Origin of the sequence: Streptomyces sp. MST-110588, from assembly GCF_022695595.1 — a bacterium.
In the GTDB taxonomy this organism is placed as follows: domain Bacteria; phylum Actinomycetota; class Actinomycetes; order Streptomycetales; family Streptomycetaceae; genus Streptomyces.
The window spans coordinates 3,588,767-3,645,357 of sequence record NZ_CP074380.1; the positions used below are offsets into that span (position 1 = coordinate 3,588,767).

Annotated in this window: 51 protein-coding genes, 1 tRNA gene, 1 other RNA gene and 1 pseudogene (2 of these 54 running past the window's edge); 10 read left to right on the forward strand and 44 right to left on the reverse strand. The window is 73.0% G+C overall.

Going from position 1 to position 56,591, the window contains the following annotated elements; translation table 11 throughout:
* The 5 genes from KGS77_RS15705 to ffs form a co-directional block, all read right to left on the reverse strand.
* A protein-coding gene (locus KGS77_RS15705; protein ID WP_242581932.1) for a DUF5063 domain-containing protein crosses the window boundary here: on the reverse strand, positions 1–233 show its beginning. It extends 427 nt beyond the left edge of the window; the window shows 233 of its 660 coding nt (coding positions 1–233); the start codon lies at positions 231–233; its stop codon lies off the left edge, out of view.
* Positions 226–825, reverse strand: a complete 600-nt coding sequence (recR, locus tag KGS77_RS15710; RefSeq protein WP_242581933.1) for a recombination mediator RecR — start codon at positions 823–825, stop codon at positions 226–228. Before recR ends, KGS77_RS15705 begins: the two co-directional genes overlap by 8 nt.
* Before the next feature lie 51 nt (positions 826–876).
* Positions 877–1,236: a YbaB/EbfC family nucleoid-associated protein gene (locus KGS77_RS15715; protein WP_242581934.1), complete on the reverse strand. Its 360-nt coding sequence runs from the start codon at positions 1,234–1,236 to the stop codon at positions 877–879.
* Between the two features lie 390 nt (positions 1,237–1,626).
* Positions 1,627–4,149, reverse strand: a complete 2,523-nt coding sequence (locus KGS77_RS15720; protein ID WP_242581935.1) for a DNA polymerase III subunit gamma and tau — start codon at positions 4,147–4,149, stop codon at positions 1,627–1,629.
* A gap of 43 nt (positions 4,150–4,192) precedes the next feature.
* Positions 4,193–4,291, reverse strand: an RNA gene (ffs, locus tag KGS77_RS15725) — signal recognition particle sRNA small type.
* A 131-nt stretch (positions 4,292–4,422) separates the two neighbouring features.
* On the opposite strand from ffs, the gene KGS77_RS15730 reads away from it, so the two are divergent.
* A tRNA-Ser gene (locus tag KGS77_RS15730) sits at positions 4,423–4,510 on the forward strand.
* A 63-nt stretch (positions 4,511–4,573) separates the two neighbouring features.
* Here the strand turns inward: KGS77_RS15730 and KGS77_RS15735 are convergent.
* Positions 4,574–5,101: pseudogene (locus KGS77_RS15735) on the reverse strand (tyrosine-type recombinase/integrase); the annotation flags it as partial.
* Positions 5,102–5,594: 493 nt separating this feature from the next.
* Between KGS77_RS15735 and KGS77_RS15740 the strand changes: the two are divergent.
* The 3 genes from KGS77_RS15740 to KGS77_RS15750 all read left to right on the forward strand — a co-directional run bounded on the left by KGS77_RS15740 (position 5,595) and on the right by KGS77_RS15750 (position 7,169).
* Positions 5,595–5,819 (forward strand): hypothetical protein, encoded by a 225-nt coding sequence (locus KGS77_RS15740; RefSeq protein ID WP_242581936.1) that lies wholly within the window; start codon positions 5,595–5,597, stop codon positions 5,817–5,819.
* Positions 5,820–5,930: 111 nt separating this feature from the next.
* The gene (locus KGS77_RS15745) at positions 5,931–6,824 is read left to right on the forward strand and encodes a phosphorothioated DNA-binding restriction endonuclease (protein WP_242581937.1); all 894 of its coding nucleotides are present in this window, start codon (positions 5,931–5,933) and stop codon (positions 6,822–6,824) included.
* A 66-nt stretch (positions 6,825–6,890) separates the two neighbouring features.
* Positions 6,891–7,169, forward strand: coding sequence for a ribbon-helix-helix domain-containing protein (locus KGS77_RS15750; protein ID WP_242581938.1), 279 nt, complete (start codon positions 6,891–6,893; stop codon positions 7,167–7,169).
* A 449-nt stretch (positions 7,170–7,618) separates the two neighbouring features.
* Here KGS77_RS15750 and KGS77_RS15755 read toward each other — a convergent pair whose 3' ends face one another.
* From KGS77_RS15755 to KGS77_RS15790, 8 genes are all read right to left on the reverse strand, one after another.
* Positions 7,619–8,116: a GNAT family N-acetyltransferase gene (locus KGS77_RS15755; protein WP_242581939.1), complete on the reverse strand. Its 498-nt coding sequence runs from the start codon at positions 8,114–8,116 to the stop codon at positions 7,619–7,621.
* Positions 8,117–8,267: 151 nt separating this feature from the next.
* Complete coding sequence (locus KGS77_RS15760; protein WP_242581940.1) at positions 8,268–8,480, reverse strand: hypothetical protein; 213 nt, start codon at positions 8,478–8,480, stop codon at positions 8,268–8,270.
* A 189-nt stretch (positions 8,481–8,669) separates the two neighbouring features.
* Positions 8,670–9,224, reverse strand: coding sequence for a hypothetical protein (locus tag KGS77_RS15765; RefSeq protein ID WP_242581942.1), 555 nt, complete (start codon positions 9,222–9,224; stop codon positions 8,670–8,672).
* Between the two features lie 698 nt (positions 9,225–9,922).
* Positions 9,923–10,573, reverse strand: coding sequence for an SDR family NAD(P)-dependent oxidoreductase (locus tag KGS77_RS15770; protein ID WP_242581945.1), 651 nt, complete (start codon positions 10,571–10,573; stop codon positions 9,923–9,925).
* Positions 10,570–13,698 carry an AMP-binding protein gene (locus tag KGS77_RS15775; protein ID WP_242581948.1) on the reverse strand — a complete coding sequence of 1,043 codons (3,129 nt, stop codon included), beginning with the start codon at positions 13,696–13,698 and terminating at the stop codon, positions 10,570–10,572. Before KGS77_RS15775 ends, KGS77_RS15770 begins: the two co-directional genes overlap by 4 nt.
* On the reverse strand, positions 13,695–14,852 hold the full coding sequence (locus tag KGS77_RS15780; RefSeq protein WP_242581950.1) for an arylamine N-acetyltransferase: 1,158 nt from the start codon (positions 14,850–14,852) through the stop codon (positions 13,695–13,697). Before KGS77_RS15780 ends, KGS77_RS15775 begins: the two co-directional genes overlap by 4 nt.
* Positions 14,849–16,027, reverse strand: coding sequence for a nucleotide disphospho-sugar-binding domain-containing protein (locus KGS77_RS15785; RefSeq protein WP_242581952.1), 1,179 nt, complete (start codon positions 16,025–16,027; stop codon positions 14,849–14,851). The genes KGS77_RS15780 and KGS77_RS15785 overlap by 4 nt, the downstream gene beginning before the upstream one ends.
* A 12-nt stretch (positions 16,028–16,039) precedes the next feature.
* Positions 16,040–16,189, reverse strand: a complete 150-nt coding sequence (locus tag KGS77_RS15790; protein WP_242581955.1) for a hypothetical protein — start codon at positions 16,187–16,189, stop codon at positions 16,040–16,042.
* Between the two features lie 23 nt (positions 16,190–16,212).
* Here KGS77_RS15790 and KGS77_RS15795 point away from each other — a divergent pair, with 23 nt between their 5' ends.
* Entirely contained in the window at positions 16,213–17,238 is a 1,026-nt protein-coding gene (locus KGS77_RS15795) for an LLM class flavin-dependent oxidoreductase (protein WP_242581958.1), read from the forward strand.
* A 201-nt stretch (positions 17,239–17,439) separates the two neighbouring features.
* On the opposite strand, the gene KGS77_RS15800 is transcribed toward KGS77_RS15795, so the two are convergent.
* Genes KGS77_RS15800 through KGS77_RS15820 form a run of 5 tightly spaced genes read right to left on the reverse strand, consistent with a single transcriptional unit; the run spans position 17,440 to position 22,714 of the window.
* Entirely contained in the window at positions 17,440–17,964 is a 525-nt protein-coding gene (locus tag KGS77_RS15800; RefSeq protein ID WP_242581961.1) for a pyridoxamine 5'-phosphate oxidase family protein, read from the reverse strand.
* A complete protein-coding gene (locus KGS77_RS15805) occupies positions 17,961–19,202 on the reverse strand; it encodes a nucleotide disphospho-sugar-binding domain-containing protein (protein ID WP_242581964.1) in 1,242 nt (413 codons plus the stop codon). Before KGS77_RS15805 ends, KGS77_RS15800 begins: the two co-directional genes overlap by 4 nt.
* Positions 19,203–19,224: 22 nt before the next feature.
* A complete protein-coding gene (locus KGS77_RS15810; RefSeq protein WP_242581966.1) occupies positions 19,225–20,463 on the reverse strand; it encodes a cytochrome P450 in 1,239 nt (412 codons plus the stop codon).
* Between the two features lie 18 nt (positions 20,464–20,481).
* Positions 20,482–21,633 (reverse strand): cytochrome P450, encoded by a 1,152-nt coding sequence (locus tag KGS77_RS15815; RefSeq protein WP_242581968.1) that lies wholly within the window; start codon positions 21,631–21,633, stop codon positions 20,482–20,484.
* A gap of 13 nt (positions 21,634–21,646) precedes the next feature.
* Positions 21,647–22,714, reverse strand: a complete 1,068-nt coding sequence (locus KGS77_RS15820; RefSeq protein ID WP_242581970.1) for a methyltransferase — start codon at positions 22,712–22,714, stop codon at positions 21,647–21,649.
* Positions 22,715–22,950: 236 nt separating this feature from the next.
* Here KGS77_RS15820 and KGS77_RS15825 point away from each other — a divergent pair, with 236 nt between their 5' ends.
* Genes KGS77_RS15825 through KGS77_RS15835 form a run of 3 tightly spaced genes read left to right on the forward strand, consistent with a single transcriptional unit; the run spans position 22,951 to position 25,357 of the window.
* Positions 22,951–23,394, forward strand: a complete 444-nt coding sequence (locus KGS77_RS15825; protein ID WP_242581971.1) for a DUF1772 domain-containing protein — start codon at positions 22,951–22,953, stop codon at positions 23,392–23,394.
* A gap of 53 nt (positions 23,395–23,447) precedes the next feature.
* Complete coding sequence (locus tag KGS77_RS15830; RefSeq protein ID WP_242581972.1) at positions 23,448–24,482, forward strand: acetylserotonin O-methyltransferase; 1,035 nt, start codon at positions 23,448–23,450, stop codon at positions 24,480–24,482.
* Between the two features lie 47 nt (positions 24,483–24,529).
* Positions 24,530–25,357 (forward strand): tyrosine-protein phosphatase, encoded by an 828-nt coding sequence (locus tag KGS77_RS15835; RefSeq protein ID WP_242581973.1) that lies wholly within the window; start codon positions 24,530–24,532, stop codon positions 25,355–25,357.
* Positions 25,358–25,483: 126 nt separating this feature from the next.
* On the opposite strand, the gene KGS77_RS15840 is transcribed toward KGS77_RS15835, so the two are convergent.
* The 3 genes from KGS77_RS15840 to KGS77_RS15850 all read right to left on the reverse strand — a co-directional run bounded on the left by KGS77_RS15840 (position 25,484) and on the right by KGS77_RS15850 (position 29,005).
* Positions 25,484–26,428 (reverse strand): NAD(P)-dependent oxidoreductase, encoded by a 945-nt coding sequence (locus tag KGS77_RS15840; RefSeq protein ID WP_242581974.1) that lies wholly within the window; start codon positions 26,426–26,428, stop codon positions 25,484–25,486.
* A gap of 94 nt (positions 26,429–26,522) precedes the next feature.
* On the reverse strand, positions 26,523–27,545 hold the full coding sequence (locus tag KGS77_RS15845) for a Gfo/Idh/MocA family oxidoreductase (protein WP_242581976.1): 1,023 nt from the start codon (positions 27,543–27,545) through the stop codon (positions 26,523–26,525).
* Complete coding sequence (locus KGS77_RS15850; protein WP_242581979.1) at positions 27,542–29,005, reverse strand: NDP-hexose 2,3-dehydratase family protein; 1,464 nt, start codon at positions 29,003–29,005, stop codon at positions 27,542–27,544. Before KGS77_RS15850 ends, KGS77_RS15845 begins: the two co-directional genes overlap by 4 nt.
* Before the next feature lie 151 nt (positions 29,006–29,156).
* On the opposite strand from KGS77_RS15850, the gene rfbC reads away from it, so the two are divergent.
* Positions 29,157–29,768, forward strand: coding sequence for a dTDP-4-dehydrorhamnose 3,5-epimerase (rfbC, locus tag KGS77_RS15855; RefSeq protein WP_242581981.1), 612 nt, complete (start codon positions 29,157–29,159; stop codon positions 29,766–29,768).
* A 95-nt stretch (positions 29,769–29,863) separates the two neighbouring features.
* Positions 29,864–30,253, forward strand: coding sequence for a hypothetical protein (locus KGS77_RS15860; protein WP_242581983.1), 390 nt, complete (start codon positions 29,864–29,866; stop codon positions 30,251–30,253).
* Between the two features lie 110 nt (positions 30,254–30,363).
* On the opposite strand, the gene KGS77_RS15865 is transcribed toward KGS77_RS15860, so the two are convergent.
* From KGS77_RS15865 to KGS77_RS15970, 22 genes are all read right to left on the reverse strand, one after another.
* Entirely contained in the window at positions 30,364–33,996 is a 3,633-nt protein-coding gene (locus KGS77_RS15865) for an ABC transporter ATP-binding protein (protein WP_242581984.1), read from the reverse strand.
* Positions 33,989–34,750 carry a VC0807 family protein gene (locus tag KGS77_RS15870; RefSeq protein ID WP_242581985.1) on the reverse strand — a complete coding sequence of 254 codons (762 nt, stop codon included), beginning with the start codon at positions 34,748–34,750 and terminating at the stop codon, positions 33,989–33,991. Before KGS77_RS15870 ends, KGS77_RS15865 begins: the two co-directional genes overlap by 8 nt.
* Positions 34,751–34,800: 50 nt before the next feature.
* Positions 34,801–36,021, reverse strand: a complete 1,221-nt coding sequence (locus KGS77_RS15875; RefSeq protein ID WP_242581986.1) for an NAD(P)/FAD-dependent oxidoreductase — start codon at positions 36,019–36,021, stop codon at positions 34,801–34,803.
* Between the two features lie 39 nt (positions 36,022–36,060).
* The gene (locus tag KGS77_RS15880) at positions 36,061–37,038 is read right to left on the reverse strand and encodes an amidohydrolase family protein (RefSeq protein WP_242581987.1); all 978 of its coding nucleotides are present in this window, start codon (positions 37,036–37,038) and stop codon (positions 36,061–36,063) included.
* Complete coding sequence (locus KGS77_RS15885) at positions 37,035–39,617, reverse strand: PEP/pyruvate-binding domain-containing protein (protein ID WP_242581988.1); 2,583 nt, start codon at positions 39,615–39,617, stop codon at positions 37,035–37,037. The genes KGS77_RS15880 and KGS77_RS15885 overlap by 4 nt, the downstream gene beginning before the upstream one ends.
* Before the next feature lie 144 nt (positions 39,618–39,761).
* Positions 39,762–39,947 (reverse strand): ferredoxin, encoded by a 186-nt coding sequence (locus KGS77_RS15890; protein WP_347404495.1) that lies wholly within the window; start codon positions 39,945–39,947, stop codon positions 39,762–39,764.
* Positions 39,937–41,316, reverse strand: coding sequence for a cytochrome P450 (locus tag KGS77_RS15895; protein WP_242581990.1), 1,380 nt, complete (start codon positions 41,314–41,316; stop codon positions 39,937–39,939). Before KGS77_RS15895 ends, KGS77_RS15890 begins: the two co-directional genes overlap by 11 nt.
* A gap of 16 nt (positions 41,317–41,332) precedes the next feature.
* The gene (locus KGS77_RS15900) at positions 41,333–42,484 is read right to left on the reverse strand and encodes an aminotransferase class I/II-fold pyridoxal phosphate-dependent enzyme (RefSeq protein WP_242581991.1); all 1,152 of its coding nucleotides are present in this window, start codon (positions 42,482–42,484) and stop codon (positions 41,333–41,335) included.
* Positions 42,481–43,791, reverse strand: a complete 1,311-nt coding sequence (gene rfbH, locus KGS77_RS15905; RefSeq protein ID WP_242581992.1) for a lipopolysaccharide biosynthesis protein RfbH — start codon at positions 43,789–43,791, stop codon at positions 42,481–42,483. The genes KGS77_RS15900 and rfbH overlap by 4 nt, the downstream gene beginning before the upstream one ends.
* 69 nt (positions 43,792–43,860) lie before the next feature.
* Entirely contained in the window at positions 43,861–44,814 is a 954-nt protein-coding gene (locus tag KGS77_RS15910; protein ID WP_242581994.1) for an NAD(P)-dependent oxidoreductase, read from the reverse strand.
* Entirely contained in the window at positions 44,811–45,206 is a 396-nt protein-coding gene (locus KGS77_RS15915; protein WP_347404496.1) for an antibiotic biosynthesis monooxygenase, read from the reverse strand. The genes KGS77_RS15910 and KGS77_RS15915 overlap by 4 nt, the downstream gene beginning before the upstream one ends.
* On the reverse strand, positions 45,206–45,550 hold the full coding sequence (locus KGS77_RS15920; RefSeq protein WP_242581996.1) for an antibiotic biosynthesis monooxygenase family protein: 345 nt from the start codon (positions 45,548–45,550) through the stop codon (positions 45,206–45,208). The genes KGS77_RS15915 and KGS77_RS15920 overlap by 1 nt, the downstream gene beginning before the upstream one ends.
* On the reverse strand, positions 45,550–46,287 hold the full coding sequence (locus tag KGS77_RS15925) for a 3-oxoacyl-ACP reductase family protein (RefSeq protein ID WP_242581998.1): 738 nt from the start codon (positions 46,285–46,287) through the stop codon (positions 45,550–45,552). The genes KGS77_RS15920 and KGS77_RS15925 overlap by 1 nt, the downstream gene beginning before the upstream one ends.
* A 166-nt stretch (positions 46,288–46,453) precedes the next feature.
* Positions 46,454–46,921, reverse strand: coding sequence for a DUF1772 domain-containing protein (locus KGS77_RS15930; protein ID WP_242582002.1), 468 nt, complete (start codon positions 46,919–46,921; stop codon positions 46,454–46,456).
* Complete coding sequence (locus KGS77_RS15935) at positions 46,918–47,388, reverse strand: SRPBCC family protein (RefSeq protein WP_242582004.1); 471 nt, start codon at positions 47,386–47,388, stop codon at positions 46,918–46,920. Before KGS77_RS15935 ends, KGS77_RS15930 begins: the two co-directional genes overlap by 4 nt.
* The gene (locus KGS77_RS15940; protein ID WP_242582006.1) at positions 47,385–47,678 is read right to left on the reverse strand and encodes an acyl carrier protein; all 294 of its coding nucleotides are present in this window, start codon (positions 47,676–47,678) and stop codon (positions 47,385–47,387) included. Before KGS77_RS15940 ends, KGS77_RS15935 begins: the two co-directional genes overlap by 4 nt.
* A 113-nt stretch (positions 47,679–47,791) precedes the next feature.
* On the reverse strand, positions 47,792–49,018 hold the full coding sequence (locus tag KGS77_RS15945) for a ketosynthase chain-length factor (protein ID WP_242582008.1): 1,227 nt from the start codon (positions 49,016–49,018) through the stop codon (positions 47,792–47,794).
* Entirely contained in the window at positions 49,015–50,289 is a 1,275-nt protein-coding gene (locus tag KGS77_RS15950; RefSeq protein WP_242582010.1) for a beta-ketoacyl-[acyl-carrier-protein] synthase family protein, read from the reverse strand. Before KGS77_RS15950 ends, KGS77_RS15945 begins: the two co-directional genes overlap by 4 nt.
* On the reverse strand, positions 50,289–50,744 hold the full coding sequence (locus KGS77_RS15955; protein ID WP_242582012.1) for a cupin domain-containing protein: 456 nt from the start codon (positions 50,742–50,744) through the stop codon (positions 50,289–50,291). Before KGS77_RS15955 ends, KGS77_RS15950 begins: the two co-directional genes overlap by 1 nt.
* A gap of 28 nt (positions 50,745–50,772) precedes the next feature.
* Positions 50,773–51,096, reverse strand: a complete 324-nt coding sequence (locus tag KGS77_RS15960; protein ID WP_242582014.1) for a TcmI family type II polyketide cyclase — start codon at positions 51,094–51,096, stop codon at positions 50,773–50,775.
* On the reverse strand, positions 51,093–54,365 hold the full coding sequence (locus tag KGS77_RS15965) for an AMP-binding protein (protein WP_242582016.1): 3,273 nt from the start codon (positions 54,363–54,365) through the stop codon (positions 51,093–51,095). The genes KGS77_RS15960 and KGS77_RS15965 overlap by 4 nt, the downstream gene beginning before the upstream one ends.
* An 87-nt stretch (positions 54,366–54,452) precedes the next feature.
* On the reverse strand, positions 54,453–56,591 hold the 3' portion of the coding sequence (locus tag KGS77_RS15970) for an AMP-binding protein (RefSeq protein ID WP_242582018.1). It continues 1,107 nt past the right edge of the window; 2,139 of the gene's 3,246 nt are visible here — the last part of the coding sequence; its start codon lies off the right edge, out of view — the gene reads right to left on this strand; the stop codon is at positions 54,453–54,455.

Below are 56,591 nucleotides of genomic sequence, written 5' to 3' on the forward strand. Positions count from 1 at the left end.
CCGACGTCCGGCTCGTAGCGCTCGTCCGGGACGATGTCCTCGTGGGCGCCCAGCCGACCGCCGGTGAGCAGCAGTTGCGAGACCTCCAGCAGCAGGAACGGCACCGCGCTGTCCGGCTCGTCGCCCTTGGCGACCTCCGTGACCGCGACGATGAAGCTCTCGATCGAGTCGGAGATCTGAACGGCGAAATCGTCCGGGTCCTGCGAAGCGTTGTGCAGCATGGCATCAGACATCGAGAAGTCTCCTCCCTTCGAAGGCCCGCCCGAGCGTGACCTCGTCCGCGTACTCCAGATCGCCTCCGACCGGCAGGCCGCTGGCCAGCCGCGTCACTCTCAGGCCCATGGGCTTGATCATGCGCGCGAGGTACGTGGCCGTGGCCTCGCCCTCCAGGTTCGGGTCGGTGGCCAGAATCAGCTCGGTGACCGTGCCGTCCGCGAGCCGCCCCAGCAGCTCCCGTATCCGCAGGTCATCGGGGCCGACGCCCTCGATCGGGCTGATCGCCCCGCCCAGGACGTGGTACCGGCCGCGGAACTCCCTGGTCCGCTCGATCGCCACGACGTCCTTGGGCTCCTCCACGACGCAGATGACCGCCGGGTCGCGGCGCGGGTCCTGGCAGACCCGGCACTGCTCGTCCTGCGCGACATTGCCGCACACACTGCAGAACCGGACCTTCGCCTTGACCTCCATCAGCGCGTTCGCGAGCCGGCGGACATCGGTGGGCTCGGCCTGAAGAATGTGGAAGGCGATCCGCTGCGCGCTCTTGGGACCGACGCCGGGCAGCCTGCCCAGCTCGTCGATCAGATCCTGGACCACGCCTTCATACACGGAACGTCTTCTCTCTCTTCTGCCGTATTGCGTACGCTAGTTGGCTCCTCCTCAGAAGGGGAGACCGGGAATCCCGCTGCCGCCGCCCAGGCCCTGGGCCAGCGGACCGAGCTTTTGCTGCTGCAACTTCTGGGCACTGGCGTTGGCGTCCCGCACCGCGGCCAGGACCAGGTCCGCGAGGGTCTCGGCGGTCTCCTCGGGGGTCGCCGCCTCCGGGTCCACCGCCCTGGGGTCGATGACCAGCCCCTGGAGCTCACCGGAACCGGTCACGGTCGCCTTGACCAGACCGCCTCCCGACGAGCCCTCGACGGGCGTCTCGGCGAGCTCCTGCTGGGCCGCAGCCAGATCCTGCTGCATCTTCTGGGCCTGCTGGAGGAGCTGCTGCATATTGGGCTGACCACCGGGGATCACGACGTGACTCCTGCCATACGACAACGATTGTGCGGTAGCCCGAGCCTACGTGTTCCGAGGGCGGTGCGCCCTACGCCGTACGGAGGAGCACGGGTGTACGCCCGGACCCCTGCCGCATGCCCGGTTCCCACCCGTTCACGCGCCGGTCACGGCACCTCACCGCCCGTCGCCGCCGCGCCGGCCGAGCGACCCCGGACTGTGCCGGGCCGTACGGAACCGGGCTCAGCCGTACGGAACCAAGCCCAGCCGCGCGGAACCGGGCCGCACCCGACGGACCGACGGACCAGCCAACCGGCCAACCGGCCAACCGGCCAACCGGCCAACCGCGAAAACAACCCCGACCACCGGTTTGTTTTGTCGCCCTCCCGATCGCCTTGTCGCCCCTCCCCCTCACTCGTTGTTGTACTCCTCCACCACCGTCGCCCCCAGCTCGCGCACGATCAGCTCGTGCCCGCTCAGCGCGGAGTCGACCAGATCCGGGTCGTCCTCGGCCGGCATGTCGTCCTCGATCGACACCGGCGGGGCCTCCGGCTCGCGATACGCGGAGTCCGCCGGCGCACCCCCCGTCGTACGAGCCCCACCGGCACCACTGATCCCGCCGGCACCACCAGCCCCGGGCCCCGAGGACGCCACGGCCTGCCGCGCCGCCTGCGCGCCCTGTCCACCGCCCGCGGATCCGCTTCCGCCGTGCTCGTACGGGGACCCTGACCCGGCCGGACCGCCCGGCGAAGGCGCCGCGGGCGCGGACTGCTGCGGCGCCCCGGCCACCGGCCCGCCGTAACCGCCACCACCGCCGGCCCCGGCACCGAAGCCGCCGCCGTTGCCTCCGCCGCCGAAGCCACCACCGGCGCGGGGTGCCCCGCCCGGGGCACCGCCCGGAGGATTCGTACCGCCCGACGGGTCGACGATCGCCTCGACCCGCCACTGCACATGGAATTTCTCGGCCAGTGCCTCCCTCAGCACGTCCTCGCTGCCGCCGTTGGCAAAGCTGTCGCGGGCCCCGGCGTTGGGGAAGCCGATCTGCAGCGTGGTTCCGTCGAACCCGCTGACCTGAGCGTTCTGGCTCAGAAGGATCCACGTGAAACGTCGCCGGCCCTTGACGGCCTCCAGGATCTCCGGCCACATCTGCCGCACCTGCGCCGCACCCTGCGCCATCCCGGCAGCACCGCCCCCGGCCTGCGGCTGCTGCGGCTGTACGGGCGCGGACGGCACCGACTCGGACGACTCGTACGCCCCGGCAGCACCACCCGAAGCACCACTCCAGGCACCCTGAGCGCTTTGGCCACCCTGGCTGCTCTGCCCGCCTTGCCCGCCTTGCCCCGGCGCGACCGCCGACGGCCACCCGCCGGGCTGCCGCCCCGTACTCCCTGGCCCGGCCCCGGCACTACCGGGCCAAGCCCCCGGCCGCCCCCCAGTGCCACCACCGGCCTGCACGCCCCCCTGCTCCTGCCCCTGAGCCGGAGCCGGAGCGGAAGCCTGAGCAGGACCGGACGCGACCCCGCCACCACCGGCCGGCGCCGCCGGCCCCTGACCGCCTTCACCACCCATCGGTACGGGCGGCGCCGCCCCGGCCCCGCGCACCGCCGCACGAGCCGCCGCGGGCCCGGACGGCCCGGCAGACGGCGGCATCACCGCGTGCCCCTCGGGACCCGGCACGTACCCGGCCGCCGGTCCGCCCCCGGCCGCCACCGGTGGCCCGCCCGGCAGGCCGGCCCCGGCCCCGGCGCCGCCCGCCGCCCCCAGCGCGGCCACACTCATGCCGCGCTCCAGCCGGTCCAGCCGCGCCTGCACCGAACGCTCGTCGTCGTATGCGGCGGGCAGCAGCACCCGCGCACAGATCAGTTCGAGCTGAAGCCGCGGCGAGGTCGCGCCGCGCATCTCCGTCAGCCCCGCATTGACCAGGTCCGCCGCCCGGGCCAGCTCCGCGCCGCCGAACACGGACGCCTGCGCCTGCATCCGCTCCACGACGTCGGCCGGTGCGTCGATCAGGCCCTTCTCCCCCGCGTCCGGCACCGCCGCCAGGATCACCAGGTCCCGCAGCCGCTCCAGCAGGTCGGCCACGAACCGCCGCGGGTCGTTCCCGCCCTCGATCACCCGGTCCACGACCTCGAAGGCCGCCGCCCCGTCCCCCGCCGCGAACGCCTCCACGATCGAGTCCAGCAGCGACCCGTCCGTGTACCCGAGCAGGGACGTGGCCATGGCGTACGTCACACCGGCCGCACCCGCCCCGGCCAGCAGTTGGTCCATGACGGACATCGAATCCCGTACGGACCCCGCCCCGGCCCGTACGACCAGCGGCAGCACCCCGTCCTCGACCGGAATGCCCTCCCGCTCGCACACCTCGCCCAGGTACTCCCGCAGCGTCCCCGGAGGGACCAGCCGGAACGGATAGTGATGCGTACGCGACCGGATCGTCCCGATGACCTTCTCGGGCTCCGTCGTCGCGAAGATGAACTTCAGGTGCTCCGGGGGTTCCTCGACGACCTTCAGCAGGGCGTTGAAGCCCGCCGAGGTGACCATATGGGCCTCGTCGATGATGTAGATCTTGTACCGGCTGCTGGCCGGCCCGAAGAACGCCTTCTCCCGCAGCTCACGGGCGTCGTCCACGCCTCCGTGCGACGCCGCGTCGATCTCGATCACGTCGATCGACCCGCGCCCGTTACGCGCGAGGTCCACGCAACTATGACAAACGCCACACGGCGTGGGCGTCGGCCCCTGCTCACAGTTCAGGCAGCGCGCCAGGATGCGCGCACTGGTCGTCTTGCCGCACCCGCGCGGCCCACTGAACAGGTACGCGTGGTTGACCCGGTTGTTCCGCAGCGCCTGCTGCAGCGGGTCGGTCACGTGCTCTTGCCCGATGACCTCGGCGAAGGACTCGGGGCGATAGCGGCGGTACAGCGCAAGGGACGACACGCATACGACGATATCGGCCCCCACTGACAACCGGCCGCCCGCAAACGCAAGCGCCCCTCACGCACCCGCCAGAGCCCACTTACCCTTGCTGCCTTCCGGCCCTGGGGGAGTTAGGTGAGATAGCGCCACGTGAGGGGCTGCGCACCACCCTAGCGGATCCCCCTCCAATCCCACGACCCCACCCCCTCGCCCGCCCCCCGCCACCCTCCCTCTCGACTCCCTCCCCCGGATCATGTTCGCGAGCACCCCCCAACGTCTTGTATTGTTTGCGGCGGAGGATTCGCCTAGTGGCCTAGGGCGCACGCTTGGAAAGCGTGTTGGGGGCAACCCCTCACGAGTTCGAATCTCGTATCCTCCGCCAGTGCCTCACCGGGCACTACGTCGAAGGCCCCCATCGTTCGCGATGGGGGCCTTCGTCGCGTTCTCACCCCTCGTTGTCCTGGTTTTTGTCCACAAGGGGTGTCTCCTGGGGGCCCCAGATGGCTTCGGCGATCTTCCGGGCCACGTCCTTGAGCATGGCGTCCGGCACATGGAGGTAGCGCGCCCTCATGCTCGCGGAGGTGCCCGGCTCCCAACCCATGATCTGGTCGATGACGCGGTCCGGGACACCGAGCAGCATGAGCACGGTGGCGGCCGTGTGACGGGCGTCATGAAAGCGGGCGTCACGGACGCCGGCGTCTTCCAGCAGACGCTTCCAGTCGCGATAGTCCGTGTTCGGGCTCAGCGGGCCACCCAACGGCTTGGTGAACACATAGTCCGACTCAGCCCGCAGGTCGCCGGCCGCCTTGCGTTGGTTCTCCTGCTCCCCAGCGTGCAGGCGCAGAATCTCGACCAGAGGCCCCGGCAGGGGCGCCGCACGGCGCCCCGCCCTTGACTTGATGTTCTTGGTCTCGCGCCGCACCTGTTGCCTCTGCGGGCAACATCCGGTCTTCCGGCCGCAGGGCGCAGCCTCCTGAACGGAGGGCGATTGCGAGCTGGACACGGCCTTGGAGGCGCCGACTGATCGCGCACTCGTCTGGCCGGACGACGAACGGCTTTGCACATGGCGGCGCCGTCACGGCAGGCGTGGGACTCGCCGCTGGGGCTGGATGCACCGCTTGCCCGACTCCTTGCAGACGCGGCCTCCGAGGAACTGCGCCGCATGCCGGCGGCTCTGGGCATCCCATCAGCCGGCACCACCAAGGAGGAGCGACTGACCACCCTGCACCACAGTGATCCGGAGCGAGTGGCCGCGGTCGTCGCTTCGGCGCCTGCGACCGACCGGCAATTGCTTGAGCGGCGAGCCCGTCACCAGGGTGAACAGCCGCAGGCGCAGGCGGAGTTCATCATGATCGCGGCCCCGTCGGCCGACCCCGGGCCGAGTGCGCGCTGGGCACTGGAGCGGGATTTGCTGGTCCAGTGCAGGTACTCCGGGTACGGGCCTGCGCGTCGCCCCCGCGGCCTGCGTGATCCACAGCGAAGAACCCGCCCTCCTCGCCGAACTCGTCGCCCACAGAAAGCTCGATGACCTCGGCCTGCGCCTGCCGGCATCGACCGTGCTGGTCAGCCGGACCCCGCTCGACAAGACCCTCGCCGCACTCAGGGCCGCGGGCTACGCCCCCATCGCCGAGAGTGCCGACGGGACCGTACGCCTCGAAAAGGCCCAGCGCCCTCCTCACCTGTATGCCTGATGCCATCTGCGCGCGACGGCGAACGGGTCTTCACCCTCTCCCGCATCCTCGGCGTCATGCCCGGGTGGCCCGGCCCAAGGCTGCGAGGAGCCTCGACTACGATCGCCGATCGTGGACTGGGTCGAGCGCACCGCACAGCTGAGGCAGTGGACGAGGGGTGGGGCACGGGCTCCGCACAAGCCGTTGCTGTTCCTGTACGCGCTCAGCCGGTTTCAGCAGAACGCCGAGGGCGAGCTGCGGTACAGCGCGGTGGAAGAGGATCTGCGGAGGCTGCTCACCGAGTACGGGCCGGGTAACCGGACGACGCCCGCCTACCCCTTCCACCACCTGGTGAGTGACGGGGTGTGGGAGGTGCGCACCGAGCGCGGGCCGGGCAGCCCCGGGACCGGGGTCAGGGAGCTGCGGGAGACCGGGGCCGCCGGGCGGCTGACGCCGGAACTGCGGGCGGCGTTGCGGCGGGAGCCGTCCCTGCTCGGCCGGATGACGCGGGTGCTGCTCGACCTGAACTTCCCGCCCTCCCTCCACAGCGAGCTGTGCGAAGCCGTCGGCCTTGAGCTGGAGGAGGCCGAAACCGGACAGCTCTCGGCCGCGCGCAGGCAACGGGACCGGCGGATGCGGGAGATGGTTCTGACGGCCTACGAGTACCAGTGCGCTTTCTGCGGGTACGACGGCAGGATCGGCGCGGTGCCGGTCGGGCTGGAAGCCGCCCACGTGCGCTGGTGGGCGTTCGACGGACCGGACGACGTCGACAACGGGCTGTGCCTGTGCTCGCTGCACCACAAGCTCTTCGACAAGGGCGTACTCGGTCTCGATGACAACCATCGCATCCTGGTCTCGCAAAGCTTCGTCGGCCGCAGCACCGCCGCCCGCGAGCACGTCATCACGTTGGCCGGCCGTCCGGTCATAGGCCCCCAGCCGGGCGCTCGCCCCATCGCCGCCACCTACCGCTCCTGGCACACCAGCCAGGTCTTCCACGGCAGCCCACGTCCCGCCACGACCACCTGATCGCTGTTCCGGCGGTCACGGAAATGCGCGGGTAAGCAGCGCGGTACCAAGAGGATGGTCTCTTGTATGGCGACAAAGAAGGTAACGGTGACGATTCCCGAGGATCTCCTGGACGAGATCCGCGCGAAGGCGGCGGAGCGGGGCCTGTCGGCGTACGTCGCCGAGGCGCTGCGCTCCCAGCGCGACCGGGACCGGCTGCGGGAACTGGCCGACTGGCTGCAGGAGGAGCATGGTCCGCTCGCCGAGGACGAACGCGCCGCAGCGTTGGGAGAACTGGAGGAGCTCGACGCCGAGCACGAGCGCCGCCGCGCCGCCGGAACGCGCAGCAGCGGAGAGGCCGCGTGAGGAAGCAAGCCGGTGAACGAGGGCAACGGCCACTGCGCGTCTTCGTACGCGACCGCGAAGCCCTGTCCCTGGCCGTGCGCGGCGGCCGGAAGGTGATCGCGTGGCTCGACCTCGCGGCCGGAGGGGAAGCCGGGGTTGGTGACGTCTCCGATGACGCTGGTCGAGGCGTACGACGGTAGAACCACCGAGCAGCGCTGGGACTGGGTGCTCTCCCGAATCAAGGGCGCGGACATCGGCAAGGACGAGGCACGCCAGGCACGCCGCCTGCCGGCCGAAGTCAAGCTGCACGGCCACACGTACGCGATTGACGCGGTGCTCGCCGTCATCGCGTGGGCGCCGAAGCGGTGCTCCGACTGCGGGCCGTGTTCGGCACCGGCGGCTTCGACGCCTATGGGCACCGACGCCACCACGGCCACCTCGGCCAGGACGGATACGCACTCGCCGCCTGATCAGCCGCCCCCGTCAGACCTCCCGAGACCCTTCACCATGATCAGACACGGGTTCCCCGGCCACAGGTCGTTCCTCTCCTCCAACGGCAGGAAACCCACAGACCGATAGAACGCCCGGGTGCCGGCATAGCCACGATCCGGATGCGACGCACCCAACGTCTTCACCTGCAAAAGCCGGCAACCGTCGCGCTCAAGAGCCGACTCGACCGCACCCACCAGCGCCCGGCCCACGCCACGCCGATGCCAGGACCGCGCAACAGCCATCAGATGGATCTCAGCCGATTCCGGAAAGTGCTGCTGCAACACCAGCACCCCCACAGGCTCCGCACCGACGCGGGCGACCAGCCCCGGCAGACGCCCGGATGCCTCGACATAAGCCGCGTTCGCCTCCGGGATACCGAACCACGTCGGCAGCTCAGCCAGCAGCCTCGCGGTGACCTCCGCCAGTTCGGCGGAACCGTCCATCCGACAGATCTCGAACATCGACACCTCGGCCACACACCGAGCCTGCCACCAGCTTCAGGAACATCGCATCCCGATTTCCCCGAACTCGGAACCACCGGATCCCTCACGAAAAGCCGCACCCAACCGCATTCACGGTGTCACGCCCGCATGGCCGAGGTGCCACTACGAAAGCCGGTCGGGCTCATCAAGTGACGGCCTGGGTGATGCTTTGTGTGATCTGGCCTACGACTTTCAGGATTCCTTGGCCTAAGCCTGTCTGGGCGATGAGTAGGCCGAACACCAGGACGATGGTCACGGTCAGCCACTGGTCGGCGCGGCTTCGGGCCTCCACGTGTCGCCGTATGCGCCAGATGATGATGATGGCCAGCAGGACCGCCACGTTGAGCGTCACAATCACTGGGCCGGTCCTCCCGTCAGGTACGACGCCAGGTCTGTGTGCCGGCTTCCTGTGTAACCCGGGGCGGGGAGTGGGGTAAGGCGGTTGGCCGGGGATGGCGTCAAAGGTCCTGTGTGAGGCCGGATTTGCCGAGGCGTGGGCAGGGCGCCTACGGCGAGCGTCTCGTGCGCTGTCCGACGGGGCGGCGGGTCACGGTCTGGTCGTGGAGTGCTGTCCGGCCCAGGTGGTGGCGGCCAGTACCTGGTGCGCGATGTCCAGGACAGTCCGTCCGTCCGTCGCCACGCGCACGGTCTCCGCGGGGGCCTGTCGGTCCAGTAGGCGGGCCTTGCGAGCGCTGTTCTTCAGTTCCTGGTCCAGCTCTGAGCCGAGTTCCCGGCGCACCAGTCGCTCATGGGTGGTGGCGTCGGAGGCGGTGAGCAGGACCCGTATGATCCGCGCCCCCGGGCCCATGGCGCGCTCGAACATCCCGGTCGCCTCGGGCAGTACGCTCAAAGTGTTCGTATAGATCAATCGCCGGTAGCCGCGCCGGGCGTAGTTGGCCCATACGGCAGTCAAGTTGCTTTCTGTGATGTCCCATCGGTGCGGGTCTCCGTCCGGGGCCGGATGCACCTGGCCCATGAAGTCCCCGTCGATGACCGCGTGCGGGACCGACGCGGCCCGAAGCAGCGCCGACACCTCCCAGCCCACCGTTGTCTTGCCGACTCCGGCCCGGCCTCCGATGAGCAGTATTTCTGCGTGATCCATGGAGGCAGCCTGCCAGTTCGCATCCGTCTCAGGCGAGAGAATATGTGGCTGTGCGCGGTTGGTAGCCAGCCGTTCAGGTGGAGATCTTGAACGGTGGTGATCACTGCTGGTGAATGTCAGGTCGGAGTGCGCGCCTGTGATTGCGGCCTTGATGCGGCATTGTTCGTGAGCCGTCAGTTTTACGTCTTCCGTTACCGGAGTTGCCAGCGACGCATCGAGACGCGTTCGACGGCCAGGAATCTTTCGGGTGCGGGACGACGGGCCGAAGGCCCCCATCGTTTGTGATGGGGGCCTTCGGGGGTTTTGGGGTCAGTTGGGGGTGGGGTGGGAGTGCGGGCGGAGGGGTGGGAGGTGAGGAGGTGGAGGAGGGTGCGGATGGTGGGTTGGGTGAAGAGGGCCGAGCGGGGGAGGTCGGTGTTGAAGGCGGCTTCCAGGCGGGTGTGGAGACGGAGGAGCTGGATCGAGCTGAGGCCCAGTTCTTGGGGGCAGTCGTCGGGGGTGACGGGGTGGTCGGTGAAGTCGGCGATGACTGTGGCGAGGGTGTGGAGTGCCTCGGTGTCCTCGGGGGGCTGAGGGGATTGGGCGGATTGGGTGGGGTGGTGTCGGGGGTTTGGGCGGGGTGGGTGGTGGGGTGGGTTGAGGGCAGCAGCAGGTTGTGGGGGTGGTCAGGCGGGCTCGGATGTGGGGTGCGGTGGGGTTCAGGCCGATGTAGTAGGTGCCGGGCGGCTCGGGGAGGAGGAGATGGGTGAGGGCTCGGGCTCGCTCGGGGGCAGGGAGAGGATGCCCCGGCGGATCACGGCCGCCTTGTAGGGGTTGTCGGCGTTGAGGCCCAGGTCGTCCCACAGGCCCCAGGAGAGGCTCTGGATGTGGGGTCCGGGTGCTTCGGAGCCGGGGAACCGGTTTGCCGCGACTGCCAGGGCTTCGGCGAAGGCGTTGGAGGCGGCGTAGGCGGAGCAGCCGGCGAAGGTCATGGAGGAGATCAGGGACGAGAAGATGACCAGTCGGGCGCCCGGCCGCGCGCGGACGGTGGCCAGGACGTTGAGCAGGCCGCCGACCTTGGCGTTGATCGCTGGGTCCCAGTCGCGGAAGTCCTCTTCGGCCAGGGGGCGGACGTGGAAGGAGTCGGCGAGGTGGAAGGCGCCGTCCAGGGGCGCGCCCCATTCGGCTTCCGCTTCGGCGACCGCCTGCTCCAGTGCGGCGGCGTCGCACACGTCGACTTGTCGGTGGATGACGTGGTCTGTCGGTGGCTCGGTGGGCGGCCGTCGGCCTACCACCAGGACCTGGGCCCCGTAGCGGTCCACCAGATCGGTGACCAGTCCGGTGCCGACTCCGCCCGCGCCGCCTGTCACCAGGTAGCGGCTGCCCGGGAGGAGGGCGGGGCAGGCGGCGGGGTCGGTTCTACCGGGTCGGTCAGGGCTGTTGAGCCGGTCGAGGTTGTTGAGTCGGTATGACCTGTTGAGTCGGTCGGGGCCAGGGGGGCGAATTCTCGTATGTGGGGGAGGCCGTTTCGCCAGGCGACCTCGCCGTGCCGGACGGAGCGGTCGGTCAGGGCCGTGAGCAGTGTCTGTGCGTCGGCCTCGGCGCGGTCGCCCTCCAGGTCGATGTGGATGCCGGTGACCTCGCGGTTCTCGGCGGCCACGGCGGCGGTGATGACGGGGGTTTGCGCTGCCGGGTAGCAGATGTCGCCGTGCGGGGCTCCGGGGATGTGGCGCAGTCGGCGGCTGACCGTCACCAGGCGGTACGGGCCGGGGCCGGCCAGGAACGTACGGCAGGCCGCGACCAGGTGCGCACCACAGCGGGTGGCGGCGTCATGGGCGGCGTCGCGGTCGGCTACCGGGTCGGGGGCGGGAAGGTAGCTCCACAAGTAGCCGAGGGTCGTGGGGTGGATGCCCTCGGCGTCCAGTTCGGCACGCAGTCGCTGCCAGTCACCGGGTACGTCGGGGTTCAGGGCGTAGCCGCCGCCGGTACGGGCGAAACGCGGCCCCCGTCGTACGGTGACGATCTGCCCGGCCAGCCCGTGCGCGGTGAGCGCCGTGCCCAGTCCCAGCTCGTCGGTGAAGAGGAGGGTCGTGGCGCCGGGGGCGGATGATTCGAGAGGCTGGGGCTGGGGCTGTGCTTCATGCTGCGGCTGTGCCTCATGCTGCGGCTGCGGCTGCGGTTCCAGGGCCGTCCAGTGTGGGCGCAGGACGGTGTCCCGTAGCCGGGCCGTCTCGATCGCCTCGGCCGTACCGGCGAACTCACCGGCGGCCATCCGGGCGACCAGTGCCGCCCGCTGCACCTTGCCGCTGGTGGTGCGCGGAAAGTCCGCCTCCGCCACGGGCAGGACATGGGCGGGAACCAGGCGGACGCGTGTGGTGACCGTGGCGCGGATGCGGTCGATCGTCGCCGGGGAGACCGGCGCGGGTGTCCCGCCCGGTGCGGGGACGTAGAAGATCGCCAGCGCCTCGCTCCCGGTGGCCGGGTCGGGCACCCCGCAGGCCGCGACCAGCCCGGTGGCGACCTCCTCCAGTGCGCCGACGGCCTCCTCGATTTCGTGGCAGAGGTACTTCTCCCCGTTGATGACCAGCAGTTCCTTGGCCCGCCCGGTGATCACGACCTCGCCGTCGAGCAGGAAGGCCAGGTCGCCGGTGTCGAACCAGCCGTCGGCGGTGAACGCCTCCGCGTTGGCCTTGGGGTTGTCGAGGTAGCCGGGGGTGACCCGGGGGGAACGGACCTGGAAGCGGCCGATGACCGCCTCCGGCAGCACCCGGCCGTTCGCGTCGGCGATCCGGACGGCGCAGCCGGGGACGACCGGCCCCATGCTCATGAACTCGATGCAGTCGGCGTCGGGCGCTTCCGGCCCGGCCTCCTGGATCCGGCCGTCCAACGACGACTTCAGGACCCGGCGTACGCTGCCGGGCCTGGCGAAGTACGAGCAGGTGGCGCCGGTGGCGGTCTCCGCCATGCCCCACATGTGGACGACGGCGGTCTCGTCGATGCCGTACGGCGCCACGGCGCGGAGGAAGTCCCTGATGACGGCCGGGCTGCACTGCTCACCGGCGTTCAGGACGGTTCGTACGGCCGACAGGTCCCAGGAGCCGGAAGCCGGGGCGGAGGCCGGGCCGGAAGCCGGGGCGGAGGTTTCCGCGAGCGCGTCGGCCAGCATGCGGTACGCGAAGTTCGCCGACCAGGTGTGGTGCACACCGTACCGTTCGAGCACATCCAGCCAGCGCAGCGGCTGTTCGACGATGTACGCGGTCGGGGCGTGGATGCCCTCGCAGCCGAGTATCACGTCCCGCAGGAGGTACATCACCACCGGGGCGACGTGGTCGAAGGGCAGCCAGTTGAAGCTGGTCTCACCGGGCCGTACGAGATCGACCTGGCGGGCCGACAGCGCGTTCCGCACGATCGCCCGGTGCGTGACCTGGATGACCTTGGACTTGCCGGTGCTGCCGGAGGACAGTGCGAGCACCGCGACGTCCTCGGGCCGGGCCGGGTGCACGTCGTGGGACTCCGGCGAGCGGCGCAATGAGGACACGGTCCAGCAGGCCGGTCCCTCCGCCTCGTCGTAGAGCGCGCCCATCCCGGACAGCCCGGCCGCCACGGTCTCGTCGCAGATGACGGGCGGGCGGCCGAGGTCGCGCCAGGCGTTGACCAGCTTGTCCAGTACGGGGCCGGTACGGTCGAACACAGGCGGCGCGCTGACCGTCACGCAGGGGATGCCGCCCAGCACACAGGCCCACACGGCGGGGAAGTAGTCGGCGAGTTGGGAGATCACCAGGATCGCGGGGCTCCCGGCGGCCAGCCCTCGCCGGCGCAGCCCGCCGAGCACGCGACGTCCGTCGGCGAGCAGTTCGGGGTAGGTGACGCGGATGTCGTCCTGCCAGGACACGGCCCGGACGCCGAGGTCGGGGAAACGGTCCGGCGACCGGAGGATCGCCTGGGTGACGGTCGTCGGATCGGATGGCCGGATGTCCGCTTCGGGACCGTGGGAGAGGGCCGGCGGGACCGCTGCTCCGCCGTCGGGTACCTGTGCGGTGCCGGGTACCTGTGCGGTGCCGGGTGCCTGTGCGGTGTCCGGTGCCTGTGCGGTGACCGGTGTCTGTGCGGTGCCGGGTGCCTGTTCGCCGTCGGCCGGCCGGGCTTCGGCGGGCTTCCGCGGTGTCTCGTACGGGACCTCGTACGGCATCCCGTACGGGCTCGCACCGGACGTCTCGTGCGGCAGGCTCAGCAGCGCGTCCAGGTCCGGGCCGCCGTCCGCCAGCCGGGGCACCCGGTGGATCAGCACCGTCTCGACCGGCCCCTGGGTCGCCTCGTCCACCAGCCCACGGACCTGCGCGCGGATCCGGTCCCGGGCCGTCTCCGCGGCGGGTACCAGATAGACGACGGTCCGGTGGTGGCCGTCACGGGAGACCACGACGCAGTCCTGTACGCCGGGGAGGTCGGCCAGGGCGAGTTCGAGGTCGCCCAGCCGGTGGGTGATGGTCTGGGTCATGTCACGTCTCCATCGTCCGTACGGTGTTCCGGGCCGCCGCCCTCACTGCCATGCGAGCCGTGTGTGCCATGCGAGTCCGGAGCGCCGTGTGCGTCCTGCGCGCCATGCGAGTCCGGAGCGCCGTGTGCGTCCTGCGCGCCGTGTGCGTCCTGCACGCCTCGCCCGTCCTGCGCGCCGTTCCCGTCCCGGGCACCCCGCCCGAGCCCGAACGCGTGCCGGAAGTCCTCCTCGGCCCAGTTCTCGCGGAACCGCTCCCACATCGCCTGTCTGCGGTCGGGCGGCATCGTCGGCAGGTCCATGCCGAACACCTCGGCGAGCAGCGTGAAGTAGTCCTCGGGGGTGTCGATCGCCCGGCTGGTACGCCCGTCCGGCCCGACGGTGCTGAACCGGCAGCCGATGATCTCGTCGTAGCCGTCGGCGCGGTGCCGTTTGACCCAGCCGAAGCGGAAGAAGACCGACATCTCGCCGTCGGCCATCCGGTCGTAGATCGCCGCGAACTCGCTCTCGTCGGCCGGCTCGGGGGCGAAGTCGACGCCCTGGCAGGACTCCCGCGGGTCGTAGTCCACCCGCCAGCCCTGTCGGGTGGCGCGCACGGTGTAGGTGAACGCGCCCTGCTCGTAGGTCCCGGGGCGCAGCGGCAGCGGCCGTACGAAGCCCTCGCCCGACCCGACGTCCAGGATCCAGCGGCCTTCGGGGTTGCCCGATGCCGGCAGCCCGCCGACGGTCAGGACCAGGTGGGTGCCGTTGGCGCCGACGGGCTGGGGATTGAAGCCGCTCTGCACCCCGGCCGCGTGCACGGTGACGTGGTAGCCCAGCTCCCTGAGCAGCAGGGTGAAGGCGCCGTTGAGGTGGTAGCAGACGCCGCCGCGGTGCTCGCGGACGATCCGGTCCAGCGCCTCGTGCGGGTCGATGCCGGGCAGGCGGTCGAGTGTTTCGAAGGGGATACGGGCCACGTGCGCGGCGTGCAGGCGGGCCAGGTGGTCCGCGGACGGGGGTGCCGCGGCCACGCCCAGCCGTTCGAGGTAGTCCGCGGTCCAGCCGGCACGGTCCATCGGGTCCGTACCGTCGGTCGAGTCGGCGCGGTCCATCGGGTCCGTACGGCCGGTCGAGCCGGCGCCGTCCACCGGGTCCGTACGGTCTGCGGTCACGGTCACACCAGCCCCCGCAGGATGTCCACGACCTCGGCCGGCGAGGGCTGGGCGAGCATGTCCGCACGCAGTTCACCGGCCCGCTGCCGGTATCCCGGCGAGTCGAGCAGCTCCAGGACGCCGGCCCGCAGCGCCTCGACGCTCGCTTCGGCGCCGGGCAGGTTCAGCCCGCTGCCGCCCTTCTCCATCTGCTGTCCGTGGAAGAGTTCGTCGGGCAGTTGCGGGACGACCAACTGCGGTACCCCGTTGATCAGTCCGGTCATCGTGCCGCCCGCCCCGCCCTGCTGGACCAGGACGTCACAGGTCCCCAGCAGCGGATGGAGCGGCACCCTGCCGAGCCAGGACACATTGGGCGGCAGCGTGCCGAACGCCTCCCGCTGGCTGTCCAGGACCGCGACCACGACGTCGGCGTCCACGTCGGCCAGGGCCTCGACGACGCGGGGCGCCAGCACCATGTCGTCGAATCCGAGCCGGTGCTGCGAGGTGCCCCAGGTGACGCACACCCGGGGGCGGTCCGGGCGCCGGACCGTCCAGGCCGGGAGGGCCGAGGGGCCGTTGTAGGGGACGTACCGGAAGCGCTGCCGCTCCAGCTCGTAGGGGAATTGCAGGTCGGGCGGGCACGGGTCGAGGGTGAGGTCGCCGTTGACGCCCAGCGCGTCCAGGCCGTACCGCGCGGCCAGTTCGCCGACCACATCGTTTTCGAACTCGGCGAGCGAGGCGGTGAAGTCCACGCTCCACAGCACCCGTACGGCAGGGACACCCAGCAGCCTGGCGACGAGCGGGCCGAGGAATCCGGCGGGCTCGTACAGGACGAGGTCGGGCCGCCAGTCGCGGGCGAAGGCGAGGGTGTCCTCGGCCTGGGCGGCGGCCGACTCGGCGGCGATGCGCAGCCCGTTCAGCCGGCGCCTGCGAGTGCGTTCGACCTGGTCGTGGTCGGCGCGGTCGACCGGCTGCGTCGGCTTCCACCTCCGCTGGGCGAGCCGCTCGCGCAGCACCGCGTAGGAGTCGAAGTCCGGCCGGCCGGCGGCCAGCGCCGGCAGGCCGGAGTTGCTGATGGCCGGGGCCAGCCCGGGGTTGCTGACTACCGTCACCTCGTGCCCGGCCGCCCGCAGCGCCCAGCACAGCGGTACGAGCGGATGGAAATGGCCGGGGAGGTCCCACGTCGCGGCGAGGACCCGCATGTCCTGTCCCTCCTAGAAGTCCCACAGGTGGATGGTCGAACCCTGGGGGGACTTCTCGGTGAATCCGTCGAGGGAGGGCGGTGCGGACGGCGCACCGGTGATCCTCGAAGCGCGCCGCGCAGCATGGGCCGCCACCGGTCGCCACAAGGAGTCGCCGGTCACCAGAAGGAGTCAAGGAGTCGCTGATGCAGCTTGGGATCTTCCTCAACCGCGAGGGCGCGCTCGCGATGGCCGTCGAGGCCGAACGCTGCGGCTTCGGCCACGCGCTGGTCCCCGAGGGCTTCCGGTCGGACGCGGTCAGTGTCCTGGGCGCGGTCGCCGCCGTCACCGAACGGATCCGGCTCGCTCCGGGTGTCATGCAGATTCCGGCCCGTACGCCCGTGATGACCGCGCTGACCGCCGCGACCCTGGACAACCTCTCCGGTGGCCGCTTCTCCCTCGCTCTGGGCGTCTCCAACCCCGATGTCTCGCAAGGGTGGTACGGCGTCCCGTTCGACGCGCCGCTGGCCCGGGCCCGCGAGTACGTCGAGGTGGTACGGCTGGCGCTCAGCGGCGCCCCGGTGCGCTACGAGGGTGAGCACTTCCGGCTGCCGCCGTCCGGCCAGGGCACCCCCGCGCATCTGCACGCGGCCGCCGCACGCGCTGATCTGCCGGTCTTCCTGGCCGGGGTACGGCCCGGCAGCCTGCGGCTGGCCGGAGAGGTGGCCGACGGCTGGATCGGGGTCTTCTGCCCACCGGACCGGCTGGCCGCGTCGGTGGCGACGATCGCCGCGAGCCGGGCCGCGACCGGCCGGGACATGGCGGGCTTCGAGGTCATGCCGTCGGTGCCGATCGGGGTGGGCCAGGACGTCGAGCGCGCCGCCGGGCCGCTGCGCCCGTACTTCGCGCACTTCCTGGGCCTGGGCAGCAAGGAGCGCAGCATCTACTTCGCGCTCGCCGTCAGCATGGGCTTCGGTGCCGCCGCCGAGAAGGTCCATGAGCTGTGCGCGGCGGGCGACCGGGCGGGGGCGGCGCGGGCGGTCCCGATGGAGTTCATGGACCAGGTCTCGCTCATCGGCGATGCCCGCCGGATCGCCGCGCGGATGGCCGAGTACGCCGCCGCCGGTGTGACGACGCTGGGGCTGACGTCCCTGGCGGACTCGGTGGAGGGGCATCTGACCAACATCCGGGTCGCCGCCGAGGCCCACGGGCTGCTGCCGGCGGCCGTCTGAGCGGGGTGCCGGGGGACCACCGAAAGGAGCGGCCGAGAGGGGTCACGCGGTGTCGCGTGACCCCTCTCGCGTGTCGTACGTGGACCGTCGCTCGCGCGTCGTGCGTGGACCGTCGCTCTGTCGTACGTGGGCCGTCTCCTCCGGCGTACGGGAAAGTTTCTCCTCTCGTACGTGTGCAGTCAGGCGGCCGTACGCGTGCGGTCAGGCGGCGCCGGTGACCCACCGGCCCCCGGACATGACCGTACGGCCGGGCATCTCGCCCATGTGGCGCCAGGCCAGGACGCGTTCCGGGCGCAGCCGCAGGGCGATCACGCCCGGGACCCGCTCGGGGTTCAGCGGCAACCGGGCGAACAGGGCCCGGACCTCGGGCGCGGCCTCGCCGGGTTCGACGCACTCCACCTCGCCGTCCACCAGCACGACGTCACGGGTGGAGCCGAGCGAGGCGCGGGCCCGCGGCGTACGGCGCAGATTCGTCACCGTACGGCTGCCGCGTTTGGTCATCATGTGGAGGAACGTGCCGTCCCAGGCGAAGGCCAGCGGCACCAGGTGCGGCCCGTCCGGTCCGGCGGTGGCCAGCCACAGGTGGTTCTCCTCGGTGAGCATGCGCTCCACGTCGGCACGGCGGGCGGCGGGCGTCCGGGGCGGGGGGAAGCCCGCCGGAGGCGCGGACGGGGGCCCGGACTGGGGCCCGGACGGAGGCGCGGACGGGGGCGAAGGCAGGGTCATGTCACTCCTCGGGTGGGGGCCGGTACGGCGGCGGCCAGCCGTTCCAGGGCGGGGACCAGGTCGGCCGGGCTCGGCTGCGCCCGCATCTCCCGGCTCAGCGACAGCGCCGCCGCACGGTGGCCGGGTGCGTGCAGAAGGTCTTCCACCCGGGTCCGTACGGCCTCGGCGGAGAACTCCGCACGGGTCAGCACGGACCCGGCGCCGGCGGCGGCCAGCCGCTGCGCGGCGAAGACCTGGTCGGGCAGTTGGGCCAGTACGAGCTGCGGCACCCCGTAGTGGAGCCCGGTCAGGGTGCTGCCGAAGCCGCCCTGGTGGATCAGGGCGGAGCAGGACGGCAGCAGGTGGTGCAGCGCCACCCCGCTCACCACCCGTACGTTGTCGGGGACGGGGCCGAACCGTTCCCGGTCCCGGGCGCCGACCGCGACCACGATCTCCGCGTCGAGGCCGTCCAGCGCGGCGACGGCCCGGGGCGGCAGGAACGATTCCTTGCCGCCCAGGTCGCTGGTGGTCGCGCCCCAGGTCAGGCAGATCCGTGGCCGGCCCGATGGCGTACGCGCCCAGGGCCCGCCGTCCGAACGCGTCCAGTCGGGGAGCACCGCGGGCCCGTTGTAGGGCACGTACCGTACGGGCAGCCTGTTCACTTCGGCGGGGATCTGGAGGCCGGGCGGGCACGGGTCGACCGTCGCGTCGCCCAGGATGTCCACGCCGTCCAGCCCGAGCCGCCGCGCCGTCGGGGCGAGCAGCGCGGGCACGAGTTCACGTGCCTGGTAGGTCAGGTCGACGCCGTGGATGTGCCGTACCGCGGGCACGCCCAGGGCCGCCGCGGTCAGCGGTCCCGCGTAACTGGTCGGCTCGTACATCACCAGGTCCGGGCGCCAGGAACGGGCGAAGTCCAGCGTCGCGTCGGCCATCAGGTCGGCGCGCGCGGCGAACACCCCGAACACCCGGGCGACCTTTTCCCGCTGTTCACGGCTCCAGTGCGTGGCCGAGGCGCCGGGGGGCGGGGCCTCGGGCACGTCCACATGCGCCAGCCCGTTCATGTACCGCCGCCGCAGACCGGCGTGGTCCACGTCCTGGCCCGCCTGGACGAACACCGCCCCGGCGTCGGTGACGGCCCGGCGCAGCGCCGGCTGGCTGGCCACGTACACCTCGTGTCCCTGCGACCGCAGCGCCCACAGCATCGGCACCAGCGGCAGGTGGTGGGAGGACCACGCCCAGGCGGTCACCAGTACGCGCATCGCGCTGCTCCTTCCGCCGTGCTCACCAGGTGACCGGCAGTTCGACGAAACCTTCCAGCAGCGCCCCTTCCTGGCGGCGCAGCTCGTCCGGCGCGACCGTGAGCCGCAGTCCGGGGAAGCGCCGGAACAGCCGCTCGGTGGCGACCTCCAGCTCCAGCCTGGCCAGGTTCGCGCCGATGCAGAAGTGCGGGCCCGCGCTGAAGGAGAGCTGCTTGGAGGCGTCGCGGGTGATGTCGAAGACCTCCGGGCGGGGGAAGACGGTCTCGTCCTGGTTGGCCGAGTCGACCGCCGGGATCACGCTGGTGCCCTGCGGAATCGTGTAGCCGTCCATGGGGATGTCGGCGACCGCGTAGCGCAGCATCGACACCGAGGAGCCGACCAGCTTCCACCGCAGCATCTCCTCGATGGCGCCCGGCAGCAGTGACCGGTCGGCCTTGAGGGCGGCCAGTTGCTCCGGGTGGGCCAGCAGCAGCGCCACGCCGCCGCCGAGCTGGGTGGCGGTCGTCTCGTAGCCGACCAGGAGCAGCAGCCGGCACCACCACTGGAGCTCGTACTCGGCCAGTTGGCCGTCCTCCTCGTCCCGGACCCGGGTCATGGCGCTGACCAGGTCCTCACCCGGCTCGCGCCGCTTGGCCTCGATCAGCTCGGCGATGTAGGCGTTCAGCTCGCGCATCGCCGCACCGATCTGCGGGCCGGTGTACCGGCTGACCGACAGGAAGTGGTCGGTCCACGACCGGAACCGCTCCATGTCGGCGTCGGGCACCCCGAGCAGCTCGCACATCACCCGGATGGGCAGCGGGAAGGCCAGTGTCTCGTTGAGGTCGACCGGACCGCCGCGCCGCTCCATCTCGTCCAGCAGCTCGTCCACGACGCGCTCGACGAACGGGCGCATCGCCTCCACCCGGGCGGGGGTGAACGCCCGCATCACCAGGCGTCGTACGCGGGTGTGCTCCGGCGGGTCGGGGTTGATGCGCGGGTCCTGGAACATCCTGTTGTTCCTGGAGATCCGGGCCGCGCCGGGCCGGTCGATGTTGCGGCTGAGCCGGTCGTCGGTCAGCAGCCGCCGTACGTCGGCGTACCGGGTGACCAGCACCGCCTCGTCACCACTGGGCAGCGTCACCGGGACCAGCGGCTCCGCGCGCAGCCCGGCCAGCTCCTCGGGCGGATCGAGCGGGCCCGGGCGCGGGAACGGGTAGGGGCACCGGGCCCGGGCAGATGCCTGCCCCGGCTCCCGGTCCTGCTCCGGCTCCTGCACTCGCATGCTGTACGCACCTTTCTGTCACCAGGTGACGGGAACTTCGGTGAACCCCTGGAAGAACAGGTCCTCTTGACGGCTCAGCTCGGCACTGGGCACCGCCAGGCGCAGCCCGGGGAAGCGACGCAGCAGCGAGGACAGGGCGATCTGGAGCTCGGCGCGGGCCAGGGGCGCACCCACGCAGTAGTGCTGGCCGGTGCTGAAGGTGAGCTGCGGCCGTTCCGTACGGCCGAGTTCGACCTTGTGCGGGCAGCCGAACGCGGCCGGGTCGTGGTTGCCGACCTCCAGCGCGGGGATGACGCTCGTGCCCGCCGGCACGGTCTCCCCGGCGATCTCGATGTCCTCGGTGACGTAGCGGAGCATCGACAGCGACGAGCCGACCACCTGGCAGCGCAGCAGCTCCTCGACCGCGGCGGCCACGTCCGTGCCCTCGGCCAGGAACCGCTCCCGCAGCTCGGGGCGCTCCAGCAGCATGACCGTACAGCCGGTGACCTGGCTGGCGGTGGTCTCGTACCCGGCGAGCAGCAGCAGTGTGGACCACCAGTGCAGCTCCTCCTCGGCCAGCCGGCCGTCGTCGGCGTCGCTGACCTCGATGAGGGCGCTGATCAGCGCGTCGTCCGGCTCGGCCCGCTTGCGTTCGATCAGCTCGCGCATGTACTCCCACGGCGGTGCGCTGGTGTCACCGAACCGCGCCTGCTCCGCCTCGGGCACCCCGAGCAGTTCGCAGATGATCCGGATGGTCAGCGGCCGGGAGAACGCGCGGTGCAGATCGACCGGAGCCCGGCCGTCGGCCGCGGCCGGGCCGTCGGCCAGCTCCGCCAGCAGGCTGTCGACGATCTCCTGGATACGGGGCCGGAAGCGCTCGACGCGGTGCGCGGTGAACGCCTTGCCGATCAGCCGCCGCATCCGGGTGTGGCCGGGCGGGTCCATGTCGACCTGGCGGTGGAAGACCTTGGTCTTCTCGGTGGTCATCCGGGCCACGCCCGGCCGGTTGCGGTTCTTGCTCACCCGGGGGTCGGCCAGTACGGCGCGGATGTCCTCGTACCGGGTGATCAGCAGGGCCTGGTCGCCGCTGGGCAGGGTGACCGGTACGAGCGGCTCGGCGTGCACGCCGGCCAGTTCCGCGGGCTGTGCGGTGGCCCCCTGCCAGGCGAAGGGGTAGCGCAGCGTCTTCACTGGATGCCTCCGATCAGACCGGGCGGGCCTCGATGATGTGGTGCGGCGGTACGGTCGGCGTGGTGCCGACCAGCTCGAACCCGGCCTCGGCCAGCAGCCGCGTCCACTCCTTGCGGTTGCGCTCCTTGCTGCCGAGGCTGACGCCCATGGCGATGTCCATCGCCTTGCTGAAGTGCCAGTCGTTGCCGTCGGGCACCACGGCCTCGATGACGAACACCCGGCCCTCGGGCTTGCCCTCCAGTGCCTTCTTGATGTTCTTGAGGATCTTCACGCAGTTCTCGTCGTCCCAGTCGTGCATGATCGCCTTGAGCAGGTAGGCGTCCGGGCCCTGGGGGATCGAGGCGAAGAAGTCCCCGACCACGCACTCGACGCGGTCCGCCACGCCCTGTGCCTCCAGCACCGGGGCGGCACCCTGGATCGCCGACGCCTGGTCGAACAGCACACCGCGGGCCTGCGGGTTCTTGGTGAGGACCGCCGAGAGCAACCGCCCCTGGCCGCCCGCGATGTCGGCGATCGTGGTGAACCGGCCGAAGTCGTACGCCTCGGCGATGGCGGCGGAGATGTCGCTGGTGCCGGTCATCGCCTTGTGGAAGACCTCGGCGTACTCCGGCCGCTCCTCCATGTACTCGAACCAGCCCTTGCCGCCACGGACCTTGGGCCCGGTGGGGCGGCCGGTGCGCAGGGTCTCCACCGCGTAGCCGAAGCAGTTCCAGATGCTCTCCTCGCCGTAGAGGTAGGCGAGGTAGCGCAGCGATCCGGGGATGTCGCTGCGCATGTACTGGCCGGTCTCCGTGAGGGTGAAGCGGCCGTCGGGCAGCTCCTCGTACAGGCCCACCGAGGCCGCGGCCCGCAGGAAGCGGTAGAGCATGCCGGGGTCGGTGCCGGTCGCGGCGGCGAGGTCGGCGACCTCGCGTGGGCCCTCGGTGAGGTGGTCGGCGACGCCCACCTGGGCGAGCACGCAGATCACCGACGAGATCATCTTTCCGGCCAGCAGCTTGAGTACCTGCTGCTGCGGGCTGCCCTCGGGGCCGGTCGCCTGGCCGGTCGCCTGGCCGGCAGGGGCCGGGGTGCTCGTCGTCATGGTTCTGGTTCTCCTCAAGGTCGGATGCGCCGCCAAGGCGCCGCGGTACGGGCTCTTGGGCGAGCAGCGTCGGCGGACCCTTTGGAGCGGCGATCAAGCCCGCGTCGACCCGGTGTCCTCCTCCGTGGCGGCCCGGTGCCCCGGACCGCACCGGCCCGGTGTCACGTCCGCGTCCGCCCGGTGTCCCGCCAGCGGATCTCGAACCCGGCTCCAACGCACGGCCCGAGGTTGCTCCCATGACACCTCTGATCAGCATCGCCGTCCTGGTCGGCTGCGGCGTCGTGGCCGGAGTGCTGTTCGCGGTCGCGCTCAGCGTCGTCCCGGCCTTCCTCGCCATGCCGCCCGCGGACTACGTACGGACGCATCAACTGGTGGGCCGGCACTTCGACAAGGTCATGCCGCCGCTGGTCCTGTGCAGCGTGGCCGCCGACATCGCCCTGGCCGTGCAGGACGCCGGGACGCGGGGCCTGTACCTGGCCGGCGCGCTGCTGCTGGCCGGGGTGTCGGTGGTCTCCCAGTTCGGCAACGTACCGATCAACCGCAAGGTCAAGGCGCTGACGCCCACCCGTCTGCCCGACGACTGGCAGGACCCGCGCCCGCGCTGGCGCGGCCTCCACCTCCTGCGCACCGCACTGGCCGTACTGGCCGCACTGGCCAACGCCTGTGCGGTCGTCCTCTAGGCGCCGACAGGACCGGCCGACCTCCTCCACCCACCCAAGAGACAGGGGCACACATGGACTCGACCACCGGCACGGCGCTCACCGCCTCCGCGACGGACGTCAAGCGGCTGAGCAACGCCTTCTGCCACGCCAAACTGCTGCTCACCGCCGGTGAGCTGGGGCTTTTCGAAGACCTTGAGCAGCACGGGCCCTCCACCCAGGAGGAGCTGTCCGCCCGCGTGGGCCTGCATGCCCGTGCCGCCCGGGACTTCCTGCACGGCCTGGTCCTGCTCGGCCTCCTGGACCTGGAGGGGGACCGCTACCGCAACAGCCGGGCCGCCTCGGCGACGCTGGTGCCGGGCGCCCCCGACTACATCGGCGGCTTCCTGCACCGCGCCAACCACATGCTCTACCCGGCCTGGGCCAAGCTCACCGACGCCGTGACCAGCGGCCGGCCGCAGACCGCGGGCGCCAAGGACGCCGGCGCGTTCCTGCGCATGCTCGGTGACCCGGCCCAGCGCGGGCAGTACCTCCAGATGATGGACTCCGCCAACGGCCTGGTCGCCCCGCACCTGGCCGAGGCGTACGACTGGCGACAGGTCGGCGACGTCCTGGACGTCGGGGGCTGCCGGGGCAACCTCGTCTCCCAGCTCCTGCTCCGCTTCCCCGGCCTGAAGGCATCGGTGTACGACCTGGCGCCGCTGGCCGGGGCGTTCGCGGAGCACACCGAGCGCCTGGGCGTGGCCGACCGGGCCACTTTCCACGCCGGGGACTTCTTCGCCGAGACGCCGCTGCCGGTCACCGCCGACGTCGTGGTCATGGGACACGTACTGCACAACTGGTCCCCGGAGCAGCGCGCCTACCTGGTGAAGAAGGCGTACGCGGCCGTCCGCCCCGGTGGCGCGCTGCTGATCTACGACGCCGTCCTGCCCGAAGAGCCCGCGGACCTGGCGCGGACCCTGGTCAGCCTCAACATGCTGCTGGTCACCGAGGGCGGCTCGGAGTACACCGCCGCCGAGTGCGGCCGGTGGCTGTCCGAGGCGGGGTGCCAGGACGTCTCCACCCGCCCGCTCGGCCCCACCGACACCCTGATCATCGGCCGCCGCTGACACCGAGCCGGCTCACGCCCGGCTCCCGGAACCGACGAGGAAACCAAGTGCCCACTCACATACGCGCGTTCTCCCCCAATCGCCGCCAGGCGCTGGCCGGTATCGGCGCGGCCGTCCTGGGGCTCGCCGTCGGCGCCGCCCCGGCCGCGCGGGCCGCCCGGCGCCCGGCCACCGCCGCGTTCCCGCCGGACGACCCGCGCGCGCGGTTCGTCGACGTGGACGGCGCCTTCAACGTCCGGGACGTCGGCGGCTGGAAGGCCGCCTGCGGCGGCACGATCCACCAGCGCACGTTCTTCCGCGGCAGCACGCTCAGCCGGCTCAGTGACACCGGCGTCACCCAGCTCGCCGCCCTCAAGCTGTCCGTGGACGTCAACTTCCTCAGCCGCGCCGAAGTGGACAAGGGCAAGCCCGACCGGCTGCCCGCGGGCGTACGGACGGTACCGGCGCCGGTCGAGGACCCGGGTGGCGGTCACACCGGCGGCTTCGACACCACCAAGCCCGACGCGGGGGTGCTGGAGGAGTTCCGCGGCTACGTGACCTCCGCGCAGGCGCGCGGCTCCTTCGGACTCGCGGTGCGCGAGGTCGCGGCGCTGGACGGCAAGCCGTTCTACCTGCACTGCAACTCCGGTACGTACCGCACCGGCTGGGCCACCGCCGTGCTGATGACGGCCCTCGGCGTGGACCGCGCCCAGGTCGACCAGGAATTCCTGCTCAGCAACCTCACCTTCGGCACCACCTACGCCTGGACGGAGTACCTGGACGCCGCCTTCCAGCAGGCCGATACCTCCTTCGGCTCCTTCGGCGGCTACCTCAGCCGTGGCCTGGGGGTGCGCGACGCCGACCTGCGGCGACTGCGCCGGTCGCTGCTGGGCTGACCGCCGCCGCAGGACAAGCTGCCGCCGTACGGCAGAGGGGGGAAGGAGCACCGGCGGTGCTCCTTCCCCCCTCTGTGTCCCGCGCTCCAGGCCGGCCCGCGCCCGCGCTGCGCCCGGGTCCGTCGTTCAGACCCCGGCCGGTGCCCGCAGCCCGGCGGCCCAGAGGTCGGCCAGGGCGCCGGACAGCGTGCGCCTCGCCGCCCAGCCCAGCAGCTCACGGGCGGTGGCCGGGTCGACCCGCAGCCACTCGGCGGCGGCGCCGGGAGCGACCGGCCCGCCCGCCCCGGGTTCCCGCTCGGTGATCCGGGCCGGTACGCCGCTCAGCCGCACCAGGTCCCCGACCAGGTCACGGACCGGGTAGGCGTGTCCGGAGCCGATGTTCACCACGCCCCGAGCGGTGGCGGACGCGGCGGCCACCACGGCGTCACCGAGGTCGCGTACGTCCAGGTAGTCGCGCTCGGCACGCAGCGGCGCCAAGGTGATCTCGGCCCGGGTCCCCGCCTCGCGTGCCTGGTGGAGCGCCTGCGCCACCTTCCCGACCAGGCTCTGCCGGTGCACGCCCGGGCCGACCGAGTTGGTCAGCCGGAGCACCAGGGCGTCCAGGCCGCTGTCCAGCACGGCCCGCGTGGCGGCCAGTTTGGCACGCCCGTACGCACCGGTCGGGCCGAGCGGGGAGCGCTCGGTCAGCGCCTGGCCGCGGGGCGTCGGCGCGTGTTCCATGACGGTGCCGAGATGGACGAGGCGGGCCGGCGCCGGGCGGGCGGCCAGGGCGGCCAGCAGGCGCGCGGTGAGCGTGCCGAACGAGGCGCGCATCCCCTCCTCGTCCAGCCCCCAGTAGCTGCCCGCCGCGTTCACCACCACGTCCGGCCCGTGGTCCGCCAGCAGGCGGCCGACGTCCGCGGGCGCGGCACGTACCACGTCCAGGGCCACCGCCGTCCGGGCGCCGGACACTTGGGCCGGGCGGCGGGAGACGGCGACGACGTCCCAGCCGTGGTGCGCGAAGGCCGCGCAGATGTGCCTCCCTACGAAACCGGTTCCGCCGAACACCATGGCCCGGCCGGCGTTCTCCATCCGGTGCGCTCCTTTCCCTTCCCTCGCCCGGCCCCTGCGGGCCCGGTTCTCCTGCCCCACGCCCTGCGGTCCCTTCGCTGGTCCCGCGCCCCGTTCAGGCCTTGTGGGCGCGGGCGTCCTGCCTGATGTGGTCGATCAGCCGCGCCTGGGCCAGGCTCGCGGCCCGGTCCGCGTCACCGCGCACCGTCCCCGCGACCTCCGCGCGGAAGGCGGCCAGCACCGCCTGGAACTGGTCGTGCGGTGCCGTTTCGCTCTCCTCCGTACGGCCGTTGCGGGTGTGGCGCAGCACCGGCCTGTGGTCGGGGGGCGGGGTGAACGCCCGCTCGGCCCGCAGCTCACCGTCCGTACCGACGATCTCGTAGTGACAGCGGTACGGACGCCCGAAACCCCACTCCAACTGCGCCGTCACCCCCTGCGGGGACACCAGCAGGGCGCTTCCGCCGGTGTCCGTACCGTTCTCGTGACGCAGTACCGCCCCGGCCACCTCCAGGCCGTGGCCCAGGTGCAGCAGCGCGGCACGTACCGGATAGACCGCGGCGTCCAGCAGCGCTCCGCCGCCCAGGCCGGGGTCCAGGCGGATGTCCCCCTGGGGGCGGGCGGGCACGGTGAAGGCGGCGGAGAAGGACAGGGGTGTGCCGACGGCGCCTTCGGCGACCAGCCGCCGCACCTCAGCGTGCCGGCGGTGGTGCGCGAACATCATGCTCTCGCGCAGGACCAGGCCACGGCGGCGGGCCAGCTCCTGGAGCCGGACGACCGTGGCGGCGTCGGTGGCCAGGGGCTTTTCGACGAGTACGTGTTTCCCGGCGGCCAGCGCCCGTTCGGCCCAGGGCGCGTGCAGGGCGTTGGGCAGCGGGATGTAGACGGCGTCAACGCCGGGGCGGGCCAGCGCCGTTTCGTAATCCGGTGCGGTGTCCGCGCCGAAGCGCTCGGCGAACCGGGCGGCCCGCTGAGGGCTCCTGCTGGCCACCACGGCGATCTCCGTACCGGCGAACGCCTCCATGGCCGGCAGCATGCGGCGCCAGGCGATGTCGGCGGCGCCCAGGACCGCGAAGCGCAGCGCGACGTCCGGCGACGGTGACGCAGCACGCCGTGCGATGTGGGGTACGGGGCCGCTCATGCCAGCGACAGGAGGGCGGCGAACAGGCTGCGGGCCTGGACGTTCAGGTAGTAGCCGTGCCGCAGCAGGCCCGTCATCTGCCGGGGCGTCACCCACATGAAGTCCTCGGGCACCTCCAGCTCGTGCCCCTCCCCCAGCTCGGCGATGCGGTAGCGGTTCTGGGCGTTCATGAACCGGCCGCCCTCCTCCGACTGCAGGGCGTCATAGACCAGGCGATCGCCCGCGGCGGCCTCGCGGCTGAAGCGCGGCGGGCGGCCCGGGTGGTTGCACGGCTGGTACTGCACCGTCGGGGCGAGTTCCAGCACGTCCGTACAGCCCGCCTCCGGCCGGGCGTGCAGCAGGACGTGCAGTACGCCGTTGACGCGGCGGGTGAGGAAGGCCACGACGCCCGGCCCGGCCGGTTCGACCAGGGGCTGGGTCCAGCCGGGGACCTCCCGGTTGCCGGCGGTGACCTCGGCCGCGATCACCCGGAAGTAGCGGCCCGTCGGATGGGAGATCGTCGCATGGTCCCGCCGCCACGGCGCGACCTCGCTCAATGGGATGCGCTCCTGCGTGAGTTGACGCCGCGCCTTCTGCCCCGTGATCCAGTGCAGTATCTCGGCGTCGCTGTGCAACGACCACGACCCCGGCCGCAGGCCCTGGTGGAGGGCGTGGCCGAAGGCGCCCGGGGACGGCTCGTCGGGCAGCCGCGGGAGGCAGGCCAGGACGGACCTGGCGTCCATGTTGACCACGTTGTCCCGGTGCAGCAGCCGGTCCACTTGACCGAGCGTCAGCCAGCGGAAGTCCGGGTGCGCCGGCACGTCCTCGTCCTGGTCCACCTCGACCAGCATGTTGCGGTTGCGCTTGCGCAGGAACCACGCGCCCTGCTCGGACTGGAGCACGTCCGCGATCACCCGCGTACGGGAACGTGCAAGCGCGCGGGAGCCGGACCCGTCACCAGAACCGTCATCGGAACCGGAACCGGTCCGATCGGTGAAGTACTCCAGATACGGAACGGCGCGCCCGCCGTGCACCCCGCTGTGGTTGCTCCTGGTGGCCTGCACGGTCGGTGACAACTGGACGGTGTTGACGTTGCCCGGCTCCATCTTGGCCTGCATCAGCAGATGCGGTACGCCGTCGAACTCCTTGACCAGGATGCCCAGGACGCCGATCTCCCGCTGGTTGATGACCGGCTGGGACCACTCGCCGAGGTCGCCGGTGACCCGCAGCCCCTCGATCCGGAAGAACCCTCCGCTGTCGTGGGCCAGATCGCCGGTGTCGGTCCGGAACCGCCAGCCGCGCAGCCGGCTGAACGGGACCGGGGTGACCTCGAACCGGTTGGCCAGGCGCTGCCGCGCGAACCAGGCGTCGAACTCGGCGTTGGTGCACAGCACTCCGTCACGGGCGCGCCCCGACCGGGCGAACCGGCGGGCGGTGTCGGAATCGGAGGCGGAGTGCGGCACGGACGTGGCGATGCTCATACACGGAAACCTGGCCGCAGCGGTTCAAGAACCGATCGCAGGCGTTTGGTCGCCCCCGCCGGGTCGCACGCGCCGCGCGCCCTCGTCGCACCCCCGCGATCGCCTGCCCTCCCACCAACCCGGCTCGACCGCGCCCGGCCATGGTGGCGGCATGGAACTCGTCAGCACGCGAAGCATGCAGGTCAGGTCCTTGGGCATCCCGGACGTCCTGCTGGTCACCTCGACGTCCTTCGACGACGAACGGGGGCAGTTCTTCGAGACGTACCGGGAAGACGCCTTGTCGGAGGCGGTGGGCCGTCCGGTCCGGATCGTACAGACCAATGTCTCGGTGTCCCGGCGGGGCGTCCTGCGGGGCATCCACGGTACGGCGGTGCCGCCCGGCCAGGCCAAGCTGGTGAGCTGTCTGCGCGGGGCCGTCCTGGACTTCGCGGTCGATCTGCGCGTCGGCTCGCCCACCTTCGGCGCGTACGAGATGACCGTACTGGACGCCCGGTCCGCCGCGGCGGTGTACCTGGGCGAGGGCCTGGGCCACGCCTTCTACGCCATGGAGGACGACACCTGCGTCCAGTACCAGTGCACGGCGGGGTACGTGCCGCAGGACGTCATCACCGTGGACGCCTTCGACCCCGACATCGGCCTGCCGCTGCGGCTGCCCCGTCCGCCGGTCATGTCACCGGGCGACACCGACGCCCCGTCGCTGCGCGCCCTGCTCGACGCCGGCCGGCTCCCCTCGTACGAGGACTGCCGCCCCCCTGCCCGCTGAGGCCCGGGGCCGCGCGTACAGTGACGTGGCCCCGAGGCGTGAGAGAGGTCCCTGACGTGGGAGCTGGTGCGGTATTCATCCCCATCCTGGCGTTCGTGCTGTTCATCCCGCTGGGGCTGCTGTCCTACGCCGTCGGCAAAAGGACCTCGTCGCGGATGGGCTGGTCGTTTGCCGCACTCCTGATCGGCCTGCCTGCCGCCTTGCTCGTCGTCGAGTTCGGCCCCTTCGGCGGGCCGGATGCCCCGGAGCCCACGACCAGGATCGTGCACGGCAATCCGTACCAGCACGGCTCGGCCGAACACGCCCAGTTCAACCGCGGCAAGGACCTCGCCGCTGCTCTCGTCGATCAAGGCAAAGGCCCTGGCCCCGGCATGGCGGACGATTTCTACCTACGGTGGTGCAGGGACCGGCTGACCCCAGCCGTGGGCAGCAGGGACAGGATTCCCCATGCGATGACGGAAGGGTGCATCAACGGGGCCAGGTAACCAGGTAGCTGTTCGCCGAGCCCCGGCGCGGCCACGGCTACCTCGGCACAGCGACCGGGGCGCCCGGCACGCTGCGGACGCCCCCTTCGTGATGCCTGGGACTCGATCGTCTAGTGGACGGGCGAGCCCCACAGTTCGGCGTACGGGCCGTTGGCGGCCAGGAGTTCTTCGTGGCGGCCGGTTTCGGCGAGGCGGCCGTCGGCCAGTACGGCGACCCGGTCGGCGTGGGCGGCGTCGGACGGGCGGTGGGTGATCATGATGGTGGTACGGCCCCGGGCGGCGCGCAGCACGGCTTCCAGGAGGGTCGCGTCCCCGTGCGAGGTGGCCTCGTCGAGCAGCAGCAGGGCCGGGTCGGCGAGCAGTGCGCGGGCCAGGCACAGCAGTTGGCGGCGGCCCGCGGAGAGCGTGGAGGTCCGCTCGTCCAGGACGTGGCCGTAGCCGCCGGGGAGGGCGATGACGGCCTCGTGGACGCCGGCGAGTGCGGCGGCGGCCTCGATCTCCTCGTCGGTGGCGTCCGGTCGGCCGTAGGCGATGTTCTCCCTGATGCTGACGGGCAGCAGGAACGGCTCCTGGGGTACGTAGCCCACGAGCGCCCGGCCGTCCGCGGGCCACGCCGAGCGCAGTTCGATGCCGTCCAGCAGGACCCGGCCCTCGGTGGGCGGGTGGAGTCCGGCGATCAGCTTGACCAGGGTGGACTTGCCCGCTCCCGAGGCGCCGACCACTGCCAGCGTCTCCCCCGGTGCCACTTCCAGGTCCACGCCGCGCAGGATCTGCGGGCCGTCCTGGTAGCGGAAACCGACTTCCTCCAGTCGCAGGCGCGCTCCGGACGGGTGGGACGGTGTCCACGTCGTCGTGGTGCGGGCGCCGGTGCCGGTGTCGGTGTCGGGCCTGGCCGCGAAGACCCGGCCCACGCGGTCCATGGAGACCCGCAGTTGCTGCCAGGAGTCGAAGAGCCCGAACATCTGCTGGAGCGCCGGGTACATCAGGCCCAGGCACAGCACGCACACGACCAGCCCGGACGGGGCGATCCGGTGACCTTGGACCAGTACGGCGCCGACGCCGAGCAGTGCCACCGTCCCGAGGTCGAAGACCAGGTCGATGAGCGGGAAGTAGGTCGCCACCAGGCGCTGGGTGCGCATCCTGGCCTCGGCGTAGCCGCGGGCCGCGGCGCGGAAGACTTCCTGGCGCTGCCCGTCCGCCCCGTACGCCTGGGACTCCCGGGCCCCCGAAAGGCTCTCCTCCAGGCTGCCGGTCAGCTCCGTGACCCGCTGCCGGGTGAGCCGGTACTGCCGGGCGGAGAGCCGTTGGCAGACCAGTGCGAGCACGGCCAGCGGCACCAGTGTCGCCAGCACCACGCCCGCCAGTGCCACGCTGACGCCGGTGATCACGACCAGTGCCACCAGGAACGCGCAGAGCGCCACCACGATGCTCGCCGGCCCGGAGGAGAGCATCTCGGACACCGCGTCGGCGTCGGTCGCCACGACCGTGAGCAGGTCGCCACCCCGGTGGCGCTCGATGCGGTCCACAGGCAGCCGCAGCAGGTGGGACCACACCCGGGTCCGCAGTTCGTGCACGACGCGCTGGCCCATGGTGTTCGCCAGCACCGCCAGCGCCCGCAGGCCCGCGTACTGGAGGGCGACCACCGCGGCGAACGCCAGGCCGTACCCGGCCAGCGCCCATCGGTCACCGCCCGGGCCCAGGTCGATCACTCCTTGGGCGAGCACCGGGCGGACGGCGCCGCCCACGGCGTCGAGCAGTACGAGCAGGGCCACGCCCAGCAGGGCCCGGCGGTGCGCCCGCAGCAGCTCCGGCCAGCGGAACCGGCCGCCGTCCTCGGAGGGCGGGGCGGGCAGCGGCCGGGGGCCGGAGTTCTTGACGGGGTGCTTCGCGGGGTGCTTCGTGAGGCCCGGGGCGGAGTTCTGGACGAGGTCGCGGGTGGCGTTCCCGGCGGGGTGCGGTACGGCTTTCCGGCCTACCGTTCCCGCAGGTGGCGCGGGCTTTACCGGCGGTACGGCAGCGGACAGCAGCGCCCGGTAGGCGGGGTGGCCGCGCCACAGCTCCTCGTGGGTGCCCTCCGCCGCGACGGCCCCGTCGGCGAGCAGTACGACCCGGTCGGCCAGGGCGATCAGGGCCGGCCGGTTGCCGACGATCAGGGTGGTGCGGCCGGCCACCGCCTCCCGGAGGGTGTCGGCGATCTCCTGTTCCAGCGCGGGGTGCACCGAGCTGGTGACGTCGTCCAGGACCAGTACGCGCGGGTCGCCCAGCAGCGCGCGGGCCAGCGCGATCCGCTGCCGCTGGCCGCCGGACAGGCCCAGGCCCCGCGGCCCCACTGTGGTGTCGTACCCGTCGGGCAGACCGGCGACGAACCGGGCCAGGCCCGCGCGGGCCGCGGCGCCCTCGACCTGTGCGTCGGTGGCGTCCGGGCGGCCGTAGGTGATGTTGTCGCGGATCGTGCCGGAGAACAGGAAAGGGTCCTCGAACGCCACGGTGGCCTGCGCGCGCAGGGAAGCCGGCGTCACCGAGGCCACGTCGGCCCCGTCGAGCAGCACCCGCCCGCGCGTGGGGTCGTGGAAGCGCGCGGGCAGCATCGCCGCCGTGGTCTTGCCCGAGCCGGACGCGCCGACCAGGGCCACCGTCTCGCCGGGCGCGACACGCAGGGTGAAGCCGTCGAGCACCGGGCGGTCCGGGTGGTACGCGAAGGACACCCCTTCGAAGATCAGCTCGCCGGGGCCGTCCGGGAGCGGCCGGGCGTCCGGGCGCTCGGCCACGGCGGGTGCGGCGTCCAGCACTTCGAAGACGCGGTCCGCCGAGGCCCGGGCCCGGTTGAGTGTGGTGACGGTGGTGGCCAGGACGGCGGTCGGGCCGACCAGCATGGCCAGGAAGCCCGTCGCCGCCAGGAAGGCGCCGACACCGACCTCACCGCGCAGCGCCAGCCAGCCGCCGGCCAGCAGCACGACGAGCTGCCCGGCCGCGGGCGCCGTGGTCAGCAGCGCCTCTTTGCGTGCCTGGAGCCGTGCCGCGCCCAGCCGGGCCCGCAGCAGCCCGGCCGACTCGTCCTGGACGCGCCGGGCCTCGCGGTGTTCCTGCCGGTACGCCTTGACCACGCGGATCCCGGCGAGTGCCTGGGAGACGGTCTGGGTCAGCTCGCCCTGCCGCTGCTGCGCGTACGTGGTGGCCTGACTCAGCTCCCGGCCGCCCCGGTGGGCGAGGTAGATCATGACCGGGATCAGCAGGGCGGTGCAGCCCGCCAGCGGTGGGCTGATCAGCACCATCGTGCCCAGGCCCGCGACCGTGAAGAGCAGCGCGCCGAAGGCGCCCGGCAGTTTGGCCAGGGCCCGTACCAGCGTGCCGGTGTCCGAGGTGACGCGGGAGATGATCTGCCCGGTCGACAGGTCGTGCCGGGCCGGGCCGTCCAGCCGCTGGCCGTGCCGGTGCAGCAGGTCGCGCATCTGGTACTGCGCCTCGGTGACGATCTTCGCCTGGCGGTACAGGCAGCTCCGCTTGGCCACCAGGACGACCACCGCGACCGCGACGAACAGCGCCACCCAGCGCGCCGCCTGCCCGGGCTGTCCCCGGACCGCGGCGTCGACGATCCGCTGCTGGGCCAGCGGCACGACCGCCGAGAGCAGGGAGCCCGTACAGGCGCCCACGAACGCCAGCACCAGGTCCAGGCGGTTGCGGCCCAGGAACCGCCACAGCCGCCGCACCCACCAGACGCGCGGTCCCGTGCCCCGGTCAGCCACCGACCGCGACCTCCGCCCTGAGCGGGGCCCGCCCGGCCCGGACGGCGGCGCGGGCCCGTACGGTGGCGCGGGCGCGGGCGGCGGCCCGGGCACGGGCGCGCATCGTGGCCAGCAGCGGCTTGCCGAGCACCTTGCTGGCCAGGGCGAGGCCGGCCAGCGCGACCAGGGTCGGCAGCGGGGAGACCACGACCGCCACGCTCAGCGGCGTGGTGTAGACGATCACCACCCGCAGCGCTGCCGCGACGATGAAGCCGGCCCCCCACAGCACGTTGAGCAGCCGGAACCGGCGTACGAACGCCGGGTCCTGCGCCCATGCGGCGTCCCAGGCGGCGGTCAGCCGCGGGTCGCCCTTGGTGATGAAGGGGGTCACCACGTCGTTGATGACGGTCCGTCCGAGGAACGTGGTGACCAGGCCGTAGACGCCGCCCAGCGCGGGCACCACGGCCGACTTGGCCAGCACCAGCCGGGCGTCGCCCGTGACGAAGGTCAGGACCAGGCTGCCGGCCAGCGTGACCAGCATCATCAGCGGGAAGGCGTTGAGCCGGCGCGAGCGCACGGCGCCGATGACGGTACGCACCCCGGCCGCGGCGGCCCCGACGCTCAGCGCGAGCACCGGCCCGGCGCCGAAGAGGAAGTGCAGGACGAAGAAACTGGCGGCGGGCGCCGCCATGTCGAGCAGCAGCGGGTAGACGGTACGCGCGGCGGGGCCGCGCAGCACGGACAAGCGCGTCGACAAGGACATCGACAGGGACATCAGGGGTTCTTCCTTCCAGGCGGTGCCGCCCGCTCGGTCCCGGCGGGGGTTCAGACCCCGGCGAGCCGGCGGGCGCGGAATACGGTCTCGGCGCCGCGCAGCGAGCCCTGCACCGCTTGGTGGGCGTAGCCGCGCATGGCGTCCTCGTACGCGGCGATCGCCGCCACGGGGTGGGTGCCGCGCTCCGCGGCGGTGGCCAGGTGGGAGGACAGCAGGGCGGCGTCGCGCAGCGCCGTGTTGGCTCCCACGCCGCCCACCGGGGTCGTGGCGTGGATGCAGTCGCCGAGCAGGGTGATCCGGCTCGGCTCCCAGCGTTCGGGCAGGGGGACGGCCCGGATCGACAGGGCGAAGGTGCTCTCGCGGTGGGCCCGCGCCACCATCCGGCGCAGGACCGGGTGCCAGCCCTCGGTCATCTCCGTGGCCAGGGCGTGCAGTTGGAGCGGCCCGGCGGCGAACAGCTCGTCCTCCGGCACCGGGTAGCCCTCGGCCGGGGCGACCAGGGTCCACTTGAGGTAGTCGCCGACGGGGTCCAGTTCGGCCTCGGGCGCGTGGCGGCGTACCGCCTCGGGGATGGGCGTACGCGGCCGGAAGACGCCCAGCGCCAGGGTGCGGCGGTCGGGGCCGAGGACCGGCCGGGAGCCGCCGAGCAGCTCCGGCGGGATCCACGACAGCGCCTCGGCGTCCAGGGCCATGTGCCCGTAGACGCCGCGCAGTCCGGTGTCCAGCACCTGCGCGTGCGGCAGCCGCTGCTGCCGGGCCAGGGAGTTGATGCCGTCGGCGATGACGAACACCTCGGCGGCCTCGCTCGCCCCGTCCGCGAAGCGTACGTGCACCGTGTCGCCGGCCGCCTCGTAGCCGACGACCGTACGGCCGAAGTGCACCACCTCGCGCAGGCCCGTCAGCAGGACCTGCCGCAGGGTGCGCCGGTTGACCACCATGCTGGCCCGGGCCGGGTCGAGCGGCGTGCCGGCGGGCCGGTGGGCGCCCAGTTCGTTGAGCTGTTCGTCGTAGGTGACCCCGCGCGGCATGTACAGCCGGTTGGAGGTCGCTTCCAGGAGCGCGTAGAGGCGCTCGGGCAGGCAGGCGGCGAGCGCCGCGCGGCCGAACTCGTCGATCCGCAGCCGGTAGCCCTGCAACCGCGAGTCCGCGGTGCGGTCGGCCTCGTACACCGCCACGTCGATGCCATGGGCGCGCAGGCCCTGGGCCAGGCACAGGCCGCCGACCCCGGCGCCCGAGATCACCACGCGCGGCGCTCTGGTGGGCTTGTTCATCCGTCCTCCGTGCGTTCTCCGTCGGTCCTCATCGAGGTCTCAGCTCACCGGCGCGGCGGTCGCGGCTCCGGCCCCGGCCCGGGTTCCGGCTCCGGCTCCGGTTCCGGCGAAGCGGGGGAAGAGCGCCAGCGCGTTCTCGCGGTCGATCAGGCGCCGCTGGTCTTCGGTGAGCGGTGCGGCGTCCAGGCCGCGTACGCAGTCGGTCACGGCGTCGGCGGGCGCGGCACACCAGTCGGTGCCGAACAGGATCCGCTGCGGCGGTACGGCCTTCAGCAGGCTCGGCAGCGCGTTGGGGCCGGTCAGCGCCGTGTCGTAGTAGAGCCGGTGCAGGCCCTCGGCGATCCGCTTCGGGTCGTGGCCGAAGAAGGCCGGGCCCAGCCAGCGCACCCGGTCGGCGGCGTACGGCAGGAAGCCGCCGCCGTGCGACAGGATGAACCTGATGTCCGGGTACTTCTCCAGCGCGCCGGACAGGATCAGGCTCAGCCCGCCGCGAGTGGTGTCGAGCAGGAAGTCGGCCAGGACGTACGGAACGTTCATCGGCGCGGTGTCCGGCAGGGCCATGGGGTGCACCAGCACCACCGCGGCGCGCCGGTTCAGCTCCTCCAGCAGCGGCTCGTAGAGCGCGTCGCCCAGGTAGGCGCGGCCGGCGTGCGGGATCAGCACCACCCCGTCGGCCTTCAACTCCTCGTACGCGTACGCCACTTCCTCCAGCGCGGCGTCCACGTGCGGCATCGGCAGCCCGGCCAGCAGGCCGAAGGTATCCCGGCGGTCCGCGGCGAACTGCGCGACGCACTCGTTGGCGGCCCGGTTGAACCGGGCGGCGGTGGCGGCGTCGGTGAAGAAGTCCCCGGGGATCGCGTTGGAGATCAGCGCGGCCCCGATGCCGTTCGCCGCCATCAGCCGCTCGGTCCCGGCGAGCGACCAGGGGATCTTGAAGGGGGCGCCCACCTCCCGCATCAGCTCGGCGATCCCCGGGAGGATGGCGTGGTGGTGGACGTCGATCCGGCGTGCGGTCATGTTCCTCTCCTGGAGTCGGCGGGCGGCGGCCCGGCGCTGTCGGCGGACCGGCGTACGGGGCTGTCGGCGGCCCGGCGTACGGTGCCCCGGGAGCCGTCCACCACGAGCCGGTCGCCGTCGCGGAAGTCCCGCGTCGCGGTGCCGGTGGCCACCACCGCGGGCACCCCGTACTCACGGGCGAGGGTCGCCGGGTGGGACAGCAGGCTGCCCCGGTCGGTGACCAGCGCGCCCACCGACGGGAACAGCACGGCCCACTGGGCGGTGGTGTGCGGGCACACGAGTACGTCTCCGGCGCGCAGCCGGCCGAATCCGGCCGCGTCCGTGATCACCCGCGCGGTGCCGGTGTACCGGCCGGGGGACGCGGCCACGCCGTGCAGCGTCTCCCGCGCGTCCGCGCGGCCCGCCACGGCTCCCGCGCCGAAGACGCCCATCGTCCAGCGGGCGGCGTCCATGACGGCGCGGGCAGCGGGGGACGGTTCGGGGTCCCCGGGCTCCGGTTCGGCCGGGCGCGGGGGCGGGCCGTACACGGGCGGGCCGGGGTGGGCCAGGGCCCAGGCGTGCCCGCCGCGGCGGGGCGCCACCACGCCCACGGCGGGCGGTGTTCCTTCCAGGGCCGCCAGGACCTCCTCGTACTCCAGGAAGAGCACGTCGTCAGGGGTGGCCAGGGCTCCGCGGGCCGCGAGGCGGGAGCCTGCCTCCAGCACCGCGTAGCGCATGAGCGCCCACAGCGACACCGCGTGGAAGGACTTCTCGTCCCGGACCGGGCTGCTGAGGTCGGAGTCGGCCAGCGCCGTCTCGAACCGTTCGCGGTCGGCGGCGGGGCGGGCGGCGAGCGCCGCGCGGGCCCTGGCCACCGCGGCGGCACGGCGGGCGGCGAGCCGCTCCCGCTCGGCGTCGACGTCGTACGGCTCCGCCACCTGCGCGCGGACCAGCCCGAGCACCACCTCGGGCTGCTCGGCCAGGGTCGGCTCGGTCAGGGTGAAGCCGGGCGTACGGTGCCCGTACTCGGCGAGGTACGCGGTCAGGGCCGCCTGGAAGCCGGGGTCCGCGGGTTGTTCACCCGCCTCCAGCGCCTGCCGTACCCCCGGCGTGGCGGCGGCGAGCCGGGCCAGGTCGCCGATGCGCGCGGTGGCCGGTACGTGGTCACCGGCCAGGCCACCGCGCAGTTCCAGGGTCTGGGCGGGCTCCCAGCCCAGCAGCTCGGAGCAGATGTGGCCGAGCCGCCCGAGCAGGAAGGACGAGGCGCCGCTGAGCCGGAAGTAGCGGTCGTGCAGGACGGTGAACGCCTCGCGCAGCGCGTCCAGATGCCCGGCGAGGGCCTGGTCGCTCAGCGGAGGCAGGGCGACGGACCGCAGGCCGGCGATCCGCCCGGCGGTCTCGGCCTTCCACTGGCCGTGCCAGCGCTCGACCACCCGCCGCGGCTCGCCGTCGGCGACCCGCACAGCGATCTCCTCGATCCGCCGGAGGAGCTCGGCGGCGGTGTCGGGCCGGTAGTTGGCGTACGGCCAGCCGCCGATCTCCACGGGGCGGGGCCGCAGGCCCGTACTGAAGGCGAACAGGTGCGGCGAGGCCGCGGTGAGGACCGGCAGCAGCAGCGAGCGGACGAACGGCACCCAGGGCCGGTCGAAGCTGGGGTCGCGCATGGAAGTGCCCGGGGGCGCCTCTATGGGCACGGGGAGGTGGGGGACCAGCGCGTCCGGTACGCCGGTGACGGGCCGGGCCTGCAACAGCCACAGCCGCCCGCCGCCAAAGGCCCACTCGACGTCCTGGGGGCGGCCGAACCGCGCGGCGACCGACCGGGCCAGCTCGGCGACCTGCCGGATCTGCTCGGGCGTGGCGATCCCGTCGGCGCCGTCCGTGCTGTCCGTACCGTCCCCACTGCCCGTGCTGTCCGTGCCGTTCGGACCGTCCACGTCGTGCGTGGCGTGTGCGCCGGAGGTACGGCGGGGCCGCCCGTCGCGGACCGCCCATTCCTCGGCGGTGACCTCCCCGGCCAGCAGCCGCTCGCCGAGGCCGCGCACCACGCTCACCACGGCTTCCTCGGGGTCGAGGGTGACGACGTTGACGGTGAAGGCGGCGCCGGCCAGTTCGGCGTCCACCATGACCTGGATCAGTACGCCGACCCCGCCGCCCTGCGCGTCGGCTTCCCGGGCGTCCCGGGCGTCCGTGCCCCCGGCGCCCTTCGCCGTACCGCGGTAGGCGCGGACGCGCTCGCCGGACCCCGAGGACCAGCAGGCACGGACCGCCTCGAACACCGCGTCCGTCCCGCGCACGTTCAGGAACGACTCGTACTGTCCCGCGTACGACAGCCCCGTAAGGTCTTCGGCGACGCCGGAGGAGCGCACCGCCACGGCGCGGTCGCCGAGGGCGGCCAGCACCTCGCGGAGCCGTTCGAGCAGCTCATCCCCCTGGTACGGCCCGGCGTCCCGGCCGAACACCGCGTCCAGCGTCCGCGCGCCGATGACCCAGCCTTCCGGCACCTCGTAGCCGGCGCCGCGCAGCTCACCGAGCACGGCCGCCTTGCGGCCGACGCGTGGTGCGTCGTCGAGCCCGACCTCGGACAGGGACAGGACGTCCATTCTTCGTGCGCTCCTCAGAAGTGCGTACGGGCGTAATCGCCCGGACCGAGTCCATCCGGCGGTGATCCGGTTTCGTTCGACCCGCGTTCAAGGGGGCACCCGGCGCGACCCGTCATTCCGGCCCGCGCGCCCCCGCCGTGGACGTCACTCGATGCCGATGGCGCGCACCGGGCAGCCCTCGGCGGCGGCCCGCACGGCAGCCGCCAGGTGCGAGGCGGGGTTCTCCTCGATCAGCACCACGAAGCCCTCCTCGTCGTCCTGGCGGAACACCCCGGGCTGGACCAGGACGCATTCGCCGGACCCGATGCACCGGCTCTGGTCAACGGACACCCGCACCGGGGGCCTCCTCCCGCTCCACGACGTCACCCGGGACGTCGGCGTCGGCGTCGGCGCAGGCATCGGCGTCGGCGTCGGCATCCCAGGTGACGGGCAGCCGGTCCGCCCCGAACAGCACCGACTCGTGCCGCAGCGGAATCTCCTGCGGCGGCACCGCCGTCCGCAGCCCCGGGAACCGCCTCAGCAGGGCGGTGAAGACCACCTCCAGCTCCAGCCGGGCCAGATGCGCGCCCAGGCACTGGTGCGGCCCGTGGCCGAACGCCAGGTGGCGCGGGCCCTTGCGGAACGGGTCGAACCGGTCCGGGTCGGGGAAGGCCGCCGGGTCGCGGTCCGCCGCGGCGGCCAGCGGGATGACTCCTTCCCCGGCGCGGATCACCACCCCGCCGATCTCGATGTCCTCGCGCGCGGTGCGGCAGGTGGCCAGCTCGGCGACGGTGAGGTAGCGGAACATCTCCTCCACGACCTGGGGCATCAGCGACGGGTCGGCGCTCACCCGCTCCCGTACCTCGTCCTCGCGCAGCAGCAGCAACGTGCCCAGCGAGATCATGTTCGCGGTGGTCTCGTACCCGGCCAGCAGCAGGAGCAGCGAGATCAGCGTCAGTTCGTGTGCGGGCATCTCCCCGGACGCCACCTGGGAGCCGGCGACCCGGCCCAGGAGGTCGGGGGTGGGCCGGGCGGTCTTCTCGGCGACCAGGGTCCGCATGAAGCCGACCAGTTCACGGAAGGTGTTCTCGCCGGACGCCTCGCCGGGGTGCATCAGGTCCGCGGTCAGCTCGTGGAAGCGCTCCATGCGCTGCGCCGGTACGCCCAGCAGCTCGCCGATCGCCCGGGTCGGCACCGGCAGCGCCAGTTCGGTGACCAGGTCCACGACGCCGTCGGCCGCGTGCACCGCCGCCATCCGGTCCAGGCACTCCTCGACGTACGCCTCGATGGCCGGACGCAGCCGCCGGATGCGGGCGGCGGTGAACTCCGGGACGAACACCCGGCGGTGCGGGCCGTGTTCCGGCGGGTCCATGCCGACGAAGACCTTGACGTGCCGCAGGTACTCCAGCTCCTCGGAGAGGAAGGGGTATCCGGGCCGGGAGCGGTCGGAGCTGATGCGCGGGTCGCCGAGGAGGGCTCGTACGTCCTCGTAGCGGGAGACGACCCAGGCGCTCTGCCCGGAGGGCAGCCGTACCCGCGCCACCGGCTCCTCCTCGCGCAGCCTGGCGTACTGCGGGGGCGGGTCGTACGGGCAGGTGCGGCGCATCGGGAACGCCGGGAGGCCGGGCTCTGCGGCGGACGGCGGGTGCGCCCCGGTCGAAGGCTCGTCGGCGGGACGGCGCTCGCCGGTGGTGGTCGTGGTCGTGCCGGTCGTGGTCATGGTGGGCCCTTCGTCCTCACTCCGCCGTGCACGCGGGCACCGCGGCCCGCACGATCCGGCAGATCTCGCTGATTCCGGCCTCGCCGACCTGCGTCCCGGTGGGCAGCGCCAGCACCCGGGCCGCGAGCCGCTCGGCGTGCGGCAGGCGGGCCGGACCGCGGTAGGGGGTCATCTGGTGGCAGGCCGGGTGGAAGTACTTGCGGGCCAGTACGTTCTCGCTCCTCAGTACGGCGAGCAGCTCGTCCCGGCCGGTCCCGGCCACCGTCTCGTCCACTTCGAGGATCACGTACTGGTAGTTGTGGCGCTCCCCCTCGGGGAAGGGCAGCAGCCGCAGCCCGGGCACCCCCGCCAGACCGCGTTCGTAGGCGCGCAGGTTCGCCAGGTTGCGGGCGACGAAGCGGTCCAGGGAGTCCAGGGAGGTCAGCCCCATGGCGGCGGCGGCCTCGCTCATCTTGGCGTTGATCCCGACGTCCTCGACCAGGTCCTCACCGGCGATGCCGAAGTTGCGCATCCGCAGCGCCCGTTCGGCCAGCGCGTCGTCGTCGGTGACCAGCGCCCCGCCCTCGAAGGCGTTGACGAACTTCGTGGAGTGGAAGCTGAAGATCTCGCCGTTGCCAGCCCGGCCGACCGGCTGTCCGGCGTGGGTGCAGGCGTAGGCGTGCGAGGCGTCGAAGAACAGCGCCAGGCCGTGGGCCGCGGCCAGCTTCTCCAGTTGTTCCACGGGCGCGGTCCGGCCCCACAGGTGGACGGCCAGGATGCCGCTGGTCGCCGGGCCGATGAGGGATTCGGCGTGCGCCGGGTCGAGCTGGCCGGTGTCCGGGTCGACGTCGCAGAAGACCGGGGTCAGGCCGATCCAGGCGACCGCGTGGGCGGTGGCGGCGAACGTCAGGGCCGGCACGATCACCTCGCCGGTCAGCCCGGCGGCCCGCAGGGCGAGCTGGAGCGCCGCGGTGGCGTTGCAGGTGGCCACGGCGTGCCGGGTCCCGGACTGCTCCGCGATGCGCTGTTCGAACTCCCGCATCAGCGGGCCGCCGTTGGACAGCCAGCCGCGGTCCAGCGCGCCGTTCAGCCGGGCCCAGAACCGCTCCCGGTCGCCGATGTTCGGGGTGCCCACCCGCAGCGGTGTGGCGAAGGCGGGGGGCCGCCCGGTCCCGGTCGTGGGCTTCATCGTCCGGCCCCCGCGACGAACTCCCGGATGGAGGCGACCATGTAGTCGGTCATCTCTTCCGTGATGCCGGGGTAGACACCGATCCAGAAGGTCTGTTCGGTGATGATGTCGCTGTTGGTGAGGTCGCCGACGACCCGGTAGTTCTGGTCCTGGTAGGCGGGCTGGCGGGCCAGGTTGCCCGCGAACAGCAGCCGGGTGGCGATCTTCCGGCCCTCCAGGAAGGCGACCAGCTCCCGCCGGGTGAAGGGCGCGTCGGGCTCGACGGTGATGACGAACCCGAACCAGCTCGGGTCGCTGCCCGGCGTGGGCCGGGGCAGCAGCAGCCCGGGGACGCCCTCCAGGCCGTCGTGCAGCCGCTGCCAGTTGCGGCGCCGGGCCGCCACGAACCGGTCGATCTTGGCGAGCTGGGTCAGGCCCAGCGCGGCGGCGACGTCGGTGGTCTTCAGGTTGTAACCGACGTGGGAGAAGATGTACTTGTGGTCGTAGCCGGCTGGCAGCGACCCCATCGAGTGGGTGAAGCGGCGCAGGCACTTGTTGTCCTCGCCCGGCTCGCACCAGCAGTCCCGGCCCCAGTCGCGCAGCGACTCCACGATCCGCGCCAGCGCCAGGTTGTCGGTCAGGACACAGCCGCCCTCGCCCATCGCGATGTGGTGGGCCGGGTAGAAGCTGACGGTCGCCAGGTCCCCGAAGGTCCCGGTGGTGCGCCCCTGATAGGTGGAGAGTACCGCGTCGCAGTTGTCCTCCACCAGGAACAGGCCGCGCTCCTGGGCGAACTCGGCGATCTCGGCGGCCGGGAAGGGGTTGCCGAGCGTGTGGGCCATCATGATCGCCCGGGTTCTGGGGGTGACCGCGGCGGCGATCCGCTCCAGCGTGGTGTTGTACGTCCCCAGGTCCACGTCGACGAAGACGGGGACCAGCCCGTGCTGGAGCAGCGGGTTGACGGTGGTCGGGAAGCTGGCGGCGACCGTGATGACCTCGTCGCCGGGCTGCAGCCGGCGCTCCTCCAGCTCCGGCTGGCACAGGGCGGCCACGGCCAGCAGGTTGGCCGACGATCCGGAGTTGGTCAGATGGGCCTTGCGCAGCCCCAGCTTCCGGGCGAAGAGGCGTTCGAAGCGGATCGCCGACGGGCCCGAGGCGATCCGCATCGACAGGGCCTGCTCCACCAGTGCCGCGCAGTCGTCCTCGTCCAGCACGGCGCCGGACGTCTGGATCATCGTTTGGCCCGGGACGAAGCCGGCGTCCGCTTCACGGTCGCGATGGAGCTTGCGGGCCTGCTCCAGGATGAGTTGCTTGACCGGCTCGGTCACGGTCGCGGCCTTTCGTTCGGCTGACGGTGCTCACGGGGTGCTGACGGACTCACAGGGTGCTGACGGGGGTCAGAGCAGCGATGGGACCTCGTTGGAGCCCTCCCAGAGGGCGGCCAGGGAGTCGTGGAGGGTGCGGCGGGGCGTCCAGCCCAGAGCGCGCCGGGCGGCCTCGATGCCGATCGGCCGGCTGTCACCGCCGGGGCCGCGGCGCGGTGCCCGGCGCGGCTGCGGCACGCACTCCACCGGGACCCCGCTGATCCGCACCAGGTCCCGGACCGCCCGCTCCAGCGGTACGAGGCGGCCGGCGGCGATGTTCAGGACGGGCGTACGGTCGCGGGTGCGGGCGGCGGCCAGCACCGCGTCGACGACGTCCCGCAGGTCCACCAGGTCCCGCCGGCCCTCCAGTTCCGGGACGCCCAGCACGTCGGGCCGGGCGCGCAGGCGCGCCGCGAGCATCCCGAACAGGCTGCCGCGCGGGGCGTGCGGCCCGATCACCGTGGACAGGCGCAGTACGCGGGCGTCGATCCGGCCCGCCGCGACGGCTTCCGTCACGATGCGGGTCCCGGCCAGTTTGGTCCTGCCGTACGGAGTCGTGGGGCGTTCCGGGGTGTTCTCGTCCACGGCCGCGCGGCCCGCGTCCGGTGTCCCGTACTCGTACACCGTGCCGAGGTGGACCAGGCGCGGCCGGCGGCCGGGCACCTCCCCCAGCGCGCCGACCAGGCGCCGGACCGCCTCGGTGTTGGCCCGCTCCATGTCGCGGTCGGTGACCTCCCACAGCGCCCCGGCGGCATTGACCACCAGCGACGGCCGGAACCGGGCCAGCAGCCCGCGCAGTTCAGGGGTGGTGGCCGCCGACAGGTCGACCGGTACGGCCGTACAGTCGGCGGGCACCGGGCCGGCGCGGCGGGCGAGGGCCACGACCCGGTGGCCCGTGTCCCGCAGCCCGGCGCAGACCGCCCGGCCCAGGTAGCCGGTGCCGCCCAGGACCAGGGCCGCCGGCCCGCCGGGGCCGGGGCCGCTCACGCCGCGGCCCCCCGCGCCTCCCCGGATTCCCGCGCCTCCTCGGCTTCCTGCGCCTCCCCGGCGTTTCCGCCCGGCCCGTCGCCGTACGCGGCGATGACCTCGTAGATCCCGAACGCCCCGTCGGCAGCGCTCTGGTAGGGCCGCAGCGGCGCGGTCGCCGTACGGTGCCCGGCGCCCTCCTCCCACGCCCGGAACTCCCGGGCGCCGGACCAGTAGCTCACCACCGCGTACTCGCGCGGCCGGGCGAGGCTGCGCAGCAGCTCGTTGCCGAGCAGTCCCGGGGTGCCCGCCAGTTCACCGCTGATCCGGTGGTAGGCGGCCGTGACGGCCGCCGGATCGCTCTCCGGAGCCGAGGCGTACAGCACCACCCGGAGCTGTCCCCGCGCGCCCATCAGGCGCCCGCCGCAGCGCCGGTCATCGAGCGGATCACGGTCATCACCGACATCGAGCCGCTCTTGCGGTAGGGGTGCAGCCGCTTGCGGTGCTCCAGGTGGGTCTCGCTCAGCTCGTACTCCCGGAAGCCCGCCTCGTCGGTCCAGTCGCTGACGATGTAGTAGACCGACGGCTCCTCGGTGCTCGCGGCGAGCCACTGGCCGAGGTTGGCGGGCTGGGAGGTGATGACGTCCGCGCCGGCCGTCCACGCCTCCTCGAACTCCTTCTCCCGGCCCGGGTGCAGCTCCATGCGCAGCAGCACCCGGAAGCAGGTGCCGGTCGTGTTCCCGGTGGTGGTGGTCATCAGATTCCTCCGTCGACGTGCAGGGTCTCGCCGGTGATGTACGACGAGAGATCGCTGAGCAGGAACGCGGCGGCGTGCGCGATCTCCTCGGTACGGCCCAGCCGGCCGACCGCCGTGAGGCCGCTGTACTTGTCCACGACCGCCTGCGGCAGCTCCGCCTCGGTCGCAATCACGCCGGGGGCCACCACGTTGACCCGTACGCCCCGGCCGCCCAGCTCCTTGGCCAGCGAGCGGGTCAGCCCGATCAGTCCGGCCTTGGCCGCGGTGTAGTGGCCGCGCAGCGGGATGCCGACGGTGGCGGCCCGGGAGCCGATGTTCACCACCGAGGCGCGCTCGCCGAACAGCGGCAGCGCCTGCTGGGTGAGCCGGAAGACCGCGCCCAGGTTGGTGTCCAGGACCCGGCTCCACTCCTCGTAGGGCAGCTCCTCGAACGGGATGTGGCTGATCACACCGGCGTTGTTGACCAGTCCGTCGAGGCCGCCGAAGCGCGTACGGGCCTCCTCCAGGAGCCGCTGGACGTCCTCGGCGTCGGTGACGTCGGCCTGGATCAGGTGGTGGTCCCCGGGGGTCTCCTTCAGCCGTACGGCGAGCGAGTCGATGTGCTCGCCGCCGCCGCGGTAGCAGGCCAGCACGTGCGCGCCGGAGGCGGCGAGCGTCAGGGCGAGGCCGCGGCCGATGCCCCGGCCGGCGCCGGTGACCAGGACGCGTTTGCCGCCCAGGGGGATCAGGTCGGTCATGTCTTTTCCTCTCGTTGTGGGGTGGGGCGTTGAGGCGTGGGGCGTTGCTGCGTTGGGCGTTGAGGCGTGGAACGTTGCTCCGTGCCGCGTTGTGGCGTAGGAGCACTGCTCCGTGCCGCGTTGCGCCGTGGTGACGTTGTCCCGTGACGCGTCGCGCCGTGGGGCGTCATGCCGTCGCGGTGACCACGACGTTCACGGCGAAGGCGGTCAGGGCGAGCAGGGTGCGGACCAGGTTCCAGTTCCGCCAGCGGCGGCGCGGGTCGATACGGGCCCAGTCGGCGGGCTCCTGTGCGGCGTCCAGCGCCATCACCATGCGGTTCACCGGGACGTTGCGGCTGACCGAGATCCCCATCACCGTTGCCTGGAGCACCGCGGCCAGGGCGTACCCGGCGGCGGCCGTCCCCTGGGCCGGGCCGGCCGCCAGCACCACGTCCAGCACCAGCGCCAGCCCGTTGGTGACCGGCATCACCGGGTCGAACCTCGGCCGCAGGAACTGCACCGTCTCGACGTACCGGCCGTAGGGAAGGGCGAGGAACATCGGCACGATGCCGATCACCGTGGCGAGCATGATGCCCGCGGCGGTGCCGTTGGCCAGCGCCGCCAGGGCGGCCAGGGCCTGCCCGTACCCGGTCATCCGGCCCCGACCCCCGCCCTCGCCCGCTCCTCCACCAGGGACTTGATCCGGCCCATCTCGCGGACGGAGTTGCGGTTGATCCGCGCGGTCATCGCGGCGTCGTCCAGCGGGGCGTCCGGCTTCATGGCGAACTCCTGGCGCCAGCGCATCTCCACCCCGCCCGGCACCTCCCGGTAGTCCCAGCGGATGCGCATGTACGCGAACGGCCCGGTCTCCACCCGGCGCGCCACCACGGTCCGCGTGGCCGGGTCGGGGGTGCGTTCGGAGACCCAGCTCCACACCCGGCCGTTCTCGTCGGGCCGCATGGTGAGCCGGAAGCGGACCGTCGCGCCGGTGGTGTCGAGGATGTCGACCGCCGCGTACTCGGAGAACAGCTCCGGCCAGGACTCCAGGTCGTTGGTCATGGACCACACCAGGTCCATCGGCGCGTCGACCGTGACGCGGTTGTCGGTGCTGCCGCCGCTCATGCCGCCGCTCCCACCAGGAGGTTCTCGATGTAGGACAGCGCCTTGCGCGGGGTGGCCATCGTCTCTTCGAGGCCGTCCTCGGGGATGCGGACCCCGTGCTCGCGCTCCACGATGTCGGCGACGTCCATCAGCGCCAGCGAGTCGAAGCCCAGGTCACCCATCGGGGTGTCCAGGATGTCGCGGTCCAGGTCGATCGACGCGTCACCGCCGACCGCGGCGAGCATGGCCTTCTTCAGGTCGGCCAGGGTGAAGACGGCCTGGGAGGTGGTGGATTCAGTGGTTACGGACACAGCGTGTCTCCTCTCAGATGTTTCGTCCGGTGGTGCCGGGGACCGGGGGTCGGGGGCCAGGGACCGGAAGCCGTGCGGGCCGGGAGCGGTGCGGGCCGGGAGCCGGGGCCGGGTCAGACGGCCTGGACGACCAGGGCCGAGGTGAACCCGCCGGCACCGCGCGCGACCACGACCGCGGTCCGCACCCGGGCCTCCCGCGGCTGCCCGCACACCAGGTCCAGGCGGTGGGCCGGGTCGGGCTCGACGGCCGCGGCGGTCGGCGGGATGACGGAGTCCCGTACCGCCAGCAGGGCCGCGGCCGTGTCGACGGCGCCGCCGCCCGCGTACAGCCGGCCGATCAGCGTCTTGGGGGCGGTCACCGGCACGCCGTACGGGCCGAAGACCCCCGCCAGCGCGGTGGCCTCCTGACGGTCCAGTTCGGGGACCCCGGCGGCGTCGGCGAAGACCACGTCCACCTCCTCCGGCGCCACCCCGGCGTCGGTGAGGGCGGTGGTGATCACCCGGGCCAGCGCGGGCGGCCGGCCGCTGCCGGGGCGGGGGTCGAAGCCCGCCGCGTACCCGGTGATCCGGCCGTACGGGGTGACGCCACGGGCCGCCGCGGACCCGGCCGTCTCCGTCACGAGCATCGCGCCGCCCTCCCCCGGCACATGTCCCGCGGCGCGGGCGTCGAAGGGCAGGTACGCGGTGTCCGGGTCCTCGCCGGCGGACAGCCGGCCGCCGGCGATCTGGCAGACCAGCGCGTACGGGCTCAAGGGAGCCTCCGTACCGCCGCTGATCACGATGCCGCCGTCCTCCCGCAGGGTGCGCCGGGCCTGGCCGAGCGCGTCCAGGGCGCCCGCCTGCTCGGCGACCAGGACCCCGCACCGGCCGCGGGCGCGCTGGGCGATGGACACCTGGCCCGTGGTGGCGGCGTAGAACCAGGCCACCGACTGGTACACCCCGACCGCCTCGGGGCCCTTGGACCAGAGCTGTTCGATCTCGCGCTGGCCGAACGCGTTGCCGCCGGAGGAACTGGCGGTGATCACGCCCAGCCCGTACTCGGGCAGCTCGGACGGGTCCACCTGTGCGTCGCGCAGCGCCCAGTCCGCCACCGCGAGACCGAGCTGCGTCCAGCGGTCGGTCTGCACCATCAGCTTGCCGCGTACGTGCTCGGCGGCCACGAACCCCTCGGCCGCCCCGGCCAGCTTCACCGAGTAGCCGCTCGGGTCGAAGGACCGGATCCGGTCGATGCCGTTCTTCCCGGCCAGGGTGGCCGCCCAGTACTCCTCGGTGCCCACGCCGTTGGCGGCCACCACGCCCAGCCCGGTCACCACCGGGGCGTTGTCGGTCGACTCACTCATTTCGGCTCCGGTCGCTTGAGCAACATCGCTGATTGGAAGCCCCCGAAGCCGCTGCCCACCGTCAGCGCCACGTCCACCGGCGTGCGGCGGGCGACCCGCGGCACGTAGTCCAGGTCGCAGTCGGGGTCGCTCTCGGTCAGGTTGGCCGTCGGGGGGACGACGCCGTGCTCGATGGCCAGCGCGCACGCGGCGATCTCGATCGAGCCGATGGCGCCGAGGGAGTGGCCGACCATCGACTTGATGGAGCTGACCGGGACCTCGTGGGCCCGCTGCCCCAGCGCCCGCTTGAACGCGGCGGTCTCGTGCCGGTCGTTCTGCTTGGTGCCCGAGCCGTGGGCGTTGATGTAGTCGACGTCCTCGGGGCGCAGCCCGGACCGGTCCAGCGCCACGGTGATCGCCTCGGCCATCTCCTTGCCGTCCAGCCGCAGGCCCGTCATGTGGTAGGCGTTGCCGCGGTTGGCGTAGCCGGCGATCTCCGCGTAGCGGTGCGCGCCACGCCGCGCCGCGGCCCCGGCCTCCTCCAGGACGAACACCGCCGCGCCCTCGCCCATGACGAATCCGTCACGGCGCCGGTCGAACGGGCGGGAGGCGGTGGCGGCCTCGTCGTTGTTGCGGGAGGTCGCCTTGATCGCGTCGAAGCAGGCCATGGAGATCGGGGAGATCGGGGCGTCGGTGGCGCCCGCGATGACGATGTCCGCGCTGCCCTCCTCGATGAGCCGGGCCGCGTGGCCGACCGCGTCGATCCCGGACGTACAGCCCGTGGAGATCATCACGACCGGGCCCTCGGCGCCCCAGCGCCAGGCGACGTCGCGCGGGATGCTGCTGGGGACCAGGTGGTCGTACAGCTCCGGTACGGCCTCGGACTCGTCGATCACCCAGCCGCGCTCACCGCCGTGGCTGACCTTGAGGTAGCCCTCCTCCAGCCGGGTGGTGCAGCCCACCGCGCTGCCGATCACCACACCGGTCCGTTCGGGGACCAGGGCGTTTTCGTCCAGGCCGCTGTCGGCGACCGCCTGGCCCGCCGCGGCCAGCGCGAACTGGGCGGCGCGGTCCAGGACTTCGCCCTCGCGCTCGGTGAGCCCGGCCGCGGCCGGGTCGAAGTCGGCCTCGGCCGCGATCCGCGACTTGAAGCCGGAGACGTCGAAGTGGGTCACCCCGCGCGTGGCGGTGGTGCCGGAGGTGAGCGCCGACCAGAACGCCTCGGTGGTGGTGCCGCCGGGGGCGACCACCCCGATGCCGGTGATCGCCGCGGTACGGTTGCGGGTGCCCATCACCGGGCCGCAATCTCGGGGTGCGGGGCGTCTATCTCGGGGTGCGGGGCGTCCGGGTGCGGCAGCTCCTCGGTGTCCACGTGGCCCAGGCGCGGTTCGGGCGCCAGCGGGCTCAGGTGGAAGACGGCGGTGGCCGGGGCGTCCGAGTTGTTGACCACCCGGTGCCGGGCCTTGACCGGCACCAGTACGCCCTCCTCGGCTGCCACCTCCACCGGCTCCCCGTCGACGGTGACCGTCATCGAGCCGGAGGTGACGTACAAGAACTCCTCGGAGTACGGGTGGTAGTGCTCGGAGACGTACTCACCGGGCGCCAGCGTCAGCACGCCGAGGAACCCGGAGGTCGCCCCGGCCGTCTTCGGGCCCAGCACGACCCGGATGTCGCCGCCGCGGCGCCGGTTGGCCGCCACGTCCTTCAGCGCGACCCTGCGCGCCACGGCCTGACAGGTCTCGTTCATCAACACTCCTCGCTGGGGACGGGCACCCTCAGGCACGACGCCACTGGTAGAACGGCGCGGCCAGGGCGTCCTTGGGCTCACGCCAGGACGGGTGGTAGGGCTTGACGTAGGGGGCGAGGCCCTCGTCGATCTCGCGGAACAAGGGGTGCTTGCGCACTTCGGAGAGCTGCGGCTGCAAGTCCTCGTCGGTCTCCACCAGATGGAAGTAGAGATCGTGGAAGGTGAACAGCGTGCGGCGCCGCACCCCCAGCATCTCGGGCAGCTCCGACTCGTCGGACCTGGCGAACAGCTCGGCCACACGGTCGCGGTGGCCTGCGTCCAGCCGGGCGACGATCAGGTTTCGGGTGGTCATGTGGCAAGCGTCGTCCCGCCGGGTAGAGACGGCTTCAAGAATCGATCATCGGCCGGCGGCTCCCCCGCCGGCTCCCCCGCCGGCGAGGTCAGGGCGCTCAGTTCGGCCCGCCACAGCCCGGCCAGTTCGCGCGCCGAGCGCTCCGTGAGGACGTCGGTGCGGTACCACAGGCGGGCGGTGGGCGCGGCCCGGCCCGGCGTGAGTTCCAAGGTGATCTCGAAGCTGGACCGGGTACGGGCCCGGCGCCGCTCGGCCGCCCGCACCCCGGGCAGGTCCAGCACGGCGGCCCGGTTGTTCTGTACGACGAAACCGGCCTGGCAGAACGGGTTACGGGTACGGTCGCGGGGGACCTCGGAGCGCAGCACCAGCTCGGTCGGCATGAACTGGAATCTCAGCGCAAGGCCCAACTCCCGCTGGGCCGCGGCCAGGTCCGTCTCGGGGCGCTGTCCGGGGCCGCCCGGGAACCGGCAGGCCACCGCGTTGGCGAAACAGCCCACCACCTGCTCGGACTCCGGCAGGGTGCGCCCGGCGACGGGGATGCCGATCGCCAGGTCCTGGCTGCCGGTGTGCCGGCGCAGGGCCCGCGCCCACGCCGCCAGCAGGACGGCCTGCGCGGTGCCGCCGCGCCCGGCCGCCACCGCCTCGGCGGCGGCGTACAGCGGCGCCGGCAGCTCGACGTCCAGCTCCTGGACCGGGGCGTACGGCGCCAGTTCCCCCTTCCCGGCCACCGGCAGGTCCGGTACGCCGAGCAGGGCGTGCCCCCACTCCGTCAGCCCCGCCCGGTCCGCCGCGCTCTCCGCGAGGTCCTGCCGCAGCCAGCTCTCGGCATAGCGGGTCGGCGCGGTCCACGGCAGGGGCCTGCCCGAGGCGATCGCCCGGTAGGCGTCCGACAGATCGCGGCACAGCAGATCGGCCGACCAGCCGTCGAACGCGGTGTGGTGGATGTTCAGGGCCAGGGTGTGCCGGGTGGGCGAGAGGGAAACCAGTACGGCCCGGACCGGGATCTGCCGCGCCAGGTCGAAGGGCTCGGCCAGCAGGTCCGCGACGGTCCTTTCGGCCTCCTGCGCGTCGGACGCCGTGCGCAGCCGCAGGACGTCCGGGACGTCGTCGGCGGCCAGTACCTCGGTCCGTACGCCGCGCCGGCCTTCCCGGTGCAGCAGCGTCCGCAGCGCCTCGTGGCGGCCGGTGACCGCCCGGAGCGCGGCGGCCAGCACCGGGCCGTCGACGGCGCCGTCGAGATGGAACTCCAGCGGGCAGTGCGCGTCACCGCTGCCGGGGTTGGTGACCGCCAGGTACCAGAACCGCCACTGCGGCACCGGGAGGCCCGCCAGCCAGCGGTGCCCGGACGGCTCCGATGACAGGGCTGCGGGCAGTACTGCGGGGTGTTCTGCGGGGTGTTCTGCGGCTTTGCCGGCGGCGGGCCCGTCCAGCAGGGCCGCGATCGCACGCGGCGTCTGAGAGGCCATGACCTGCGCGGCGGTGACCGCGCCGCCGGTCCGTTCCGTCAGCCAGTGCGCGATCCGGATCGCCGTGATGGACGTACCGCCCGACGCGAAGATGTCCTCGTCGGGCCCGACCGGGGCGTCCAGCAGCCCGGTCACCAGGGACATCACCTCCCGTACGGCCTCCGGCAGCGCTTGGACGCGAGCCGCCCCGGCGCGCTCGGCGGCCCCCGCGGCACGGTGCTGTGCCACGAGCGCGGCCAGCGCCGCCGCGTCGACCTTGCCGTTGGCGTTCAGCGGCAGGTCCGCCACGGCGACCACGAAGTCGGGGACGAACGCCGACGGCAGCGCGCGGCGGACCGCCTCCTTGACCGCCGCCGCCAGGCCGGGCCCGACCGGGCCGGCGGGCACCACACACGCGGCCAGGTGGGTCTTGACCGGCGCGCCGTGCGGCAGCGCCACTACGGCGGCCCGCCGCACCTCCGGCAGCGCCGTGACGGCGGCCTCCACCTCGGCGGGCTCCACCCGCATTCCGCGGATCTTCACCTGGCGGTCCCGGCGGCCCAGCATGACCAGCCCGTCCGCCGGGTCGATCCGGCCGATGTCCCCGGTGAGGTAGACGCGGACCGGGCCGCCGCCGGGCTCGGGCTCCAGTACGGGGAAGGCGCGGGCGGTCAGCTCCGGGGCGCCCGCGTAACGCAGGGCCAGGCCCTCCCCGGCCACGGCGATCTCGCCCGTCTCCCCCTCGTCCAGGACGCCGCGGTCCGGGCCCAGGACGTAGACCGTGGTGTCGGCCAGCGGCCGGCCGACCGGGACGTCCTCGGGGATGCCGGTGGCGGGCACCTCGTAGGCGTTGGTGTAGACGCAGCTCTCCACCGGGCCGTAGACGTGCAGGACGCGCACCCCGGGGACGGCGGCGCGTACGCGTGCGAAGTGGCGGGCGCAGGCCCGCTCGCCGCCGGTCATCAGGACGTCCAGTCCGGCGAACGCGCCCGGGTCGGTCTCGGCGACCACCCCGAACAGCGCGGTGGTCAGGAAGAGGTGGCTGACCCCGGACGCCACGGCGGCACGTACGTCGTGCGGCTGTACGTGGCCGTGCCCACCCGGCCGGTGCACCACGACCGTGCCGCCGTGCACCAGCGGCGACCACAGCTCCATCGCGAAGGCGTCCCAGGGGCTGGGCGCCGCCTGCAGCATGCGCAGGGCGGAGCCGGCCCGGCCGAAACCGAGCAGCGGGTCGCGGGCGACGCGCAGCACCGAGCGGTGCCGTACCAGCGCGGCCTTGGGCGTGCCGCTGCTGCCGGAGGTGAAGAAGACGCACGCCGGGGTCTCGAAGTCACCGTCGAACGGGTGGAATTCCGCCTCGCAGGAGCGCAGCGCCTCGAAGTCCAGCGGGCGGGTGCCCGCGACGGGCCCGTCCGGCTCCGCGCCGGGGCCGCCGCCGGCTACGGCACCGCGCCCGTCTCCGCCGCCGACCGACCAGCGGGCCCCGGTGTACGCGGCGAGCTGGGCGCAGCGGGCGGCGGGCCAGGACGGCTCGGGAGCGGCGTAGACCGCGCCGCACTTCAGGACGGCCAGCAGCGCCTGGTACAGCTCCGGGCCGCGGGGCATCCGCACCACCACCACGTCACCGGGCCGTACCCCCGCGGCACTCAGTCCGGCCGCCACCCGGGTCGCCCCGTGGACCAGTTCCCGGTAGTCCGTCACCGTGCCGTCGTGCCGGACCGCCGGGGCGTCGGGGGTGGTGGCGGCCCAGTGGTCCAGGAGCTGGTCGATGCGACGGCGGTCGTCCTCGCCGAGCGCCGGTCCGCGCAGGATCGAAGTCATGGCACCTTCCGCTTGTGTGACTGCTGGTACGCGTCGTGCACGTGTACGTGGCTGCTTGTACGCGGCGGGCCGCTCGCGCACGGCTTTTCACAGATGGGGGTTGGCGGGCACGGCCAGCGTCTGGAGCCGTGCCAGGTCCGGCCGGCCGTACGGCGTCAGCGGGATCTCCTCCACCACCGCCCACAGTTCGGGCATCATCGGGCGCCGCAGCCCCTCGCCGGCGAACCGCCGGAGCTCGTCCAGCGGGTCCGCCAGCGGCCTGCGCAGCACCACGGCGGCCAGCAGCCGGCGGGCCCGCGGCCCGGGACCGACCGCCGCCACCACCACGTCCGCCACGGCCGGGTGGGCCGCGATCCGGGCGCGTACCTCCTGCGGATCCACCCGGTATCCGCCCACCGTGACCTGGGCGTCCAGGCGTCCCAGGAAGCGCAGCCGCCCCTCGCCGTCCCAGCGCGCCAGGTCTCCCGTCCGGTGGTACCGCTCGCCCTCGAACGTGCCGAAAGCGTGCCGGGCGTGGTGCTCGTCCCCGTTCTCGTCCCGGTCCTCGGCGCGGTTCTCGTCCCGGTCCTCGGCGCGGACCGTACCTCCGCCCAGGTATCCGGCCACCGCGCCGTCCCCCAGGACACACAGCTCCCCGGCCCCGCCCGGCGGGACCGCGCCGCCCCGTTCGTCCAGCACGAGCAGCCGCGTCCCGGCGACCGGGCGGCCCAGCGGCAGCGGGCCACCGGCCTCGCACGCGTCGCTCAGGTCGTGCCGGGCGACGGCCGTGCCGCCGGCGGTGGGGAGGTGGACGTGGGAGACGGTCAGGCCGGGGTGGCGCCGCAGCAGGGCCCGTACCGGCTCCGGGGCCGGTTCGCCGTCGCCGACCAGCACCCGCCGTACGGCCGTGAACGCATCGGGCCGGTGCTCGACCAGCGTGCGGAAGACCGCGGACGGCAGGACCGCGACGCTGGTGCCGTACGTCTGGAAGAACGCCGCCAGCGCCCGGGGGCGCGGCGGGCCGTCGGGAAAGACGTCCACCGTGCCGCCGTTGAGCAGCGGGCCGAACAGCTCCAGTACGGACAGGCCGGAGCCCAGCGGGGCCAGCCGGGGCACCCGGTCACCGGCGCGGTGTCCGGCGATCCCGCCGTCCAGGGCGAGCCGGAGCAGTGCGCGCTGCCGTATCAGCACGCCCTCCGGCCGGCCCGGCGCCACGTGGTCCCCGGGGGCGGGCAGGACGCAGGCGAGGCGGTCGGAGTCGTCGGGCACCGGCGGGACCAGGGCCGGTATCCGCGGCGCCGCTCCCCGGGGCAGCAGCGGTACGCATCCCGGGGGCAGCAGCGGGCGGACCGTACGCAGGCTCTCCCCGGTGCCGACGAGTGCGACCGGCCGGGCCGCGCCGAGGATCCGGCCGAGCCGCCCGGGCGGGCTCTGCGGGTCCAGCGGCAGGTAGGCCGCGCCCAGCCGCAGGGCCGCCAGTACGGTGATCACCTCGTCGGCGGAGCGGGGCAGCGCGACCGCCACGGTGTCACCCTCGCCGACGCCGCCGGCCGCCAGGACGCCGGCCTGGCCGGCGGCGGCCTGGACCAGCTCGCCGTAGGTGAGGGTCAGGTCGCGCGCGGGGTCGTTGACGGCGGGCTGGTCCCACTGCTCGAGGGCGCGGCGTTCCAGGTGGTGCCAGATCCCCGGCAGGCCGGCCGGCGGCACGGGCTCTGCCGGTGCGTCGCAGCCGCCCAGCTCCGTCAGCCGCTGCCGCTGCCTGGGGGACATCCCCCGTACGCGCCCCAGCGGTTCGCCGTAGTGGGCGTCCAGTTCCAGCAGGGTCGCCTCGACGGCCTCGGCCAGAGCGGCGGCCTCACGCGCCGTCATGACCCCGGTGGCGTACTCGACGGCCAGCTCCGGCTCGGTCCCCCAGCGCAGGACGAGGAGGGTCACATCGGCCCCGGTGTGGCCGTTGAAGACCTGCCGCACCCTGACGCGCAGCCCCCCGGCGTCCAGTTCCCCGGGCAGGGCGCCGTCCTGTCCGCTGAAGGCGACCTGGATCAGCGGCATCCGGCGTCCGTCGGCGTGGGCGCGCAGCCCCCGGCTCAGCGCGCCGAAGGGCACCGAGGCGGCGCTGACGCCCTCGGCGACGGCGGCGGAGGTGCCGCGCAGATGGTCCTCGACGGTCCGGGTGTCCTCCAGGTCGCAGCGGACCGGGACCAGGGCCGCGCAGGGGCCGACCAGGCGCCGGGTGGCGGCCCCGGC

What these genes read in the sequence shown, in the direction of transcription:
- KGS77_RS15810 (WP_242581966.1), bottom strand. Translation starts at nt 20,463, where the DNA reads ATGCGAGTGCAGGAGCCGGAGCAGGACCGGGAGCCGGGGCAGGCATCT.
- KGS77_RS15915 (WP_347404496.1), bottom strand. Translation starts at nt 45,206, where the DNA reads ATGGGCGCGCGGGGACAGCTCCGGGTGGTGCTGTACGCCTCGGCTCCG.
- rfbC (WP_242581981.1), top strand. Translation starts at nt 29,157, where the DNA reads ATGGAACTCGTCAGCACGCGAAGCATGCAGGTCAGGTCCTTGGGCATC.
- KGS77_RS15795 (WP_242581958.1), top strand. Translation starts at nt 16,213, where the DNA reads ATGCAGCTTGGGATCTTCCTCAACCGCGAGGGCGCGCTCGCGATGGCC.
- KGS77_RS15765 (WP_242581942.1), bottom strand. Translation starts at nt 9,224, where the DNA reads ATGGATCACGCAGAAATACTGCTCATCGGAGGCCGGGCCGGAGTCGGC.
- KGS77_RS15965 (WP_242582016.1), bottom strand. Translation starts at nt 54,365, where the DNA reads ATGACTTCGATCCTGCGCGGACCGGCGCTCGGCGAGGACGACCGCCGT.
- KGS77_RS15900 (WP_242581991.1), bottom strand. Translation starts at nt 42,484, where the DNA reads ATGAAGCCCACGACCGGGACCGGGCGGCCCCCCGCCTTCGCCACACCG.
- KGS77_RS15885 (WP_242581988.1), bottom strand. Translation starts at nt 39,617, where the DNA reads ATGGACGTCCTGTCCCTGTCCGAGGTCGGGCTCGACGACGCACCACGC.
- KGS77_RS15950 (WP_242582010.1), bottom strand. Translation starts at nt 50,289, where the DNA reads ATGGGCACCCGCAACCGTACCGCGGCGATCACCGGCATCGGGGTGGTC.
- KGS77_RS15750 (WP_242581938.1), top strand. Translation starts at nt 6,891, where the DNA reads ATGGCGACAAAGAAGGTAACGGTGACGATTCCCGAGGATCTCCTGGAC.
- KGS77_RS15825 (WP_242581971.1), top strand. Translation starts at nt 22,951, where the DNA reads ATGACACCTCTGATCAGCATCGCCGTCCTGGTCGGCTGCGGCGTCGTG.
- KGS77_RS15920 (WP_242581996.1), bottom strand. Translation starts at nt 45,550, where the DNA reads ATGACCACCACCACCGGGAACACGACCGGCACCTGCTTCCGGGTGCTG.
- KGS77_RS15775 (WP_242581948.1), bottom strand. Translation starts at nt 13,698, where the DNA reads ATGACCCAGACCATCACCCACCGGCTGGGCGACCTCGAACTCGCCCTG.
- KGS77_RS15935 (WP_242582004.1), bottom strand. Translation starts at nt 47,388, where the DNA reads ATGAGCGGCGGCAGCACCGACAACCGCGTCACGGTCGACGCGCCGATG.
- KGS77_RS15845 (WP_242581976.1), bottom strand. Translation starts at nt 27,545, where the DNA reads ATGAGCGGCCCCGTACCCCACATCGCACGGCGTGCTGCGTCACCGTCG.
- KGS77_RS15800 (WP_242581961.1), bottom strand. Translation starts at nt 17,964, where the DNA reads ATGACCCTGCCTTCGCCCCCGTCCGCGCCTCCGTCCGGGCCCCAGTCC.
- KGS77_RS15880 (WP_242581987.1), bottom strand. Translation starts at nt 37,038, where the DNA reads ATGACCGCACGCCGGATCGACGTCCACCACCACGCCATCCTCCCGGGG.
- KGS77_RS15870 (WP_242581985.1), bottom strand. Translation starts at nt 34,750, where the DNA reads ATGTCCCTGTCGATGTCCTTGTCGACGCGCTTGTCCGTGCTGCGCGGC.
- KGS77_RS15895 (WP_242581990.1), bottom strand. Translation starts at nt 41,316, where the DNA reads ATGACCACGACCGGCACGACCACGACCACCACCGGCGAGCGCCGTCCC.
- KGS77_RS15930 (WP_242582002.1), bottom strand. Translation starts at nt 46,921, where the DNA reads ATGACCGGGTACGGGCAGGCCCTGGCCGCCCTGGCGGCGCTGGCCAAC.
- KGS77_RS15830 (WP_242581972.1), top strand. Translation starts at nt 23,448, where the DNA reads ATGGACTCGACCACCGGCACGGCGCTCACCGCCTCCGCGACGGACGTC.
- KGS77_RS15850 (WP_242581979.1), bottom strand. Translation starts at nt 29,005, where the DNA reads ATGAGCATCGCCACGTCCGTGCCGCACTCCGCCTCCGATTCCGACACC.
- KGS77_RS15925 (WP_242581998.1), bottom strand. Translation starts at nt 46,287, where the DNA reads ATGACCGACCTGATCCCCCTGGGCGGCAAACGCGTCCTGGTCACCGGC.
- KGS77_RS15820 (WP_242581970.1), bottom strand. Translation starts at nt 22,714, where the DNA reads ATGACGACGAGCACCCCGGCCCCTGCCGGCCAGGCGACCGGCCAGGCG.
- KGS77_RS15805 (WP_242581964.1), bottom strand. Translation starts at nt 19,202, where the DNA reads ATGCGCGTACTGGTGACCGCCTGGGCGTGGTCCTCCCACCACCTGCCG.
- KGS77_RS15875 (WP_242581986.1), bottom strand. Translation starts at nt 36,021, where the DNA reads ATGAACAAGCCCACCAGAGCGCCGCGCGTGGTGATCTCGGGCGCCGGG.
- KGS77_RS15785 (WP_242581952.1), bottom strand. Translation starts at nt 16,027, where the DNA reads ATGCGGGTCCTCGCCGCGACGTGGGACCTCCCCGGCCATTTCCATCCG.
- KGS77_RS15945 (WP_242582008.1), bottom strand. Translation starts at nt 49,018, where the DNA reads ATGAGTGAGTCGACCGACAACGCCCCGGTGGTGACCGGGCTGGGCGTG.
- KGS77_RS15960 (WP_242582014.1), bottom strand. Translation starts at nt 51,096, where the DNA reads ATGACCACCCGAAACCTGATCGTCGCCCGGCTGGACGCAGGCCACCGC.
- KGS77_RS15955 (WP_242582012.1), bottom strand. Translation starts at nt 50,744, where the DNA reads ATGAACGAGACCTGTCAGGCCGTGGCGCGCAGGGTCGCGCTGAAGGAC.
- KGS77_RS15840 (WP_242581974.1), bottom strand. Translation starts at nt 26,428, where the DNA reads ATGGAGAACGCCGGCCGGGCCATGGTGTTCGGCGGAACCGGTTTCGTA.